At 56.6% G+C, this 56,666-nt stretch carries 61 protein-coding genes, 1 tRNA gene and 1 pseudogene (2 of these 63 only partly in view); 32 read left to right on the top strand and 31 right to left on the bottom strand.

Features of this window, described 5'->3' with window-relative positions:
- Window positions 1-223: the end of a hypothetical protein gene (locus W02_RS10890; protein ID WP_173047572.1), read on the top strand. It extends 242 nt beyond the left edge of the window; the window shows 223 of its 465 coding nt (coding positions 243-465); its start codon lies beyond the left edge, outside the window; it ends in the stop codon at window positions 221-223.
- A gap of 215 nt (window positions 224-438) precedes the next feature.
- Here W02_RS10890 and W02_RS10895 read toward each other — a convergent pair whose 3' ends face one another.
- Window positions 439-924 carry a hypothetical protein gene (locus W02_RS10895; RefSeq protein ID WP_173047574.1) on the bottom strand — a complete coding sequence of 162 codons (486 nt, stop codon included), beginning with the start codon at window positions 922-924 and terminating at the stop codon, window positions 439-441.
- A gap of 460 nt (window positions 925-1,384) precedes the next feature.
- On the opposite strand from W02_RS10895, the gene W02_RS21790 reads away from it, so the two are divergent.
- Together W02_RS21790 and W02_RS10900 are read left to right on the top strand one after the other, a co-directional pair.
- Window positions 1,385-1,513: a hypothetical protein gene (locus W02_RS21790; RefSeq protein ID WP_255458490.1), complete on the top strand. Its 129-nt coding sequence runs from the start codon at window positions 1,385-1,387 to the stop codon at window positions 1,511-1,513.
- 84 nt (window positions 1,514-1,597) lie between these two features.
- Complete coding sequence (locus W02_RS10900; protein ID WP_173047576.1) at window positions 1,598-3,046, top strand: CYTH and CHAD domain-containing protein; 1,449 nt, start codon at window positions 1,598-1,600, stop codon at window positions 3,044-3,046.
- 184 nt (window positions 3,047-3,230) lie between these two features.
- Here W02_RS10900 and W02_RS10905 read toward each other — a convergent pair whose 3' ends face one another.
- From W02_RS10905 to pyrF, 11 genes and pseudogenes are all read right to left on the bottom strand, one after another.
- Window positions 3,231-3,581 (bottom strand): DUF2200 domain-containing protein, encoded by a 351-nt coding sequence (locus W02_RS10905; protein WP_173047578.1) that lies wholly within the window; start codon window positions 3,579-3,581, stop codon window positions 3,231-3,233.
- 155 nt (window positions 3,582-3,736) lie between these two features.
- Entirely contained in the window at window positions 3,737-3,868 is a 132-nt protein-coding gene (locus tag W02_RS21795) for a hypothetical protein (RefSeq protein ID WP_255458493.1), read from the bottom strand.
- Between the two features lie 132 nt (window positions 3,869-4,000).
- A pseudogene (locus W02_RS22150) lies at window positions 4,001-4,126 on the bottom strand (hypothetical protein); the annotation flags it as partial.
- Between the two features lie 269 nt (window positions 4,127-4,395).
- On the bottom strand, window positions 4,396-4,569 hold the full coding sequence (locus W02_RS10915; RefSeq protein ID WP_173047582.1) for a hypothetical protein: 174 nt from the start codon (window positions 4,567-4,569) through the stop codon (window positions 4,396-4,398).
- Between the two features lie 388 nt (window positions 4,570-4,957).
- Window positions 4,958-5,155 carry a DUF3562 domain-containing protein gene (locus W02_RS10920; protein ID WP_173047583.1) on the bottom strand — a complete coding sequence of 66 codons (198 nt, stop codon included), beginning with the start codon at window positions 5,153-5,155 and terminating at the stop codon, window positions 4,958-4,960.
- Between the two features lie 956 nt (window positions 5,156-6,111).
- On the bottom strand, window positions 6,112-6,384 hold the full coding sequence (locus W02_RS10925) for a hypothetical protein (protein WP_173047585.1): 273 nt from the start codon (window positions 6,382-6,384) through the stop codon (window positions 6,112-6,114).
- Window positions 6,385-6,590: 206 nt separating this feature from the next.
- Window positions 6,591-6,986, bottom strand: a complete 396-nt coding sequence (locus W02_RS10930) for a hypothetical protein (protein WP_173047587.1) — start codon at window positions 6,984-6,986, stop codon at window positions 6,591-6,593.
- Window positions 6,987-7,121: 135 nt separating this feature from the next.
- Window positions 7,122-7,415, bottom strand: coding sequence for a hypothetical protein (locus tag W02_RS10935; RefSeq protein WP_173047589.1), 294 nt, complete (start codon window positions 7,413-7,415; stop codon window positions 7,122-7,124).
- A 125-nt stretch (window positions 7,416-7,540) separates the two neighbouring features.
- Window positions 7,541-8,101, bottom strand: a complete 561-nt coding sequence (locus W02_RS10940; protein ID WP_173047591.1) for a DUF6538 domain-containing protein — start codon at window positions 8,099-8,101, stop codon at window positions 7,541-7,543.
- Between the two features lie 98 nt (window positions 8,102-8,199).
- Window positions 8,200-8,276: transfer RNA gene (locus tag W02_RS10945), tRNA-His, on the bottom strand.
- A gap of 75 nt (window positions 8,277-8,351) precedes the next feature.
- Window positions 8,352-9,110, bottom strand: a complete 759-nt coding sequence (gene pyrF / locus W02_RS10950) for an orotidine-5'-phosphate decarboxylase (protein WP_173047593.1) — start codon at window positions 9,108-9,110, stop codon at window positions 8,352-8,354.
- Between the two features lie 48 nt (window positions 9,111-9,158).
- Here pyrF and rpsT point away from each other — a divergent pair, with 48 nt between their 5' ends.
- Complete coding sequence (gene rpsT, locus W02_RS10955) at window positions 9,159-9,434, top strand: 30S ribosomal protein S20 (protein WP_173047595.1); 276 nt, start codon at window positions 9,159-9,161, stop codon at window positions 9,432-9,434.
- On the opposite strand, the gene holA is transcribed toward rpsT, so the two are convergent.
- The 3 genes from holA to leuS are packed head-to-tail and all read right to left on the bottom strand — an operon-like array spanning window position 9,409 to window position 13,587.
- Window positions 9,409-10,518: a DNA polymerase III subunit delta gene (gene holA, locus W02_RS10960; RefSeq protein WP_173047597.1), complete on the bottom strand. Its 1,110-nt coding sequence runs from the start codon at window positions 10,516-10,518 to the stop codon at window positions 9,409-9,411. The genes rpsT and holA overlap by 26 nt on opposite strands.
- 11 nt (window positions 10,519-10,529) lie before the next feature.
- Window positions 10,530-11,132, bottom strand: a complete 603-nt coding sequence (lptE, locus tag W02_RS10965; RefSeq protein ID WP_173047599.1) for an LPS assembly lipoprotein LptE — start codon at window positions 11,130-11,132, stop codon at window positions 10,530-10,532.
- A 19-nt stretch (window positions 11,133-11,151) separates the two neighbouring features.
- A complete protein-coding gene (leuS, locus tag W02_RS10970; protein ID WP_173047601.1) occupies window positions 11,152-13,587 on the bottom strand; it encodes a leucine--tRNA ligase in 2,436 nt (811 codons plus the stop codon).
- Between the two features lie 272 nt (window positions 13,588-13,859).
- Here leuS and W02_RS10975 point away from each other — a divergent pair, with 272 nt between their 5' ends.
- Complete coding sequence (locus tag W02_RS10975; protein WP_197741991.1) at window positions 13,860-14,456, top strand: class I SAM-dependent methyltransferase; 597 nt, start codon at window positions 13,860-13,862, stop codon at window positions 14,454-14,456.
- Here W02_RS10975 and W02_RS10980 read toward each other — a convergent pair whose 3' ends face one another.
- The gene (locus tag W02_RS10980) at window positions 14,457-15,134 is read right to left on the bottom strand and encodes an HAD-IA family hydrolase (RefSeq protein ID WP_173047605.1); all 678 of its coding nucleotides are present in this window, start codon (window positions 15,132-15,134) and stop codon (window positions 14,457-14,459) included.
- A 108-nt stretch (window positions 15,135-15,242) separates the two neighbouring features.
- On the opposite strand from W02_RS10980, the gene der reads away from it, so the two are divergent.
- The 9 genes from der to aat all read left to right on the top strand — a co-directional run bounded on the left by der (window position 15,243) and on the right by aat (window position 23,282).
- Window positions 15,243-16,598, top strand: coding sequence for a ribosome biogenesis GTPase Der (der, locus tag W02_RS10985; protein ID WP_197741992.1), 1,356 nt, complete (start codon window positions 15,243-15,245; stop codon window positions 16,596-16,598).
- 155 nt (window positions 16,599-16,753) lie between these two features.
- Window positions 16,754-17,212, top strand: coding sequence for a hypothetical protein (locus W02_RS10990; protein WP_173047607.1), 459 nt, complete (start codon window positions 16,754-16,756; stop codon window positions 17,210-17,212).
- Window positions 17,213-17,420: 208 nt separating this feature from the next.
- Window positions 17,421-18,236 carry a hypothetical protein gene (locus tag W02_RS10995; RefSeq protein WP_173047609.1) on the top strand — a complete coding sequence of 272 codons (816 nt, stop codon included), beginning with the start codon at window positions 17,421-17,423 and terminating at the stop codon, window positions 18,234-18,236.
- 8 nt (window positions 18,237-18,244) lie between these two features.
- Window positions 18,245-18,829, top strand: coding sequence for an RNA polymerase sigma factor (locus W02_RS11000; RefSeq protein WP_173047611.1), 585 nt, complete (start codon window positions 18,245-18,247; stop codon window positions 18,827-18,829).
- A gap of 40 nt (window positions 18,830-18,869) precedes the next feature.
- The gene (locus W02_RS11005; RefSeq protein ID WP_173047613.1) at window positions 18,870-19,184 is read left to right on the top strand and encodes an anti-sigma factor; all 315 of its coding nucleotides are present in this window, start codon (window positions 18,870-18,872) and stop codon (window positions 19,182-19,184) included.
- On the top strand, window positions 19,181-19,570 hold the full coding sequence (locus tag W02_RS11010; protein ID WP_173047615.1) for a cytochrome c: 390 nt from the start codon (window positions 19,181-19,183) through the stop codon (window positions 19,568-19,570). Before W02_RS11005 ends, W02_RS11010 begins: the two co-directional genes overlap by 4 nt.
- Before the next feature lie 103 nt (window positions 19,571-19,673).
- Window positions 19,674-21,371, top strand: coding sequence for a hypothetical protein (locus W02_RS11015; RefSeq protein WP_173047617.1), 1,698 nt, complete (start codon window positions 19,674-19,676; stop codon window positions 21,369-21,371).
- A 71-nt stretch (window positions 21,372-21,442) separates the two neighbouring features.
- A complete protein-coding gene (locus tag W02_RS11020; protein ID WP_173047619.1) occupies window positions 21,443-22,513 on the top strand; it encodes a DUF1207 domain-containing protein in 1,071 nt (356 codons plus the stop codon).
- 13 nt (window positions 22,514-22,526) lie between these two features.
- Window positions 22,527-23,282 carry a leucyl/phenylalanyl-tRNA--protein transferase gene (gene aat, locus W02_RS11025; protein ID WP_197741993.1) on the top strand — a complete coding sequence of 252 codons (756 nt, stop codon included), beginning with the start codon at window positions 22,527-22,529 and terminating at the stop codon, window positions 23,280-23,282.
- 56 nt (window positions 23,283-23,338) lie between these two features.
- On the opposite strand, the gene W02_RS11030 is transcribed toward aat, so the two are convergent.
- Complete coding sequence (locus W02_RS11030) at window positions 23,339-24,721, bottom strand: M20/M25/M40 family metallo-hydrolase (protein WP_173047621.1); 1,383 nt, start codon at window positions 24,719-24,721, stop codon at window positions 23,339-23,341.
- A 124-nt stretch (window positions 24,722-24,845) separates the two neighbouring features.
- Here W02_RS11030 and W02_RS11035 point away from each other — a divergent pair, with 124 nt between their 5' ends.
- Genes W02_RS11035 through W02_RS11045 form a run of 3 tightly spaced genes read left to right on the top strand, consistent with a single transcriptional unit; the run spans window position 24,846 to window position 26,970 of the window.
- Entirely contained in the window at window positions 24,846-25,304 is a 459-nt protein-coding gene (locus W02_RS11035) for a hypothetical protein (RefSeq protein WP_173047623.1), read from the top strand.
- A gap of 2 nt (window positions 25,305-25,306) precedes the next feature.
- A complete protein-coding gene (locus W02_RS11040; RefSeq protein ID WP_173047625.1) occupies window positions 25,307-26,239 on the top strand; it encodes an NAD(P)-dependent oxidoreductase in 933 nt (310 codons plus the stop codon).
- Window positions 26,236-26,970 carry a hypothetical protein gene (locus tag W02_RS11045; RefSeq protein ID WP_173047627.1) on the top strand — a complete coding sequence of 245 codons (735 nt, stop codon included), beginning with the start codon at window positions 26,236-26,238 and terminating at the stop codon, window positions 26,968-26,970. Before W02_RS11040 ends, W02_RS11045 begins: the two co-directional genes overlap by 4 nt.
- A gap of 122 nt (window positions 26,971-27,092) precedes the next feature.
- Here W02_RS11045 and W02_RS11050 read toward each other — a convergent pair whose 3' ends face one another.
- Entirely contained in the window at window positions 27,093-27,578 is a 486-nt protein-coding gene (locus W02_RS11050; RefSeq protein WP_173047630.1) for a DUF1566 domain-containing protein, read from the bottom strand.
- 157 nt (window positions 27,579-27,735) lie between these two features.
- On the opposite strand from W02_RS11050, the gene W02_RS11055 reads away from it, so the two are divergent.
- Window positions 27,736-28,386, top strand: coding sequence for an acetate uptake transporter (locus W02_RS11055; protein ID WP_173047632.1), 651 nt, complete (start codon window positions 27,736-27,738; stop codon window positions 28,384-28,386).
- Here the strand turns inward: W02_RS11055 and W02_RS11060 are convergent.
- The 7 genes from W02_RS11060 to W02_RS11090 form a co-directional block, all read right to left on the bottom strand.
- Window positions 28,344-29,129, bottom strand: a complete 786-nt coding sequence (locus W02_RS11060) for a zinc ribbon domain-containing protein (protein ID WP_173047634.1) — start codon at window positions 29,127-29,129, stop codon at window positions 28,344-28,346. The genes W02_RS11055 and W02_RS11060 overlap by 43 nt on opposite strands.
- 59 nt (window positions 29,130-29,188) lie before the next feature.
- The gene (locus W02_RS11065) at window positions 29,189-30,166 is read right to left on the bottom strand and encodes a site-2 protease family protein (protein WP_232068520.1); all 978 of its coding nucleotides are present in this window, start codon (window positions 30,164-30,166) and stop codon (window positions 29,189-29,191) included.
- An 18-nt stretch (window positions 30,167-30,184) separates the two neighbouring features.
- Complete coding sequence (locus W02_RS11070) at window positions 30,185-31,018, bottom strand: MBL fold metallo-hydrolase (protein WP_173047636.1); 834 nt, start codon at window positions 31,016-31,018, stop codon at window positions 30,185-30,187.
- 106 nt (window positions 31,019-31,124) lie between these two features.
- Complete coding sequence (locus tag W02_RS11075; protein ID WP_173047638.1) at window positions 31,125-32,567, bottom strand: pitrilysin family protein; 1,443 nt, start codon at window positions 32,565-32,567, stop codon at window positions 31,125-31,127.
- Window positions 32,568-32,593: 26 nt separating this feature from the next.
- The gene (locus W02_RS11080) at window positions 32,594-34,177 is read right to left on the bottom strand and encodes a pitrilysin family protein (protein WP_232068521.1); all 1,584 of its coding nucleotides are present in this window, start codon (window positions 34,175-34,177) and stop codon (window positions 32,594-32,596) included.
- Window positions 34,174-34,821: an HAD family hydrolase gene (locus tag W02_RS11085; protein ID WP_173047640.1), complete on the bottom strand. Its 648-nt coding sequence runs from the start codon at window positions 34,819-34,821 to the stop codon at window positions 34,174-34,176. The genes W02_RS11080 and W02_RS11085 overlap by 4 nt, the downstream gene beginning before the upstream one ends.
- Complete coding sequence (locus W02_RS11090; protein WP_173047642.1) at window positions 34,822-35,379, bottom strand: hypothetical protein; 558 nt, start codon at window positions 35,377-35,379, stop codon at window positions 34,822-34,824.
- Between the two features lie 205 nt (window positions 35,380-35,584).
- On the opposite strand from W02_RS11090, the gene W02_RS11095 reads away from it, so the two are divergent.
- The 3 genes from W02_RS11095 to hemL all read left to right on the top strand — a co-directional run bounded on the left by W02_RS11095 (window position 35,585) and on the right by hemL (window position 38,515).
- A complete protein-coding gene (locus W02_RS11095) occupies window positions 35,585-36,019 on the top strand; it encodes a ribonuclease domain-containing protein (RefSeq protein ID WP_173047644.1) in 435 nt (144 codons plus the stop codon).
- 3 nt (window positions 36,020-36,022) lie between these two features.
- The gene (locus W02_RS11100) at window positions 36,023-36,559 is read left to right on the top strand and encodes a barstar family protein (protein WP_197741994.1); all 537 of its coding nucleotides are present in this window, start codon (window positions 36,023-36,025) and stop codon (window positions 36,557-36,559) included.
- 672 nt (window positions 36,560-37,231) lie between these two features.
- On the top strand, window positions 37,232-38,515 hold the full coding sequence (hemL, locus tag W02_RS11105) for a glutamate-1-semialdehyde 2,1-aminomutase (protein ID WP_173047646.1): 1,284 nt from the start codon (window positions 37,232-37,234) through the stop codon (window positions 38,513-38,515).
- A 187-nt stretch (window positions 38,516-38,702) separates the two neighbouring features.
- Here the strand turns inward: hemL and W02_RS11110 are convergent, their stop codons facing one another.
- The 3 genes from W02_RS11110 to W02_RS11120 form a co-directional block, all read right to left on the bottom strand.
- A complete protein-coding gene (locus tag W02_RS11110; protein WP_173047648.1) occupies window positions 38,703-38,933 on the bottom strand; it encodes a hypothetical protein in 231 nt (76 codons plus the stop codon).
- Window positions 38,934-40,243: 1,310 nt separating this feature from the next.
- Window positions 40,244-40,651, bottom strand: coding sequence for a thioesterase family protein (locus W02_RS11115; protein ID WP_173047650.1), 408 nt, complete (start codon window positions 40,649-40,651; stop codon window positions 40,244-40,246).
- A gap of 123 nt (window positions 40,652-40,774) precedes the next feature.
- Window positions 40,775-42,031: a TIGR02710 family CRISPR-associated CARF protein gene (locus tag W02_RS11120; RefSeq protein WP_173047652.1), complete on the bottom strand. Its 1,257-nt coding sequence runs from the start codon at window positions 42,029-42,031 to the stop codon at window positions 40,775-40,777.
- A gap of 131 nt (window positions 42,032-42,162) precedes the next feature.
- On the opposite strand from W02_RS11120, the gene W02_RS11125 reads away from it, so the two are divergent.
- The 6 genes from W02_RS11125 to W02_RS11150 are packed head-to-tail and all read left to right on the top strand — an operon-like array spanning window position 42,163 to window position 46,998.
- A complete protein-coding gene (locus W02_RS11125; RefSeq protein ID WP_173047654.1) occupies window positions 42,163-42,597 on the top strand; it encodes an NfeD family protein in 435 nt (144 codons plus the stop codon).
- Window positions 42,598-42,637: 40 nt separating this feature from the next.
- Window positions 42,638-43,576 carry an SPFH domain-containing protein gene (locus W02_RS11130; protein WP_173047656.1) on the top strand — a complete coding sequence of 313 codons (939 nt, stop codon included), beginning with the start codon at window positions 42,638-42,640 and terminating at the stop codon, window positions 43,574-43,576.
- 51 nt (window positions 43,577-43,627) lie between these two features.
- Window positions 43,628-44,206: an SIS domain-containing protein gene (locus W02_RS11135; RefSeq protein ID WP_173047659.1), complete on the top strand. Its 579-nt coding sequence runs from the start codon at window positions 43,628-43,630 to the stop codon at window positions 44,204-44,206.
- Window positions 44,190-45,191, top strand: coding sequence for a hypothetical protein (locus tag W02_RS11140; protein WP_197741995.1), 1,002 nt, complete (start codon window positions 44,190-44,192; stop codon window positions 45,189-45,191). The genes W02_RS11135 and W02_RS11140 overlap by 17 nt, the downstream gene beginning before the upstream one ends.
- The gene (locus W02_RS11145; protein ID WP_173047661.1) at window positions 45,188-45,820 is read left to right on the top strand and encodes a SprT-like domain-containing protein; all 633 of its coding nucleotides are present in this window, start codon (window positions 45,188-45,190) and stop codon (window positions 45,818-45,820) included. The genes W02_RS11140 and W02_RS11145 overlap by 4 nt, the downstream gene beginning before the upstream one ends.
- Window positions 45,821-45,837: 17 nt before the next feature.
- Window positions 45,838-46,998, top strand: a complete 1,161-nt coding sequence (locus tag W02_RS11150) for a DNA polymerase IV (RefSeq protein ID WP_173047663.1) — start codon at window positions 45,838-45,840, stop codon at window positions 46,996-46,998.
- Between the two features lie 101 nt (window positions 46,999-47,099).
- Here W02_RS11150 and W02_RS11155 read toward each other — a convergent pair whose 3' ends face one another.
- Window positions 47,100-48,803 carry a PD40 domain-containing protein gene (locus tag W02_RS11155; RefSeq protein WP_173047665.1) on the bottom strand — a complete coding sequence of 568 codons (1,704 nt, stop codon included), beginning with the start codon at window positions 48,801-48,803 and terminating at the stop codon, window positions 47,100-47,102.
- 201 nt (window positions 48,804-49,004) lie between these two features.
- Here W02_RS11155 and rfaE2 point away from each other — a divergent pair, with 201 nt between their 5' ends.
- The 4 genes from rfaE2 to W02_RS11175 all read left to right on the top strand — a co-directional run bounded on the left by rfaE2 (window position 49,005) and on the right by W02_RS11175 (window position 55,013).
- Entirely contained in the window at window positions 49,005-49,484 is a 480-nt protein-coding gene (rfaE2, locus tag W02_RS11160; protein WP_173047667.1) for a D-glycero-beta-D-manno-heptose 1-phosphate adenylyltransferase, read from the top strand.
- Between the two features lie 6 nt (window positions 49,485-49,490).
- Window positions 49,491-52,946, top strand: a complete 3,456-nt coding sequence (gene mfd / locus W02_RS11165; protein ID WP_173047669.1) for a transcription-repair coupling factor — start codon at window positions 49,491-49,493, stop codon at window positions 52,944-52,946.
- 30 nt (window positions 52,947-52,976) lie between these two features.
- Window positions 52,977-53,876 (top strand): peptidylprolyl isomerase, encoded by a 900-nt coding sequence (locus W02_RS11170; RefSeq protein WP_173047671.1) that lies wholly within the window; start codon window positions 52,977-52,979, stop codon window positions 53,874-53,876.
- A 135-nt stretch (window positions 53,877-54,011) separates the two neighbouring features.
- On the top strand, window positions 54,012-55,013 hold the full coding sequence (locus tag W02_RS11175) for a peptidyl-prolyl cis-trans isomerase (RefSeq protein ID WP_173047673.1): 1,002 nt from the start codon (window positions 54,012-54,014) through the stop codon (window positions 55,011-55,013).
- Here the strand turns inward: W02_RS11175 and yihA are convergent.
- Window positions 54,937-55,539, bottom strand: coding sequence for a ribosome biogenesis GTP-binding protein YihA/YsxC (gene yihA, locus W02_RS11180; protein WP_173047675.1), 603 nt, complete (start codon window positions 55,537-55,539; stop codon window positions 54,937-54,939). The two genes, W02_RS11175 and yihA, sit on opposite strands and share 77 nt — an antisense overlap.
- 57 nt (window positions 55,540-55,596) lie before the next feature.
- Here yihA and mtgA point away from each other — a divergent pair, with 57 nt between their 5' ends.
- Complete coding sequence (gene mtgA / locus W02_RS11185; RefSeq protein ID WP_173047677.1) at window positions 55,597-56,331, top strand: monofunctional biosynthetic peptidoglycan transglycosylase; 735 nt, start codon at window positions 55,597-55,599, stop codon at window positions 56,329-56,331.
- Window positions 56,332-56,412: 81 nt separating this feature from the next.
- Here mtgA and W02_RS11190 read toward each other — a convergent pair whose 3' ends face one another.
- A protein-coding gene (locus W02_RS11190) for a VOC family protein (protein ID WP_173047679.1) crosses the window boundary here: on the bottom strand, window positions 56,413-56,666 show its 3' portion. Its footprint extends 187 nt past the window's final position; only the last 254 of its 441 coding nucleotides appear in the window; its start codon lies off the right edge, out of view; its stop codon occupies window positions 56,413-56,415.

Consider the following 56,666-nt stretch of genomic DNA (forward strand, 5'->3'; position numbering starts at 1 on the left):
GGCCTCACCAGGAGACATCGTCTTTTCCATCCATTCTAGCTCTCACGAGCATCAAGGAATCGGGGGCACGCTCATCACCCGCGAGGGAGAAACCCATTTTGTGAAATTGATGCTGGACGACCGGAACGACGTATTCAAGTATTCCAATGAACCGAGGCTGATTGAAATTCCTACGACTACGGCCTTGGAAGAGATTCGAAGCTGTCGATTGATGGAACCATGAAACTATTCGTATAGCATGGCTTTCGGGCGGCAACCGCTCTTCTGCAGGACATTCCTCAGGGAACCAACCCACCGTAAAATATCCTGCTCACACTATTTGTCGCCAAATGCCAAGACTGATGGGTGTTCATCTTCTGAAGCGAGGGCAATATTCACGGATGCGGCTGATCAGGAACGTCGTTCATCGTCATGGGCGCCTCCATATCGACCAGCACGCTATAAGGCTTCCTCGACGCGGCAGGTTGGAAGGTCCTGATCATCCGGATCCATGAGTCTGCTGTTGACTTCAGAAACATACACGGACACGCCGCTTTTCTCTTCGACCGCTTGCTGCAAGCGCGGGATCATTTCGCTCAACACGGCGTTATATTTGTCAGCGAACTGCTCCTCTATTACTTCATCCCTCGTCAGTCGGGAAGTGATCTGACGCCAGTTGTTATCGACTTCCTCTTTCATCAGTTTTGACGTCGGCGAAGGCTTGCCCTTCCCGATGTCAGCCGCGCTCGCCGCAATAAAGTACAGCGCTTCCACCGGGCTGTGGTCCTTGGTGCAGGCCGCAGCCTTGAATACACGGATATCTTGTAGATTGAAGTTGTGCTGATCAGCCTGTACATTCACGGCTACGGCTGCAACGGCAATGACGACGCCGGTGATGCACGATACGTTGGCTCTCTTGCAGAATCTCGTGATCATGGCTTGCATGAAGAGGTCCTTAGCGCACCGTCTGGATGAAGACTCGAAGCCGCGCTCGTGTCATTATTGACAGCATACGCCCGCCGCCATGCCGCATACCAGCATTGCCTGCTTGACGATTTTTTACCGTCTGCTCACGCGTTTTCGGGTAACGGCCACCAGCCTATTGTAGGACATGGATCGTTCACGAGCATTGGAACGAAGACATCGGCACGACCACGAACAGACGCTCGAGTATCTGGGAAACATTCGCGATGTGGGATAGCTGGCCAAACGGGCATATTCCCGGGGCTCGAGGGCGGCGATCGCAAGGCGGAAGAGTTCATCGCGAACGTTCGAAAAAATTGTTTATGGAATAGGTAATGGCTGCACGAACAAATAAGCCCATACATAACGAACAAACTAAGCGGCGAATCCAGGCAAGTCAGCTACTTAACCGCTTGGAAGCATTCGCAAATGGGAAGTCAATATGACTCAAGCGCAGGTCATGGCGGCCATGGCCGTCATTGGGAAGAGCATTCCTGACTTGAAGTCGATCGAACATACCGGAAAGGGAAGCGCCCCAAGGAATCATCGGGCCGAGATCGAATTCGTATGAGCATTGTGAATTGCATCGAGATTGAATAGGTATGAGCGACGCTTTAGGATCTTGCTTGATAATATGAGGGAGAATGGAGTTCCCGTGTCAGCCTCTGTGAAATCGGCCCGCGAGCGCGAGATCAAACTCACCGTTGATGCAGACTTCCGTCTGCCCGCGCTGAAAGGCTCACGCCTGCCCGTAAAAATCCTCACATCCGTCTACTATGACACCGCGGACCTGCGTCTGGCTCGGGCCCGGATCACCCTTCGGCATCGAACGCAGGGGAGAAAGGGAGTATGGCAGCTCAAGCTGCCGCTTGATTGCGGCCGTCGTGAGATCGAACTGCCGGGCAAGGCATCACATCCCCCGGCTCAGGTCTTCGATCTCCTCTTTATCCATCTGCAAGGTGGAACCGTGCAACCACTGGCAACCTTGCGCACGCGGCGCACAGGGACACGCGTGGGCGGATCGACCGGCGTGGAAGTCGTGCTCGACGAAGTGGCGGTCCTCAACAAATCGTCCGAAAGGCTAATGTTTCGCGAAGTCGAGATCGAGCGACTCAACGGCGACGCGACGCTGTCCAATAAGGTGGAAAAGACACTGCGCAAGGCGGGCGCGACGGATCACGATGGCCGGCCCAAAATCTTCCGTGCGCTGGATTGGCCGGCTCCGAGGCCGCAGCAAATTCCCGAAAGCGATGCTCCGGCTATCGAGCACCTTGGCTACCACCTACGCCGTCAGCTTGAGACCATCCTAAGGCGAGACCCAGGCATGCGTCTGGGAGGAGAGCCTGAGGACGTGCACCAGATGCGTGTGGCGACGCGTCGGATGCGCTCCTTCCTTCGGGTAGCTCGGCCGCTGTTGGACCAGAAATGGGAACAACCGCTGCGGGACAAGCTGGGCTGGTTAGGCCAGCAATTGGGTATGGCTCGCGATCTCGATGTCCAGCTTGCCTATTTTATGAGTCAGCTCAATGACGTCAAAGGCGAGGACAAGGACCGCAGAGCATTCGAGCGGTTTATCGAATATCTCCGACAAAAACGAAACAAAGTTCAACAGGAGCTCCTGCGCCAACTTCGGCGCTCTCGGTATGTAGGCTTGATCAACCAGCTTGTTCCCGCGGTCCAGAAGCCGGCGATCGTGTCACATGATGTTACGCTGCCAGAGCTTGCTGGAAAGGCATTCAGGAAACTACGAAAGGCGGTCAAAGCCTTAGACGATTCCTCCTCAGATGCCACGTGGCATTGCGTGCGTATTCAAGCCAAGCGGGCACGCTACGCCACTGAGTTAGTCGAGGGATGTTTGGGTCAGGCGGCCACGCAGTTGATCGATCAGATCAAACTCATCCAGGACCTGTTGGGTGATATTCAGGATGCCGTCATGGCCGAAGACCATCTCCGACGGTTCACCTCAAAAAAAGAGGGAAAGATCTCGTCATTCCTGGCTGGCCAAATGGTCAAACGGCAACGCCAACGACGACGTGATGCCAAGAAGGCGTTTCTTCCAGTGTGGAAGAAGGTTAAGAAGTGTGGCGACCAGATTTGGGGTTGATCGGTGGCGGGCGCCATTGGGAATATCTTGACCGGTCTTCTCTCGCGGCAGAACCCGGTGGGGACTTGCCTGCTACTGACGGGTGCCAGAAGTCCCCCTATAGCCACACCGCTCACTACCTTCAACAGAGCCTCGGTCAGTCCGCTACCGAACAATAAAAGGGCGGGGGAGAGAAGAGTGCAACCTACATCCGCAAAATCTTCTCCATGGCTTTTCCCTTTGCCAACTCGTCGATTAATTTATCCAAGTAGCGAATCTCGCGCATAGTCGGTTCTTCTATGTCTTCCACTCGGACACCGCAAACTATCCCCTTGATCAAGGCTCGCGCAGGATTCAGTCGAGGAGCTTCCCGAAGGAAGGTCTCAAAGTCTGTTTGTTTGTCCACTTGCATCTGTACCTTTTCCTGACTATACCCTGTCAACCAACGAATAATTTCATCGACTTCTGTTTTCGTGCGTCCCTTTTTCTCTGCCTTGGCGATATAAAGGCCATACACGCTCGCGAATCTCATTGTATAGATCCGATGGTTTGTCATGAGAGGTGATATGCGTGCGGCTTCATGGCGGTGAAGGTCTGAAATCTATTGAGCGCTCCGGTAAAGATGGAAACTCAATAGAGCACCGTATGATAATAGAATTTGTGGATCCCGCGTGATCGACATGCCAGAGAGACCACCCTCTGAGGTTCGCATCATGCCTCTCCAAATCCCAATCGATCGTCTCGCCATCCTCTTTCCAGCTTATCCATGGCAAATCCAAGCTGCAGGCGTCGAACCTTCTTGCCTCGGAATGTCCATCCCACAACAGCCCCTTCACCTGTCATGGCACTCTCTACTTTCCAGACGTCATTACCTACAACCTGGGTGGCCATCCCCGGTCTGACCTCGAAATCTCTTCGAAAAGGAACACAAACTTGATGGGGATCAGTCTTGGACCGAGACGACTTCTTCAACACCTCGTGCACAAAGGTCCTAATACCCGGTGTGGATGACTCTCGAGGGCCAGCCACGTTCAAAACCTCAACGGAATGTCTTGAAGAACTCATGTACCTGCTCACGCCAGTCGCTATGTCTAGAAACATGGAGCACAGGTCGGCCGAGGCGCTTTGCGCACTCCTTGGTTAAGAGTGTGCCGCCACTGAGTACTTCGTTCCAGGTCACAATGAGCATCGCGGCACACTATCCCGGACATTCCAGCGGAAGGCAATCTGCGTGGCTTTTTTAGCCCCATTTTAGCTGCTTCATCCGGCGTCGTGCGCGCGGCGCGGATTTTGTCCAAGAGCCCCGAAAAGGATAGTGAACTGGCTTAATGAGGCGAGCGGTTCGCTCGATCAAGATAATGGGTCGGTAATCATTCATGATGGGAAGCCTCACATTCCGGTGACTCAACTTTGGTCCCGCTGGAGATCCGGACATGAAATTCCCGCTCTAACTCCAATTGAGCTTCTTGGTCTCCCAACAGAGCGGCCTGGAACAAGATCCGCCGATAGGCCGATTCCTCTTCCCATGAATCGAGGCGCCCCATGCCTCACTCCCCTCTTTGATGCGAGGAGTGTACTGACCGCGTGTTACATCCAAAGTCTCTGCCTGTTGCGACACAGTTGCATCTGGACTAGTTTATGGGTGCAGGCGACGTTCGATTTCCCCAGCGTGCAAACGTCTCACCGTACCGTGAACTCTCCCAGTGTAAGATGACCCTATTCAGGTCCCAACCATGAGGTGCTCCTCTTACGAATTAATACGAAATAAGGTAGGAAGCCGACGACATTGTCTCGGCCAGGCTGCTATGGAAGTCAACTGTTCAGGCTGAAGAATCGGCGAGGCGCTACCGGGAGGAGTGCGCGGCTAAGCAAGAGATGCTACACCCGACGATGAAAACGAATAGACGAGTCCTATGGAGTCCTGTCAGTCGATTAATGGTTGAGACTTCGTCTCCTCATCAACTCTTTCACCTGCTTGATGGCAAGAATAGGGATATATTGCTTAATGCGTGCTTCCCGATCAAGACGGCACAGTTCGCTCTTCAGAATCTCATGCACTTCAGCTGATGGACGAGAAAATTGTTCGGCAATCTCTTTAACAGCCTCCGTGGCACCGTTTGATTCGTGCATGGTTGTCCTCCCCAGCCAGATAAGCCAAAATTAGCCCATGACTGATTTCAAATAGTTGTAAGCATGTCACCTGCAGGAAGCGCTAATCTAGGCCAAAATATCGATGTACGTTTTGATTGCGTAAGTGAGGTAGGTAAACGTCTCGGCCATACTTTTCACAAGAACAACGAAGCTTACGCACTCGAATGCGTTCCTGGGCATTCATTGGAGGATGGCTCCAAGTCTTGATTCGCGAGTGACGAGACGCCCTGTCTGATTGTTTCGATAGAAGTCATCGATTCACCCAGATAGCCCAACAACTCCCAACGAATTTTGAGCCTGCCTACACGTCTGCCACACTTTCTTGACGCCTCCTCCATCCTGAGTAGGCCATTCGAAGATCTCGTCTGTTCGGACACATTCATGCATACCGATGCAAACACCTAACTACATACGGGAATTATTAGTGCAGCTACGATCGTGGGGGAGTATTTCGAGGGAGATGCATCGTACCATTTGGTGCTCTTCTCGCGTCAAAAGAGTCGTACGGCCTTGTGGGATCAGGGGAAAACTAACTTATCAAGATGAGAGGAGTATTCCGCGGAGCTATTTGGTCGTCATCTTTCCATTTATGTCCGCACTTCTGGCAGACCCATTTTGGAGGCTCCAGCTTCCGCTTAGTGACAATAGTTCCACCAATTTTGACGGGATTAGACCGACGTAATGGTCTGGCGATTGACCTTCAGGCTCTTACATTTAGGGCAGGGAGGTTTCGAGGAGGCCATGTTTCATTGTGATTCAAACGGCTCGCCGGAGGGTGAGGCATGTCACGTGTTGGTCCTCTTAGGTGATTCGCTTCCAGGCGTTAGCGGTTTCACTTTCCTTTCGGCAATTGGCCCTTTTTCTCTAGTTCCTCTCAATGTGCATCAACTAGATCCATCAGCAGAGCCTTAACTGATTTGTTTCCCAGGGCGGCCTCAATCTTGGCCTTCACAATAGTGTCCCGAGGCACTTCCCTGAAATTCCAGGTAAAAGTTGCTGAACTGCCGAAAATGCATCCGCTGCCAGGATTGTCTGATGACATAGGCGAGATAGAGCGACACGTTCAAATGTCCTACGCGGCCGTTGACTTGGCCCGCTGCCTCTCTTTTGATGCCGATTCGGTCGAGCCAGACACCATCACAGACTTTGTGGAATTGATGGCGGAACATCTTGGGACAGTGAAAGAGGGATTGGTTGAAATTCAGCAACGTATCAACGCCGACTCCTTGGTAATGATGCCGCGCATATCGAATCTCAAGACTATGACAAGGTAGGCAAGGAAGAAGTGGAGATTGCGATAGAATTCACCAAGGAAGTTTTAAAAGCGATTTATCGATATAACTTCTAAGTAAACTCCAGGGCTTTAAAAAGCCACCCACTCCGCCGTGATTGATGTTAACTGCGTACGTGCGTATTACAACTCCATGAACGGCAACTCCAACTGATCGCGTTCAGCCACTGCAAATTGGTCTTTTCTTCTCCTCTTCCTTCGGCTCTGGTAGCCGTGTAATTCATCGAACGCTGTGTTCGAGGCCTGCCGTTCTTCTGCCTTAATGATCTCAAGTACAGGTAGAAGGGCTTCAGTCAAGCTAGAGCATGACCCAGGTCCGGACAAAACAATATCCATCCGGCGACGATTCTTTGGATGCACATATAGAGGTCGGCACACATAGGAATCCCACATTACGTCCTGGGCGATACCACTGTTGCCGACAGCATGGCCCAACTCTCCAGTGCTTCCCGCTGGTAACGTCATGCAATCGGATGTCAGACGGACAGAGAGACCAATACGGGCTTCTGCATGTTCCATAGTTACTCCAATACCTTCATTACTTCATCGTAGCGCAACCTTTTCAACCCCTCCCGCAACAACTTCAGCGGTATCTGTTCCCGATGCACATACGTCCGACCATGCACGCTCTGCGATGCATGCCCTGCTAGCATCTCACACGTTATGCGGACAACCCGCGCTAGTCAGCTTTGAGATCCCGCCATGCCGCAGCGAATGAAGGACGAGCGCAGGATCAGTCAATCCGCTCTTTGTGACAAACCGCCCGAACCATTTCCCGACTGGATCAGACCAGCCGTTTCCACCTTTGCGCTTCAACTGTGGGAACAGCCTGGTGTGTCCAGCTTCCTTGATCGACCGAATATATTCCAAGAATCCCAACTCGATCAGCGAGGACTCGATCAGCGAGGAATGGATGGGAACTCTTCGCTTGCTGCCCTCGTTCTTCAATGTTTGCCACTCCCCTTCATCCGTGATCCGTATGAACGGGATATCCTCTGCCTCTTGGATATCTGAGATAAGAAGCCGGCCGGCTTCCTCCTTCTACAAATCTCAAAGAGACAGATCAGGATCAGTCAATATCGCTCAGGCCGTTCTTGACGCTGTTGTATAAAGTCCTTCGATTCAAGCCGTGTCAATAATTGATCGTCACTGAATACCTTTCGCTTTATCGCAACCTTATTATTTGCTTGGTGCAAGACCGCGAACCGGATTGGAATTCTCGGGTATGTCTCGGCCGATGGTTTCCATGAACTTCTGGATTCCCCTTTCATGGGCTTGGCCGTCCGCTCTACGCGAGGATTCTCAGCCATGAACTTTTCGAGGATCAAGGCTTCGTGGGCATCTTCCAACTGGTCATGCGATTCGGCCTCATCCAGTTCGGTTTCAAGCCGATGGGATACCAGGGCCTCTCGTTCGGCTTCCGGCCTAGACTCCCCGTGCTTGTGCAGGACCAAGAATAGACGTTGTATCCTCGATTCCCAGTCAGCGGAACGGGCTTTGGCCTCGTCCTTGTCATCGGTCCTGAGACTCCTCCAGACTTCTTCCCTACCCTTGAGATAGCCTCGAAGACGCTTGGGAACGCTGGAGAGATGGTAGTACATTTTGCGGGTTACACGAAGGAATATCGTAGACAAACCTCCAAAGTCGTAGCTCAGTGGATAAGAGCGCTATACGACTCTCTGGAGGCTTTTAATCACACTCTCCGCTGCTGGAGATGATTTTGTGAGTTCGGTGGGGTGGATGACGGGTTTTGAACCCGCGACCTCCGGATCCACAATCCGGCGCTCTAACCAACTGAGCTACATCCACCGTCGAGCAACAGGGGAGAGGAGGAATGTGAATCTTAACAAAGAGGGTAGAAACGTGGCAACCAGGAGTCGCGTCTCAGGTTCGCGCGTCAAATGCGGCTTGCATTTCTGAAAGTATCGCAGCGGTGGCAGCACCGGGATCAGTCGCTTCGCGGATAGGCCTTCCGATGACGAGATAGTCCGCCCCGGCGGAAATCGTATGAGTCGGCGTCGTCGCGCGGGCATGATCATCGACACCTCTGCCGGCCGGCCGAACTCCGGGTGTGACGATCAAGAATCGTGGACCGACTTTGGGTCGCAGCACACCGGCTTCTTCGCCTGATGCCACCACTCCGTCGCACCCAATTTCAGAAGCGAGGAGCGCTCTCGCGGTCACAAGTTCCTGAACCGTGTGTTGAATGCCCATGTCTTTCAAGTCATGGCTGTCGAAATTCGTCAGTACGGTCACGGCCAACAACTTGAGGGAAGAGGCGCCCCGTCCTTTGACGGCGGACGCCAGCGCTTTTCTATTGGCATGCACAGTCAACAGTTCCACTCCCATCGCCGCCACGCGTTCTGTTGCTCGACGGACCGTTTCCTCGATATCGAGAAACTTCAGATCGAGGAATACCCGCATTCCTCGTTTGAGAAGACGCTGAACGACATCGGGGCCGGCTGCTGTATATAACTCAAGCCCTACCTTTACAAAACTGATTTGACCTTGAATCGCATCGAGCAACCGTTCCGCATCCTGAGCAGACGGTATATCCAAGGCCAATATCAATCGGTCACGCGCTTGGATTTTCGCCAATCTCTGTAATCCTCCCTCACCGACTTGTTGTCTTGACGCTTCCATGACCCCCATGATACAAGAAGCATTCTTTTAGGCCATAAGGAGTGTGCTATGCCGGTCGTTCATAAATCAACTATTCGTCGTGCCCGCCAAGCCGAAAAGCGCCATGCGAGAAACCGCGCTACCCTCAGCGCAGTCAAAGGACTCATGAAGAAAGTCCAAAGTGCCGTGGCCGGCAAGCAAGTCGATGCGGCCAAGACGTCGTTGCGTGAAGCCACTGCTGCACTCGGGAAAGCCGTAACGAAGGGCGTGATGAAGGCGAATACGGCCTCGCGCCGTGTCTCGCGTCTTACAAAGCATGTCAATTCTTTGATCTCGCCACGCTGATCGTCCGCACATTTGACAATGTCTTTCCTCGTCCCGGTTGAACGGATTTTCCCGTTCGTTCCGGGAAGGATCTTTCGCCATCATTTTGGCCGCCGCACAGTTTGAGCACGAGCATGTCCAGAATCATGGCAGGCTTCGTACTGCTGCCTCCCTTCAGATCGTTGTCCGCAGCAAGAAAGGAGCGAAATGCCTCCTGCAAATCCGTATCTGAAAATTGCCCAAGAAATGTCCGGACCTTGTAAGGGTCCATCCGTAACGTCCTGGCCGCCTCTCCTTCGCGCCCACCCTGACGCACGAGTTCTTTCACCTTCCACAGACGCCTGTACTGCCAGACCAATGAACCGAGCATCCGCAACGGCGCCTCACCTGCGTCGAGGTTTCTAGCCAGGATGGTCAAAGCCCGGCCTCGATTTTTTGAGCCGATCGCTGCAGCCAGATCGAAGACCGAGGCCCCCGGTTCCGTACCGCGTATGGTCTCGACATCCTCACCGGTCACAGCGCGGCCCGCCGGCATAAATGCGCTCAGCTTCTCAAGCTCACGCTTGGCCATAGTCAGAGAGCCTCCGCATCCCTCCTTGAGAATCTGTACCGCCCCGTCGGTCAATTCGATGCCCGCCCGCCCCGCCTCTTGAGCGAACCACTGCGTGAGTTGAGGCTCTCTCAGGGGTGAGCAGTCGATCACCACTCCGGCCTTGACCAGAGTTTGTGTCCATTTCAATCTGCCATCGAGCTTGGCGGCGACAAGCACGAATACGGTAGACGGATTAGGCTCCTTAAGGTATGGGAGCAACGTGTCGGCCTGGCGGGACGGCAACTTTTCCGCAGACTTCACGATGATCACTCTGCGTGGTGCAAAGACCGCCACCTCATTGGCGCAGGTCACAATCTGCGCGCCTTCCGCTTCATCTCCATAGAAGATGTCGCAATTGAATTCGTCGGCGCCAGATCCCAGTACGACACGTTTAAGGGCGGCAACTGCGTGATCGCGTAGCAGGTCCTCTTCGCCCAACACGACGTACACCGGAGCCACGTGCCCCTGTTCGAGTTGCTGGTCGAGTTGCGCTGGCGTAAGCGATGTCGGCATGACATGCAGTCCTACGGCTGGGTGGTGGAAGTGTTGGCCGGAGCCGCCGCAGCCTTGACGAGCTGTCCGGATTCGAGTTGCAGTAAGAACCGTGACGCGAGGTCTTCCGCGATAAACCGGCCTGCCTGCTCCAGCGCCCGATTCTGGAGGACGCGATTGAATTGGAGATCGGGTGTGACGAAAAACTCCGAGGATCCCTTGACGACCTGCGTCCAGAGTACACGTTTGGTTCTCGTTTCTTCCACTTTGATTCCGACGACGGCTTCGGCGCGGGTTTCCAGCGTGGTGGTCTGAGAAAAACTGAGAGTGGGAAGAAGGACGGACAGGATCTGTCCGGTGACGATCAGATCCGCCGCCTCCGAATCGGAGACGATCTGAGCGCCGCTGCCGGAAGAAAATTCGTGCCGAATGTAATTGGTATATCGAACCTCTAAGTTCGGTTCGAAACTTTTATTTTCGAGCGTCCGTATGATCACCCGCGGCGGAGGCGCGGTGGAGGCGGAAGGGGTGGTCCCTCCGATGGTCGGCCCGGCTCCTTCGACACGGAATTGATAGCCGCATCCGGCGACGAGACAACAGAGAACGATGCTCATCTGCGCGCGACTGATCTTCATGGGACACTCGGGCACTGCCTCATACCACAAAGTTGACGAGCTTCTTTTCAACGTAAATGATTTTCTTGGGATCTTTCCCCTGCAGCCATTCCGCTGCCTGCGCACGCGCCAGCTGCTCGATGTCGGCTCGGGATGTCTCGGGATCCACGGCGAGCTTGCCTCTCAGTTTGCCATTGACCTGAACAGGGATCGTCAGCCGATCTTCAATCGTCAGGACAGGATCAAATCCAGGCCATGGTTTCAGAGAAATGCTCGGTTGATGGCCCAATACCGACCACAGTTCTTCGGCCAGGTGCGGCGCAAACGGAGAGAGCAGCAAGATGAATGGCTCGAGTACGCCGCGCGACCGCGCACCGGCCTTCGTCATTTCGTTTGTGAAAATCATCATCTGCGAGATCGCGGTGTTGAATCGAAGCGCTTCGATGTCCTCCGTCACCTTCTTAATAGTCTGATGCAACAACCGCTGATGCTCGTGGGAGGGAACGGACGAGACCACGGCATCGGACAGCCGACCTTCCTCGCTTACGATCAGCCGCCACACTCGGTCGAGAAACCTTGTAATGCCTTCAACGCCTCTCGTGCTCCATGGCTTCATTGACTCGAGCGGTCCCATGAACATTTCATAGAGCCGCACGGCATCGGCCCCGAAGTGATCCATCATCTCGTCAGGATTAACGACGTTCCCGCGTGACTTGGACATTTTTTGATTGTCTTCTCCAAGCACGATCCCCTGATGGACAAGCTTCTTGAAAGGCTCCGGCGTACTGACCACCCCGATATCGAACAACACCTTGTGCCAAAAACGGGAATACAGGAGATGCAGAACCGCATGTTCACTGCCGCCGATGTAGAGATCCACCGGCATCCAGTATCGCTCCTTGTCTGCTTCCACCAACCGGGTTGCGTTGCCGGGATCGATGAATCGGAGGTAGTACCAACAGGAACCCGCCCATTGAGGCATCGTATTCGTTTCACGTCGAGCGGGCTGCCCGGTTATTGGATCCTGTACGTCGAGCCATGCTTCAAGATTCGCGAGCGGACTCTCCCCGTTTCCAGATGGTTTGAAATTCACGGTTTCAGGCAGCAGGAGTGGCAATTGCTCCTCAGGCAACGGACGGGGTTCCCCCTCCGCCCACACGATGGGAAATGGCTCCCCCCAATATCGCTGGCGTGCGAACAGCCAGTCCCGCAGTTTGTAATTGACCGCCTTCCGACCCTTGCCGTTAGCCTCGAGCCATTTTGTGATCACGGGGATTGCATCCATCGGCCTCAGACCATTGATGGAAAACGAACCGTCAGAGGAAGAGGAATTCACGACCATTCCATGACCGGTCTCGACATAGGCTTCCTTCTCAACGTTTCCCCCGGCGATGACTTCACGAATCGGCAGTGAATAGGTCTTGGCGAATGCCCAATCCCGGGCATCGTGTCCGGGAACCGCCATGATCGCGCCCGTGCCATAGCCCATCAGAACGTAGTCGGCGATCCAGATCGGCAAGCGTTCCCCGTTCACCGGATTGACGGCGTACCCCCCGGTGAACACGCCGGTCTTTTCTTTCTCGAGGTCCTGCCGTTGCAGATCGCTCTTGTGTGACGCCGCTTCACGATATGCGTGCACGCGGTCCCGACCTTCTGCCGGGGTTACGACGTCGACAAGCGGATGTTCCGGCGCCAGCACCATATAGGTCGCGCCAAAGAGGGTGTCCGGCCTGGTCGTAAACACACGAATCGTACCGTGGACAGCGGCAAGACTGAATTCAACCTCAGTCCCGATCGACCGACCGATCCAATTTCTTTGCATGTCCAGCGTACTGGAAGGCCATTCGACGAGCGAGAGATCATCGAGCAAACGATCGGCGTAGGCGGTGATCTTCAGCACCCATTGGCGCATCGGCTTGCGGATGACATCGAATCCGCCAACCTCGCTCTTCCCGTCGACGATCTCTTCGTTGGCCAGAACGGTTCCCAAGGCCGGACACCAGTTGACCGGCACATCGGCTACATAGGCAAGGCCCTTGTGAAACAATTGCAAAAAGATCCATTGCGTCCAGCGATAATATTCAGGGTCCGTCGTGCTGATCTCCCTGTCCCAATCGTACGACAGACCCACACGTTTCATCTGTCGCTTGAACGTGGCGATGTTCTGAGCGGTGGTCGTGGCGGGATGGATGCCGGTTTTGACGGCATATTGCTCCGCAGGTAAACCGAACGCGTCCCATCCCATCGGGTGCAGGACGTTGAATCCCCGCATCCGCTTGTATCTCGACACGATATCCGTCGCGGTATATCCCTCGAGATGCCCTACATGCAGGCCGGAGCCCGATGGGTACGGAAACATATCCAGGCAATAGAACTTCGGTTTCGAGCGATCCTCTCCGGTGCGGAATGGACGGTGTTCCTCCCAGTAATCCTGCCACTTGGATTCGATCGAACGATGGTCGTAGGCGTGACTCATGTGTACTGGATAAAAGCGCTAAGACAAGATGGTGACGAGACGAAGGACTCTAACACAGACCGCAAACGGGCAACAACCGCGCAGCCAATGATCACGTGCCATCAATATTCTGGACGGCCTCTTTGTGTCCCGATCCCACCTCCGCCTGTCCGACGCATCCGTTCATCCTCAGTTGAACCGCCGACCGACTTGGAGCATGCTTCGAAACGACGGGCTCAAAGAGGATGGGACTCTACGCCGCTCATATTTTCCCGCGTCTCATGGATTGGATCATGAGCGGACGCGAGTTCGCCCGTTTACGATCTTCACTCCTGGCTGACGTGAGAGGGGACGTTCTCGAAATCGGTTTCGGAACTGGACTCAATATCGCTCACTATCCTTCAACTACCGCCAGCCTCACGGTGCTCGACCCGGCCTCTTTTTTACCGAATCGAGTCAGGCGTCGTATCGCCTCAGCGACATTTCCGGTCGAGTGTGTACGCTCAACTGCCGAAACCTTGCCGTTCGACAGCCACCGATTCGATTGGATCGTGAGTACGTGGACGCTCTGCAGCATTGCCGATCCGTCACTGGCGTTGCAGGAAGTACATCGAGTACTGAACCCAACCGGGCGCTTTGTCTTCCTCGAACATGGACGGAGCGAGGATCAATTGGTAGCCGCATGGCAAGACCGATTGAATCCGGTTCAGAACGTGTTGGGATGCGGCTGTAATTTGAACCGCAGCATCGACCGGCTGATTGCAGGCGCAGGATTGCACATTGGCCAACTCGATCGCTTCAGTATGCCTGGGGTGCCGCGGTGGGCAGGAGAGATGTATCAAGGGCTTGCCGAGCATAGAGAGGCTGCATCCAAACGGTGCATCCGTTGATCAGATGGCCGTGAGAGACCTCAAATCCTCCACGGATATGAATGTTTTAGAAGGAGCAGGTGGCAGGTGGGAACTGGATTTTGCGCTATGGATGATGCCATTGAGTCCAAACCGATCCGCGGCCGCCAGGCAACGTTCATCATCGTCCACATACAATGACCGCTTCGGTTCGAAGCCTACCAGACGCTGACATGCCGGCCAATATTCCGCGCGCATCTTGAGATAGCCCACTTCGAACGCATCTACGATGCGATCGACCTTCTTGTCGAGACCCGTCTTGGCAGCCTTGATGGACACCCCGACCGGATGCGCATTGGTGAGAATCGTCACCCGCTTTCCGCGTGCTCTGAGCAGCCGTAAAAACTGTTCGGCTCCGGGAAGAAAGCCGATCATGTGGTCCAACTCTCGATGCATCGTGACGATGTCGAGTCCGACTCGGTCGCTCCAGTATTCCAGGTCCGTCCAAGCCAAGTCCTCCTCGACCGAATGGTACATGTCCATCAGTTGGTTGCGAGCGGTCTCAAACGTCAGACCATGGAGCTCTGCGTAGCGGCGGGGCAACTCTTCTTCGAAAAAGAAATTGTCGAAATGACGGTCCAGCAATGTCCCATCCATGTCCAACAGGACGTCGTCGATCCGGTCCCAATCGGGAATACGTCCTTGACCATCATGCGGCATGCGCGAGTTCACGTATCGGAGTATAGCGAAGGTCCGCCGGGAACACGAGGTTGTCTTTATGAAAATTCCTATGTTAGGGTCAGCGCGTCGCTCACGCGTTGTCTGTTCATGTCTTCACCACCGGTTTCCGTTTCACCGCCGTTGTCCATGATTCCCACCGTCGCCATCATCGGCAGGCCGAACGTCGGCAAATCCACTCTGTTCAATAAAATTTTGGGAAGCCGGACGGCCATCGTCGACGACGTCCCCGGCGTCACACGAGATCGCAATTATGCAGATGCCGCGTATCGAACCCGACCCTTCCGGCTGGTAGATACCGGTGGACTCGAGCCTTCCGCTGCCGACGGCATGCTGGCCCTCATCCGGCGACAGTCGGAAATGGCGATTGCGGAGGCCGACATCTTGGTCCTGTTGATGGATGGGCGGACAGGGCTGACGCCTCCGGACCTGGAAATCGTGGGCCTTCTGCGCGGAACAATCAAACCGTTGTTCGTCGCCATCAATAAGATCGATACCCCGCAGGTCGAGCCGCTGATCGCAGATTTTTACCAGCTGGGCACCGATCACCTCTATCCGATCTCGGCAGAACATGGCACCGGTGTGGCCGAACTCCTCGACGCTCTCTATCCATTGCTCCCCTCACCTGATGAAGGTCCGGAGCCAGCCGGCATTCCAAGGATTGCGGTGGTCGGCCGCCCCAATGTGGGCAAATCGACATTGGTCAATGCCGTGTTGGGTGAAGAACGCGTCGTGGTGAGCGATGTACCGGGGACAACGAGAGACTCCATCGATTCCTTGGCAACCTTTCAGGACCGTCGGTACCTCTTTACCGACACTGCCGGCATCAGAAGGCGCGGAAAGGTCGATCGTGGCATCGAAGGCTACAGCGTTGCCCGATCCTTGCGGGCGATCGGCCGCTCCGATCTGGCGGTGCTGCTGCTCGACGCGGAAGAAGGCGTGACCGAACAGGACACAAAGATCGCCGGGGTGGTCATCCGTCAGGGAAGAGCGTGTATTCTGATGGTCAATAAATGGGATCTGCGAGAGGGGGACGCAGCGGCTCGCCTCCACATGGAAAAGGATCTTCGCCGCCGCTTTCCATTCTTAGCCTGGGCTCCGGTCCTGTTTGCGGCAGCGGTGAAGCCCGAGTCTCTGCGGAAACTGTTTCCCACGATCGACGAGGTCTTCGATTCGTTTTCCGAGCGGATTCCGACCGGACAACTCAACCAGTTTCTCCAGCGTGTCCTTGCCAGCCACCCCTTGCCTGTCCGGAAGGGGAAGCCCACCAAAATCACAAAATCTGCCTTTATGACGCAAGTGGCGACCAGACCTCCCGTGTTTGCGCTCTTCGTGGGACAGCCGGACAATATTACGCCGGCGTACCTGCGCTTTCTTGAAAATCAACTCCGGGAGACGTACGGGTTTTCGGGTACGCCCGTGCGGCTCTTGGTTAGAAAGAAATGACGGACAGTTCTGTCCCCGCAACGACTGGGTTTGTGCGCAAGAGGACTGTCTCTGCCGTCATGTGATCCGTTGTTGAACATTATGGCTCGATCGCTTCACAGAAAATCGGTTTGACTCTTGCACTATCGCCGGTCCGTTCTTCACTAAAGTCATCTATGCATCTTTCCACTGATCACCGTGAGCCGTCCAGGAGCGTACCGTTTGCCTGTGGCCGACCTGCCCAGTTCGACCTGACGGATCCGAACACCTGTGCGCATGTCTCCACACCTGGCATGATCATCTTCTCCCAGGCCGCGCGCATCCTCCACATGAACAACCAGGCGCGCATGCTCATGGGGTTATTCGGCGAAGTCCACGGGTTATGGCCGAATTTGGCGACGGAATCGCTGCCGTCGACGGTCGCGGAACTGTGCTCCGAGATTTTGTCCGAACTTCACTGCCGTACCCAGACGGAGGATTGGGTACAGATCGAAATCCGTCGCATCTGTCATATGGTCACTCCTTCGCTCCTCCTCAAAGGGTTCGGCATGCCGGGGTCTTCGAACGGGGATTCCTGGATGATCGTCACGCTTGAACCCTTCGACCCGCTGTCCCTGCCGCAGACCCGGGTGTAAGATCCGCGCTCCTCGATTCTTCGCACGTGACCGCCTATGGCTTTCATCTTGACTATGCATAGTCCCCGTGGTTTATTCCTCGAAGACGATCGAATAACCAGAACGCCGGATTTCCCGATCTTTGTTTCAAGAATTCCCCGTCAATATGTTGAATCTGGATTGTGATAGCACCGCGGGCTCATCCAACCGTCGGCGTCCTTGGAGAACCGTGATTGCGGGCCTATTCGCCCTCGTCACGGCCCTCCCCGTCGCCAGCGCGGAAGAACCGCCGCCGCCTTCATCCATTGCAGAGCAAGCGACTTCGGAGGTGGAAATTCAGACGGAGGTGCAACCTCCGGCGGTGGAGAGACCGGCCGATCCTGCGGTAAGTCTGCGAGGATCGGTTTGGCGGACCAAGTCCGGAATCGTATTCCTGAAAACGCCGATCGGTCTGTTGACCTTGAGTTCGAAGACGACCCTGAAAGACCTGAAAGCGTCGCATGACGTGTTGTTTTGGGTGCATGACCGAAGCATGGTCGTCGAGATCCGCAAGAAGGGAGAGGGCTCATTGGTCCATCGCTACCTGACCGGTCCGATGACGTTCGGAGAAGACGCCCCAAAGACTCTGCAGTGGTGGACGCCTGAGGGAGAGGAAGCGACCCATTTCGGAACTCAGGAGGGACGACTCAATTCGTTTCATGAAGGAGACGTCCTGACCGTCGAAGTCGATCAATCGCACACGATCCTCGGCGTGCACGATCTGCAGTTCGACCTCCAGATCAGCCAGACACCTCCTGCCGGGTCCCAGGTTCACGTGGTGATGTCCGGCACGGTATCCAGACTCAAATCGAACTTCATTTTTTTCCGCACCCCGGTTGGAGTGGTCATGGTGAACAGCAAGATCGGAATACCCCGTGTCAAGGTTGGCCAGCCCTTGACCTTGCGCATCGACGATCATGATGTCTCCGTCGATCTCGTTCCCTCTTCATCAGGTCTTCAACCCGACGGGACCTCTCCAGCGCATTCGCCCGCGTCCCCCCATTGATGGCCGCAATGAGCCGCGGCTCCGCAGCAGAATCGGGAGAGGGCCCCCAAGATCCTTCCGGATTTGATAAGCTGTATCGAGATCATGTCGATCTACTTTACCGATATGCCTACCGGCTGTGCGGAGAGGCGGAAGCTGCCAAAGATCTCGTCCAGGAAACCTTTCTCAATGCCTATCGGGGGTTCAACCGGTTCCGCGGAGATGCCCGGGTCTCGACATGGCTGTATACCATCGCGTCCCGCGCCTGCATGCGCATGCGCCGCAAACGAAAAGGCGAACCTGAACGCGAATTGTCGCTGGATGAATTCGTTCCGACGTCCGAAGGGGAATTTCATTTGCAAATCCCGGTGGAGGGTCTGACTCCCGAAGAAGCGTTGCAGAACAAAGAGCTTCGTGAGGCGCTCGACCGTGCGATTCAATCGTTGCCGAAGAAATATCGTATGACTCTCGTTCTGCGAGACATGGAAGGTCTGAGCGCTAAGGAAGTCGGAGCGATCATGGGCGTGACTGAACGCGCGGTGAAATCGCGCCTGCATCGCGCCCGTCTGTTCGTCCGCAAGGAACTCAGCGCACGAGGCATCACTGAATCCTGAGGTGGCCGGCCACCTCGTTCATCATCGCGAGACGCCCGGCATGAAGAGACCCAGAAAAACATCGGGAAGGACGCCTCGACAGGTCGTGACCGCCGTCCATTCGCCGGAGGCAGGACGTTGCCTGGATATCTTGCGTCGATTATCGGCCTTCATCGATGACGAACTGCCCGCGCAGATTTGCAAAGAACTCCGACATCATCTCGGGGCGTGCCCGAGCTGTGAAGTCTTTATCGCCTCCCTGCGCGCGACCGTGACGCTCTGCCGTCATTGCCCCACCCCGCAGCTGACGGCCCAAGACCGGGCTCGATTACGCCTCGAGGTTCTGAACGCATCGCGACCGAGGACAAAGCGGTGATTCGCCTGAATATCCTTCGGGTCATGGCCATCTGCACAGTGGCCATTCTCAACACGTGGGGACAAGTCCGCACCGCCGCCTCGACCTCTCAGACACAGGGGCATGACATTTACGAGCGGCAATGCGCCACCTGCCACGGCACGGAGGGGCGGGGTGACGGACCGCAATCCATTTCTCTTTCGCCTCGTCCCGGAAGTCTCTTGTCCGCTCAAATTTCTGCCAAGACCGATCAGGAGCTGATGAGAATCATCGCCAACGGCAAACCTCGAACCGCCATGCCGGGCTGGAAAGATAGTCTCTCCGACGAGGAACAGCGCGCAGTGCTGGCATACATCAGGTCGCTGATACGATTCAGCCGCACGATGACCCCGCCGCCGCCTCATTGATAACCTTCTCCAGACACTCTATCGGTCACAACCTCTTTCGCATCACGAAATGCGCATGGTACAGTGGCGCCTTTGACTTTTCCGCTCACAGGAGTATGCGCGTATGATTCATCAATGCACCCGCAGACATCACTGGTTACTGGTCCCCGCCGTCTGCATTCTGATGTCTTCCGCTTCCGTGTCGGCACTTGCGGCACCCAAGCAATCGAAACCCAAATCGTCCCCGACTTCGACCCCCATCGCGCAGCGGTATGCTCATGCCATATCGAAGGGTGACGCGGTGGAAGCAACCAAGCTCGACTTCGCCTGTCAGTATCGGCTGGTCGCCGCGAGCGCCAAAGGGCTGAAGAACTATCCCAACACTTCCGATCCCTCCTATGACGAATGCTGGCAGACCATCAAGGCTTCGCACGAATCTGCTCTCACGAGGGTGGATGCCGGAATGGAGATTCTGTGGCCAAGCAACGGGGGATTGGTCTTCTTCCGCGAAAACCCGGACCACTACTCGGCGTCCGCCTTCGTGATGGATGTGGTGGGGCTTTCCCCTCCGGGAAGCGGGCTTCATCTTAAAACCGTGACGACGAAACCGCTACCGAACGCCTCGTTTCGTCTGCATCCGCAAGCTCCCCTGGTTTCTGTTCCCGCTGCCTTATCGACGGTCTCGGTCACCTATCAAGACCCGTTGACCTCACCGGTCACCAAGGCGCCGGGAAGCTACAAGTGGGCCAATACCGTCAAGCCCGCGCGACGCGCGCTGAAAAGCGTCAATCTCCAGTGGATCGTACTGTCCGGTTTGAAAAAGTACGGGTTTCCGGGCGACTCGGCGGTCGTCAATCTCCTGGTCAACGACGGAACCCCCATCGACGGGATCAACCAGGAAATCATTCCCTTTACGACCGAATCCAGTAAGGCGATCAGCGGATCCCTCGCATGGTGGGGCCCTGATGATGTCCCGGGGCTGTTGGTGGCCTCCGCCGCCCGGGCGGCGTCTTTCCCTAATCTGCGCGATCGTGTCGCACTGCTCAATCGGGTACTGATCATCGATCCCAGGCAGGCAGAGTCCCTCATGGTTCTCACAAGAGATCTCTACGCCGTTATCCTGCGTGAAGCCGCAGCCGGGCATCATCTCACCGTCAAGGATTCTGCCTTGGCCATGGCGGTCAATGAGCACTACTGGAACATTTACGCACAGGCTCCCCGCGTCGACTTGTCTCTGGGCATGGAAATGGGGGGATTCGACAAACCGACGACCGCCGACTATCTCTACCGCCTCCTTCCGGCGCTTCGTACACTCGCGGAGGTCCGCCCTGAGCAACTCGACAATCGATTCCGTTGGGGGGTCGCCCTACGCTGGAACAATGATCAGGACCTGGCCATTCAGGTTCATGAACAATTGGTGAAAGACATTCCTGCCGAGCGAAGGGCCGGGAAAGCCGAGGCGCTTCTTCAGCTGGCTTGGTCCCGGATCAATAAAGTGGCCTGGAATCGCAATCTCGACGATCCCGAGGTCTCACTGGCGTACCAGGATGCGGATCAGGCCGGCAAGTTGGCAGACATCCCGCTCGATAAATTTCTCGTGGAATATACGAAGGCCTATGCCCTCCTGTATGTTCCCCAACGTGACAACTCTGCCATTCTGGATCATCTGACGGAAGCCAGGCGCTGGTTCGTCGAAATCCCCGGCCAGTCATCGGACATCTGGAACTTCTTTATCGGGGCTGATTCGTTACGTGCGGTGTTGGATGCCGATCCGATCTTCCAACCGCTGCTGGCATCTTCTGAAGAGAAGAAGGGTCCGTAACCTTGACGGAACGGGCCGTCCCTTGTGGACGCACAGCGACGTGTCCTGGTTTCATATTATCAGCTGCCCTGTTGTTCTTGTCCGTCCTGGCGCCCTCAGCCGCCGTCGCCGATGACTCGTATATCTTGGGCTACGCAGCCGCGTTGCTCGAACACGAGTTCGGCCTTTCCGCGACCATCCGCGTCACCGACGGCGCGGTCACCGTTCATACGTCCCACCTTTCCCGAGGAACCCGTGAGAAAGTCCTGGCCGGCCTGAAGAGAATTCCCGACGTGAGACAGGCTCGTGTGGTCGAATCCGGTGACGCTCTGGCTCCCTTCCCCGAGGCTGGAACCAGTGTGTTGGAAACTCGCATCTCACGCCCCTCGAGCGAGTTTCTTCCCCGCGGGACCTTATTCGAGCCACTCCATGCCGATCCGCGATGGCCGCACTTTTCCGCTGCCTATCGACGAGGAACGGCCGGCCCCGATCCTAAAAGCAGTTTTGCCGGAAACTTTGGAGACAGTCTCTCGCTCTATCGCCACGCGGCGGCCTTTGAGGGACAATGGGAACTTGGCTTGCAGGCAGGTGTGTTCAGCATTTTCGACGTGGGATCGCCCTCCGGTTCTCAGGACCTCTTCAATGCCGACTATCTCATTGCCATCACGACGGCCTACCGAACCGGTCCGTTATCCGGTCTGTTTCGCCTCCTTCATCTGAGTTCCCACCTGGGAGACGAATACATCCTGAATAGCACCCCTCCCGTGACCCGCCTGGGGCTGGCGCTAGAAGGCTTCGATGCCAGAATGTCTTACGATGTCAGTGACTGGTTGCGGGTCTATGGGGGCGGCGGTTATTTCTTTAGCGTCTCGCCAAGTGATATCAAGCGGGGAACTGGCCAGTTCGGTGCCGAGCTGACCGCCCCCAAAACCTATTTCGGCGATACGATTCGGCCGGTTGCCTATGCCGACTTTCAGTCAAATCAACGCACCGACTGGACCATCGGACGTTCGTTGATGATGGGGGTTCAGTTCGAACATTTCGAGGTCCTGAGCCGGAATCTCCAACTCCTCTTGGAGTACTACGCCGGCCCGTCACCGAACGGAGACTTTTTATTTCAGAAGACAGAGTGGTTTGGCATCGGCCTGCATTTTTATCTCTAGCCAGCGGGCTCCCATGACCGGCCGACGGTCGACCATAGCCTTTTTCTCCCGCTTCGCGTACGGTTTGATCATGTTCCGCCTGGACGCACACTCTCACGACCTCCGGTTTCCTCCGGTCGAACTGGCCTCACCGGAGGGGCTGATCGCGGTGGGAGGAGATTTACGGACGGGACGTCTGCTCGAAGCGTACCGTCATGGCATCTTTCCCTGGTACAACGAGGACCAACCGATCTTATGGTGGTCGCCCGATCCAAGGGCCGTCCTGTTTCCTGAGCGCCTGCACGTTTCACGAAGTCTTGAGCGCACGTTCCGCCGGAATCTCTTCGACATCACGTTCGACACCTGCTTTCGCGACGTCATGCTCCAATGCGCCGGCCCGCGACCTCAATATCCCGAAGGCGGGACGTGGATCACACCGGACATGATCGAAGCGTACTGCGCGCTGCACAACGCCGGCTATGCACATTCGGTCGAGACATGGCGGTCAGGACGATTGGTCGGGGGCCTGTATGGCGTCGCTCTCGGAGGAGCATTTTATGGAGAGTCGATGTTTTCCCGTATTGACGACGCATCCAAAGTCGCCCTGGTTCGGCTCGTCCGGCAACTGTGCACATGGGGCTTTCAGATATTTGACTGCCAGCAACCCTCGCCACACGTGATGCGTCTCGGGGCCGAGGAAATTCCGCGCCGAGAGTTTATCGGTCATCTGAAAACGGCGCTCGCCCTCCCAGACCGCCGCGGTGCCTGGACGCCAGACGGACAGTACTGAACCCGTAGTCGATCGTTTTTGAGAGAGCTTCGCGTATCCATCCAGGGTTGAAGCCGTCATCGCGATTGACGCAGACCGCCCAGTTTGGCCACTTCCGCGAAGTAATGCGCGAAGGCTTTGATTCCTCCCGAGGCTTGTCCCCAATCGAAATATTCGTTCGGCGCATGATACCCATGCTCGGGAAGGCTGAGGCCCAAAAATAGAATGGGAACCTTCCAGGCGTTCTGCATCGTCACGACCGCCCCGATCGAACCGCCTTCACGGATAAACGACGGCTCTTTTCCAAAGCCCTCCTTGGCGGCGCGTGTGATGCAGTCGACGTATGGGCCGTCGAAATGGCCTTTGAACGGATGGAGCGTTCCCTCGCATTCAACCTTCACGTTCGGATTCAGTTTCCCGACGAACTTCTTCAGTAGTGCAAACGCCTTCTCAGGCGTCTGATTCGGCACCAGCCGCATACTGACCTTGAGTTCCCCCTGCCCGGGCACGATAGTTTTCACTCCCGGGCCGTGGTATCCGCCCGTCAGCCCGTGTATCTCGAACGTCGGAGCCGCCCAGATCCGGCGTGTGACTTCTGCCGGGTCTTCCGTCCGGAGAGTGTGAAATCCATACGCCTCCTTAAAGCGCCTGACGTGAAACCCCGATCGCAAAAAGCTCTTGATTTCATCGTTGGTGGGCTTGACGACATCCCGATAGAAACCCGGAATTTTCACTTCACCGGTCTTCGCGTTGACACAGGCCTGCGCAATCTCCATCAGTTCGGCCAGCGGATTTCTCGCTGCCCCACCTGTCACACCCGAATGAGCATCTTGACTCCCTGTGCGGAGGGTCAGCCGAGCTCCGATGAGTCCGCGCAAGCCGTACGGCATGGCCGGTCGCCCTTTCGCAATCCAAATCGTGTCGGACACAACGACCGAATCTGGACGTGGGATAGAGGCTCGGTGCTTCAATCCCTGCGCGAAGTGAGGACTGCCGATTTCCTCTTCTAATTCCCAGAGAAACCGTATATTGATCGGAACTCCCTGTTCGAGAGCAAACCGGGCTCCCAGCAGCGCAGCCAGTGCAGGCCCCTTGTCGTCGGTGGCTCCACGCCCGCGATACACTCCATCCTCATTTTTGAATGCGAACGGGGCCTGCTTCCACTGCGGCTCTTGTGCGGGCTGTACGTCCATATGATTGTAAACGGTCACCGTAGGATACGTGGCGTCGGACGTCCATCCACCGCTGACAATAGGATATCCGCCCGTCTCGACGGATCGGACATCGGCTTTGAAATCTGACAATACCTGCGAGGCCAAGATCGCCATACGCTCGATGTCCGTACTCCTGGAAGGGTCCATGCTGATCGATGGAATCTCGACCATCTGTCCAAGCAGATCTTCGAACAGCGGACGGCTGTGTTTCACATACGCTTCAAGGTCGCTTCGCTTCACGGTCATGTTGCCCTCCTAGGCCCTATCTGATTAACCGCCGGATTATAGCGACTGTTCCCTTGTCGCGAAAGCAACCGGTGGTTTCGCTACTGATGGGCCCGACAATGCTACAATGGCAACCATGCCGATCATGCCAACGCCTCTACGATGCGCCCGGACCTTATGGCTGTCGGGTCTGTTGTGCCTGTGGCCGGGAGTTGCGGGAGCCTCCGGTCCAATTGCCATACGCGACATCCTTGACGAGCCGCAGCCGTTTCATCTCAAACAGGTCGTGCTCCACGGAACGGTGCGAAACGTCCACCCGCTGGATCCCTATACCCTGCGGGCCGGAAGCACCTGCTATGGAGCCTACCTCTTCAATCTGGAAGACGACACAGCCTCGATCAACGTGGCCGTGTTCGGTATCTGCGGGATACCAACCGTCAAGGATCCTGACGTGGAAGACGGTGAGCGCATCGAACTCCATGCGACAATCCAGTCGCCATCGCACGGTGGCTATTATTTAAGTTTTCATGGGATCGCGGTGGCCGGTGAACGGGAAGGCGTGGTTCAGGCCGTGGCTGATCGCATTACGCCGCTGGTGGAATAGACATGGTGACTCCTTCGTCGACACGGATCGGGTGGATCGGGAGCGGCGTCATGGGAGCTGCCATGTGCGGACATGTCCTACGCGCAGGGTATCGTACGACCGTCCACAGCCGCACTCGAGGCAAGGCCGAACCGCTTCTTGCCAAAGGAGCAATTTGGGCCGACAGCACGATGGCGATCGCCGGCTCAAATGACGTGATCGTGACGATGGTCGGATTCCCCGCTGACGTGCGCGAGGTCTATTTCGGAGAAAAGGGGCTGTTGCACGCTGCCAATCCTTCGACCATCTTCATCGATATGACGACGACCAGCCCCGCGTTGAGCAAGGACATTCATGATCGGGCCGCATCGATGCGCTGCTTCGCCGTCGACGCGCCGGTCTCCGGCGGCGATGTAGGAGCCAGGCAAGCCACGCTATCCGTCATGGTTGGCGGCGATGCCGAACCGGTTCAGGCCGTCATGCCGTTACTCAAACTGTTCGGCAGCACCATCGTGCATCAGGGACCATCCGGGGCAGGCCAGCACGCCAAACTGTGCAATCAGATCGTGATTGCCGGAACCATGGTTGGCGTGTGCGAAGGTCTGTTGTATGGCCGGCAAGCAGGGCTGGATCTCGATCGCCTGTTGAGCTCGATCGGTGACGGAGCCGCCTCCTGTTGGACCCTCAGTCATCTGGCTCCACGAATCCGACGCCGGGATTTTGCACCTGGATTTTATGTGGAACACTTCGTCAAGGACATGGGTATCATTCTGGAAGAATCGAGGCGAATAGGGCTCACGCTTCCCGGATTGACGCTGGTACACGGACTCTATGAGACCGTTGTCTCACTGGGGCACGGTCGCAACGGCACCCATGCTCTCATGCTCGCATTGGAACAGATGTCCGGCTCGAAAGGATCGAGCGCCGCCAGGACACTGACAGGAGACCATCCATGATCTTACGAAGAGACATCCTTCTCATGCTGACAGTGCTCCTCACCGGCTGTGCGGCCAGTCAAGGTTTCGACCGGCAGACCATGCGGGAGCTGTTTCATCACGACCCCGACGTCGTGACCGAACGCGACATCCACAATACACTGGAGTTGAAACCCCAGACCTCGATGCCGTATCGGCTGGGCCTGTATTTCGTCCGGAAGAACGTTCCGATGAAACAATCCGTCAAAAAAGCCGATTGGCACAGCGTCGACAAGGAAACGCTCCTGCGCAAGCTTCTTCCATTGCGCGATGAGGGAGTGCTGACGGATGTCGTCATGCTCGCAGAAACGACTCTGCAGGGTACCGGCCTGCGCGACATCCGCCTCGCCGGAGCGCGTTACGGCGCGGACGCGGTGTTGGTCGTGGATGGCGCTGCCGCTGTCGACCGATACAACAATGGCTACGCTGCGCTCTACGCGACACTGGTAGGCGCGTATTTCGCCCCTGGGACTGAGAGCTCGGCCCTGTTCATGATTGAAGGCAGCTTGTGGGATGTCCGTTCGGAATTTCTCTATGCGACGCAACTGGTCGAAGGGCAATCGACCTCTGTCGGGCCGGCCGCCATGATTGAGGACCGGGACGTCGTGGCGCAGGCCAAGGCGGAAGCGCTGGAAGAATTCGGCAGACGGATGGAAAACAAGCTGCGTCTCATGAAGGACGATCAGGATCAAGCCAGACGCACGTCACGGTGAATCGAAGGACCATAGCAGTCCAGCCAACAGCAACTGCCGGGACGGCTTCAGCCCGATCACTCCCGGACTCGTTCCGTGATGAGTGAAGACTCCGCGAGGGGGTGTCAGCCGGACCGGCACCGCTATTTGAAGGGCTCCCCGAGGACGCACCACATCCGTCTCGTGCCGGACTTCTGGTCCGTCACCGCCTCGCCGCTGAAGAAACTGACCTGCCAGGCAACGATATCGTCCGTGGGATGAGGCGTTGAAGTCCAAAAGATTTCTGACTTGATGTTTGTGAAGGGATGTCCAGCCGGCAGAGCCGGGTCGTGCTGTGAGACATCAATCAAGCTCTTTAATTCCTCCACGGAGGGGCCACGCCACCCTTTTTTGCCGCCGATTTCCTTCGTGGTGCAGCGCTCATTGGAGCGACCCCAGACGTCATGCTCACGGTCCGGTTCCTGTTCCCAGACCAACCCCGTCTGACCGTCCTTGACCGCCCCACCGCCGGGGACGGCGGAAAAACGTTCCGCACCCTCTGCCGGAAATCCCATACCGACCCCTAGCAGCATAACCATTCCGGCCTCGATGATGTTGAAATATCTACATCCGGACGGCCAATTCTTCATCGCGCCTCCGATCCATCTGGCACCGCAGTCAAATGCGGCCTCCAGTCTGCCGAAGGTCGCTTGTCTTTTCAATAGTCCCTCGGGCATGCTAGGTGCGGTTTGAGCCTCACCCGACAGTCGGCCATACTGTGCACGTAACCATGACCGGGAGACTTCCATGCTTGAAGAGGAACGACGAAGACGGATAGACGTGCTGGCCATCGGTTTGTTCGGCCTTGCAGTGGGAGCTTTGACTCTCGGAGTTGCGCAGATAGGCGGAATTCCTGAGTCCAACAAAGTGGGAACGCTTGTCATTGCATTGATCTTTGGCGGGGTCGTTCAAATCCTCGCCGGTATCACCGATATCCGGTACCACGAGCAGCTGGGTGGAACGGCGCTCACGATGTACGGATTTTTTTGGCTGGCCGTCTGCACCGCGAAGCTGGTCAGTGAAGGCACCTCGTTTCATCTCGACATGGTGCTCTATGCGCCCATCGATGTGGTCTATGCGGCGTTTTCTGCCGTCATGGTCTATCTGACCGCCTACCGGAACGCGACATTGTGTATCCTGCATCTCGTCATCACCATCTCATTTTCCGTCACGACGCTGGCGAGGCTAGGACTCATGAGCGAGACGCTTCCAGGCATTCTCCATATCGTGGTCGGGCTCATGGCCTTCTATCATGCGGTCGCGAGCCTCACGCTCGCCTTCACGGGAGAACAGCTCGTTCCGCTGGGCCCTGCACTTCTCCGCCAGATAAAGTCGTCGACCAAACGACCCCTCAGTCACGAAACGCGTCCATCGGGGGACGGCACGGTCATAGCCTGATACCGACGATAGTGGCGAACCAGTAGAACTGCGCCCCAGAGGAGGGACAGCCCCATCAAGACGATACCCGTATAATGGATCGCTTGTGCCAGACGATGGTCGTGTTGGAGCCATCCCAGCATAGTGAGAATGTTGTTCCAATCATGCCCGTCGGTCTCCTTGCCGGTCACGCCCCCCAACAGAACGAGCTCAAGCGACCGCGCGTCATTCACATAGGGGGCAATATCCAGGCAGTTTTCCGCCACCCACCATAGCGCGACCGATGCGCCGAACGGATCACGGGTGCGAATGAGAAGTGTGCCTGCGCAGATCAGAGGCATGAGGACCTGCCCCAGACTCCCGCCCGCGAACATCAATAGTTGACCGAAGGGCATGAACAGCAGGTGTCCCGCCTCGTGAAATGGCAGGTTCACGTGGTGCAGGAATGATTCGCCCGCATCGTTGCCTTCGATCGAGCCGATGCTCAAAACCAAACCCCACCATGTGAGCAGGACACATAGCCCGGCCCGGCCGACCAACCTCATCAGATCCGTCGCGTCATCGATGTCTAGGAGCCAATACCTCCCGAAATCGATCCAAGGTTTCGCCGCTGGATCGGGAAGGGAGGACGAAGAGCGCGCAGGCAAGGTGGTCGCTTTGAATTTTGAAAAGATGATGCCGCACCGTCGGCATTCCGTCTCCCCCTGGCGCCGCTGAAAACGGCACTTTGGGCAGACAACACCATCGAGCGCTTCCGTGATCATCGGCTCAGTGTAGAAAGGAGTCTGGCTTCCTTCAAGAAATTGGCGGGAATCTGCCGGCCCTAATGAAAGGAAAAGGGCACGGGAGCGAAGGTGAGGATAAAGACTGCAAGGGCGATCCAGCCGACGATTGTTCTGCCGCGCCCGAGAGGCGTCGAAGGGTCGATGACCGGGGGATGCCCGATGCCCCAGATCCCAGCCATGAAAGCCCACACAAACCATCCGGCCCAACCGGCCATCCCAAGCACGATTAAGACAGGAAGGATCGCCAGCGCCATCGTGCGTTGGCGGCTGCCCCAGAGAGCATACGCCACATGGCCACCATCGAGCTGTCCAATGGGAATCAGATTCAGCGATGTCACGAACAAACCAAACCAGGCAGCAAAACCGATGGGGTGCAACACCACATCCGCCTGCGGAGGCAAGGGACCAATGACCATCCATGACATTATTTGCAGCAGCAGCGGCTCGCCCAACTGCAGTCCATACGTCGAGGTGCGGTCAACAACGGTGGAAAGATTCAGGCCAATCAGCAATGCAACCATGGCAACGACAAATCCGGCCAGCGGCCCGGCTACTCCGATGTCGAACAAGGCCCGCCGATGCATGATCGGGCCGCGCATGCGGATGATTGCGCCGAACGTACCGATAAAATGCGGAGGCCCGGGAATAAAGAGCGGCAACGAGGCCGGCACACGATGAATCCTCGACAGGACATAATGGCCAAGTTCGTGAGTCACGAGGATGAACAGCAACGTGCCGGCGAATGGCATTCCGTTCCAGAGTGTTTCGGGATATTGCAGGAGAAAATTGACAGGTCCGCGAACCGTTCCGCTATAGGCTTGGTATGCACCGGCCCACAGCGTAGTGAAAACGGTTAGAACAAAGAGAACAGCCGGAAGCATCCATCGGGAAAATGAACCGGCGTCAGTCTCTTCATCCGCAACAGTTTCTTCAGAGACCGGCGCAGCGTCGCTCACCCGGTCGGTCGACGCATCGACCGGCCATTCCCGATATTTATATCGATCGGATTGCTCCATACCGTTCCGGCAGATTCATCATGCGAACGGATTGTGCTCCAACTCCTCTTGCACCGTCGTTGCAGGACCGTGGCCTGGTAGTAATCGATAGCCCACCGGAAGTGTGAGGACCCGCTTTCGGACGGATTCAAGGTGAACCTCATAGAGCGTAGCCGGATTCGAGCGTCCGATCGAACCGGCAAACAACGTATCTCCCACGAAACAGAGGGGATCCTGTTGATCCGATATCACGTAGCAGATACCTCCCGGCGTGTGCCCGGGCGTCGCCATGCATCGGATGGTCTTGCGTCCGACCTGGACCACCCGGCCATCAGGAGGTGAGGACATCAGGCGAGCCGCTGGTTTCCAACTGAGAAGATCATGATCGTCCGAACCCAGGAGGACAGGAGCCTCCTGATAATCCAAAATTCGATCGATGCCCTCGGCATGATCAGCATGACCATGCGTGAGACAGATTCCCACCAGGCGCAGACCGCGTGCCTTCAACGTCTCGATCATCGCCGGTGCATTATAGGCTGTGTCAATGATAAGAGCCTCCCCGTTATCGTGCACGATGTACCCCTGCACGCCGTACCCTCCGATCGACCCATACACCGTCTCAATCCATGCAGGGGGCTTCGGGACAGCCGGCTCCCAGTGGTCGAAGACGATTCGACTAAGAGCGTTTCCTCCAAGCCCCAGCCCACCGGCGACCAAGCCAAGTTGCACATGATCAGCGGGCCGGCCGCCTTTCTCAATGGCCTGCAGGTCGGCGTTCGACACACCGGTCCGACGGCTCAGGTCGGACACAGACATGGCCAAACCCGCCCGTGCTTTTTTGATGATATCCGACAGTTCGTCTTCGAGCGGCATCGTCTACCGGTTGTGCGAGCGCAGCATACTGCAACAGTCAACTGAGTATAGACGAACCCTGGATAGGCTCATACCGGTTTGCCTTGACCTTGTCTGTCAAATGTCCTCACCCTTCCGGAGTCAACGGAATCTCTTTCACCTCCCCGAATCCCGATAGCATCTTGGGCAAGGCCAGCCCCGGTCCGACCGCGAGGATGATGAGACGGTCCGGATGGAAATGCTTCTGTGCCGCGGCCAGAATCTCCTCCTTCGTGAGTGCTATGACACGGGCACGCACCTGCTGCAGAAAATCCTTCGGCAGACCGTCATATTCCAACTCGATGAAGCGGTTCACCACCGATGAGGCGCTCGGAAACGAGAACACAAACGAATTGACATAGGATTCTTTGGCTTCCGCCAGTTCCTCATCGGTGACGAGTTCAGTCCGCATCCGCTGCATGTTGGCCACGAAACGGCTGATCACCTCCTGGGTCGATAGCAGCTTCGTTTCAGCCCGCATGAGCCAGACGCCTTGATCATGCATTCCGCTGTTCAACCGGCTCCCGACCGAATAGGCGAGACCCCGTTGAGTGCGCACATCGTTGAAAAGCCGGCTCCGGAATGAACTGCCTCCGAGAATATCGTTGGCAATGGCCAGCGCCACGTAATCGGGATCGTTCTCTTTGATGGACAGATGCCCGATGCGCAGATGCGTTTGCGACGTTTCCTTGTTCACAAAGCGGACGACCGTATTCGGACCGGGAGCCACATCGGGAATTTTCAACTCTGGCGCCTGCCCCTTTTTCCAATTGCCAAACAGGTCGTGAAGCAGCTGGAGCATCGCTTGCTTGTTGAAGTCCCCCGTGACCCCCAGAATGATGCCGTTCGGAAATATCGTCTTATCGTGGAATTCTCTTGCGTCGTCGCGCGTGAGCCCTCGGACTGACTCGACCGTGCTCTCGCGTGCAGTGGGATGGTCTGCTCCGTAGAGCTGCTTGACGAACTCGCGACCAACGATGGACCCGGGGCTATCCTGCCGGCGTCTGATACTCTCGATCGCCTGTAATTTCGCCACTTCCAGCCGGGCCGGCTCAAAGGATGGCGCTCGAAGCAGACCGGCAAAAATCTGAAGCCCTCGTTTGACATCCTTGCTGAGTACATCGAGCGATGCGGATCCCGAGAGGCGTCCGATAGAGATGCTGACATCCGCGGCAAATTGCTCCAGTTCCGCATCGACCTGCTCCGCCGACAGGCCTCCACCGCCGCCCGTCCGCATGGCCGATCCGGCCAGGGCGGCCAATCCGATTTTGTCGGGAGGATCAAGCCAGCCGCCGGTTCTCATGGTGGCCGTCACACTCACGAGCGGCAACTCGTGGTCTTCGAGCAGATAGACGATCATTCCGTTATCCATCACGACGCGATCCGGATCCGGAGGCGTAAACTCCACTGGTTTGAAGGTCATCGCTCTCGGGTCTTTGAGGGTATTCGGTTCTGCATAACCTGTGACGGCAGAGGCAGCGAGGAGGAGACTCGTGCACACGGTGACGAGACCAACAGATCCTCGACTCATCGGTGACCTTTCCGCATGCAACTTGTTCATCGCGCCACCTCGCTTTGCGGCCCGGTGGCCGCTTGCTTCATCGGAGCCTTTTTGACCAATGTGGCGACCGTACGGTTTGATTTCGTGAAATACTGCGTAGCGACCCGCTGGATATCCGCCGGCGTCACCGCGGCAACCTTGTCGCGGGATCGCAGGATGTAGCGCCAATCTCCGGCAACGGTTTGATACAGCGCAAGTTGTGACGCCAGCCCGCTGTTCGAGCGAAGCGCTCGCACCATGTCGGCATCGAGATTGTTAATGATCTTTTCCAGTTCCTTGGCGGTCACGGGTTCGGTCTTGAGCCGTTCCAACTCGGCCAGGATCGCCTCCTCCACTGAGGCGGTGGTGTGTGGGGCCAGCGGCGCTGCACTCAGGACAAACAAGTTCGGCGCCCGTACGCCAGGATAATTGGAGTCGGAATTGATCGACGCCGCCAGCCGGGAATCACGAACGAGCTTCGTGTAGAGTCTGGATGTGAGCCCGTCGGTGAGGATCTCGTCAATCACGTCGAAGACATAGTCGTCGGGATGCCCCAGTCCGGGCTTGTGAAAGCCGATGGCAAGGATCGGTTCGGCATCGAACTCCACATCGATCCGCCGCTCTCCCCGCTGCGGCGGCTCGACTGTCACGATTTCCGGAGGCGGCGGCGCCGCGGGAATCTTTCCGAAGGTGTCCTCGATCAGCGCCACGACGGCCCTGGGATCGATGTCCCCCACGATGGAGATCGTCGCCCGTCCAGGGCCATAGTAGGTCTTGAAGAAGGCTTCCGTTTCGGCCGGTGTCAGTGAGAGGATATCCGACTCCCAGCCGATCGTCGGGATGCCATACGGGTGAGCGCGAAATGCCGAGGACGTAAACGTTTCGAAGAGCAGCCCGCTCGGACTGTCGTCGTTGCGGAGCCGTCGTTCTTCCATCACGACGCCCCGCTCCTTATAGAATTCCCGCAATACAGGATTAGCCATCCGGTCGGCTTCGATCGCTGCCCAGAGAGGCAACCGGTTGGAGGGGAGATTAATCATGTATCGAGTTAAATCCTTGCCCGTCGCCGCGTTCAATCCGATTCCACCATGGCGCTGATACAGGAGGGCCATTTCGTTACCGACCACATAGCGTCCAGCCTCTTCCTGCAACACCTTGAATCTCTGCTGCAACGCTTCGACGGCCGCCGGTTCGGAGGTTCCGGCATCGGACTTCTGATCATGGCTCCGCCTCGACAATTCTCGTTGCCGTCGTTCTAACTCGGTGCCCACGTGATACAGTTCGTCGAGAATGGGTTTCTCTTTCGCAAAGTCTTTGGTGCCGACCGTCCTGGTTCCTTTGAACGCCATGTGTTCATAGAGGTGCGCGAGACCCGTCTGTCCCACCTGTTCATTCACGCCGCCCACTCCGAACGTCATGTTGATCGACACGATTGGGGTCTGATGGCGCTCGACCATCAGAATGGTCAACCCATTCGCCAACTTATGCTCGATCACGCGATCCGCCAATCCCGAACCGGCCAAACTCTCCGTCGCCATGAGAAGCATGCTCACCCAGCAGAACATGCGAGCCGCTGATACGTACACGGTGGTTCTGTTCATTCGAATATCTCCATCAGTTCTTCCGGCCGTTCAATAAACCAATCGGGCTGGCAGGCGGCCATCTTCTGACGGTTCCCCATGCCGTACCCGACGGCGCACACTCGGATGCCGGCGTTGTGGCCGCCATTGATGTCGTTCGTGCTGTCGCCTACCAGCACCGCGTTCTCTTTCGGAATGTGCATCTGTTCCATGATGTGAAGGAGCATGCCGGGATCAGGTTTCAAACCAAATCCATTGTCACCACCGACCACATATTGAAAATGGTGCGAGCCGAGGCCCTGCAGAATTACATTGGTGTATTCAATCGATTTATTGGTCGCCACCGCCTTGGTCGTGCGCGAAAAATGGCAGAGGACCTTTTCCACGCCGGGATAAAAGACCGTCCGATCAAGACAATGCTCCAGGTAATACCCGCGAAACACACGAAGCGCTTCCTCAAAACTGACGCGATTGTCCCCTCCGACCGCCAGCCGGAGCAGCTTCTTGACCCCATCGCCGACAAACCCGAAGATTTCCTCTGTGGGCCGCTCAGGAAGTCCCAAATATGCGAGCGTGAGATTGACCGATAGGGCAATATCCCATTTTGATTCGATCAAGGTCCCGTCCAAATCGAAGATCAGCAGATTGACCGGGGTTTTCCCCATCTATTTTACCTTTCGCAATTCGTCCTGCAGCGCCGCGAGACGTTCCCGCTTGATAGGATCGGTCTCTTGCATCCAGGCTTCCCGTATGAAATTCAGCATGCGTTTTTGCCCGACATGCGGGGGCAGGACCGGCTCAATGATTCTCCACCTATTCTTCATGCCTTTCACCCGCACGCGCACGTCCTCGCGGCCCGGCTCAGGAACGAATCCGGCAGTCTCCAGATAGACTGAGCCGATCACCTGAAAAGTGACAGGGACCACGACTTCCAGCAAGTTGACGACTTCCCACTCACGGTAATGTTCGGCCACTGTGAAGCCGCGCACGATCACAATGCGACCCCAGGCCGGCTCTTCTTTCCAGTCCGTGTAGGGTGCAAGCGTTTCGAAAGACAAAGAATCCAGCCTGGCGCCCCGCTGATCGAGCATCAGGTATTTCTTCACCATCTCGGCCGGAGAATGCGTGACAGATCCCGTTTCTGCCATTCCCATTTCGCATGAGGCGATCGAGACGATGAGGGAAAGGAGAGTCAATTTCCAACTGGATAGACGGTGGTTCATGCAGGAATGCGAAGGCCAGGAAGTTGGTTCCAAGAAAATGAATCTCATCATTCTAACAAACGGGTCCGAACCCCGCAAAGATATCCCTGATCGCGAAGCGCAGCCGCTACGGATATAACCATAGGTGCGTTGATCTTCCTCAAGGCGCATGTTACGGTCTTGTGCTGACATCTCGAAGATCGACCCGCCGACGGACCGCCTCACCATGCGAGTTCGGTTGACATGTCCGCTTCTCTGCCTCTGCTGTTTCATCCTGGGCGTCTCTGTCGCTGGTGGAATCGATGCATGGGCCGCTCATCTTCCGGAGATCGATCATGCCTTTGGCCATACCGGTGAGGCCGATACCCGTGATCAGTCCGGAGGGGCGAGTATCCGGCGAGATTCTACGCCGCCTCAAAAGGCCTATGACCTGTTGGCGAGATTGCGTGAACGCGGCGGAGAGACGCTGCCCGGCTACATTGGTGGCAGGACATTCAAGAATCGGGAACGGCGTCTGCCGGCAGGACGGTACCGGGAATACGACGTCAATCCGAAGCGGCGCGGCAGACCCAGGGACGCGGAAAGGATCGTAATCGAGCAAGACACCGGCAAAGCGTATTATACCGGAGACCACTACCGGACGTTCCTGGCCCTGAACTGACCCATGACGGTACGACCATCTCTCGCCGCACATATTCAATCGGTCAACGCCCCTTGGGTATCCTTACTGGTTTGTAAGCCGGACCAGAAGCCGGAGGGCATGGCCAGACCTCCCGACGGTTTTGTCACCAAAGTCCTAAAAGGGAAGAACTGTCGCAAGACGGCAGGGCTATTCGCTGAATTCTCTCGTGGCCTGCACTTCCCCGAGTACTTCGGTTCGAATTGGGATGCACTCGAGGAGTGTCTTGCCGATCTCGAATGGCTTCCGGCCAGAGGTTATGTCCTGATACTGACGGATGCGGAGGAGATTCTACGGGAGAATGAAGAAGAATATGCTACATTTCTCGAGATTCTGAACGATGCCGGTGAGGCATGGGGGTCGGGGCAAGCCCGTGGAAGGCCCGTTCCATTTCACGCGTTGTTTGCCATCGCGGAACGACACCGGCGGGCCAGATCGAATTGGGGTATCGACGAGATGGACATCGGGAAACCCGTTAAGCCCGTAAAGAAGAGTATCAGGTCACGCTCCGGCCACCGTTAAACAACAACAGTTACCTGGGTGAAGTCGTATGTCCGCGGAACCGGCGTTCTGACAGGTTATGATCGGACTGAACCGCAGAAGGCCAATGCCGCAGGGTGTAGTTATTCGCGAAATGTTTCAGGACGTTGAGGAAGTAAGAGCTCATAAAGAAGCGGATTTTGGAAGCGTTGCCTCTGCAGTCACTTTGCAAACCCGACCCAGCGCGAAAGTGTTTGTGACAGACTATCCTCGATGCCCATCTGTTCATCCGGCAGACGATGCCGTGAATCCCGCCAACGAGCCTGGACCTGCTCATGGTGTACAAGACATATCCCGTGAGTTTCTCTCGCATCATCAAAAGGAGCCTTCTCCCCAACAAACTCTTCTTTGCCCTCCTGACGGCACCACGAGCAGACGATTTTCATTTGTATCCTTACGGTGACAACGTACGATCGCGTGAATTAGGTCTCGCAAGATTCAGACCGCATGCTGTACACATGGGAACCGGAGGATTTACCTAGATATCGAATTGGTAATGCGTGATATCGCCACACAGTTGTATCGAATTGGCCGCAGTGCCGCATCCTCGCCACAATTTTTGGTACACCTGGTCATGTTTGAATGTGGGGATTCGCCTCAGACGGCTTTCTTGACCACTTTGCGCCTACCGTGCTACGGTGCGCCCCCGTCCTTATGAACACCTCGCGGTCCCGCAAGCTTTTTGAAGAAGCCCAACGACTCATTCCTGGTGGCGTCAATAGCCCAGTTCGAGCATTTCGATCAGTCGGAGGACAGCCTCGCTTCATCGCACACGCCAAAGGATCAAAACTTTACGATGTGGATGGAAATACCTACATCGACTATGTCCTATCGTGGGGACCGATGATTCTTGGACATGCCAATGCCTCTATCGTCAGTGCCATCAGAAAATCAGCCACCCGTGGAACCAGCTACGGAGCGCCGACTCAACTGGAAGTCACCCTTGCGAAGATGATCCGGCAGGCGTTTCCGTCCATGGAGAAAATTCGCCTGGTCAGCTCCGGCACGGAAGCGGTGATGAGCGCCATCCGTGTTGCCCGCGGTTTTACAAAACGAGATGGCGTGTTGAAATTCGAAGGCTGCTACCACGGTCACAGCGATTACCTCTTAGCAAAAGCGGGATCAGGGTTGGCCACGCTCGGGATCCCCGATTCGCTCGGGGTACCGGCGGATTTTGCGAAACACACTCTGACAGCGCCCTATAATGATATCCAAAGCGTCGAGCAGATCATCAGACAGCATGGGAAACAGTTGGCATGCATTATCCTCGAGCCGGTGGCAGGAAATATGGGTGTCGTGCCTCCAGCTGAAGGCTTTTTGCAGAACCTCCGGCGTCTCGCCACGGAGAACGATATTCTGCTCATCTTCGATGAAGTCATATCGGGTTTCCGCGTTCATTACGGAGGAGCGCAACGTCTCTACGGCGTACCGCCCGATTTAACCGTGTTGGGGAAGATTATCGGAGGAGGTTTACCGGTCGGAGCCTACGGCGGGCGTCAGGACATCATGGACCTCATCGCGCCATCCGGCCCTGTTTACCAGGCAGGGACCTTGTCCGGCAATCCTCTTGCTGTCACTGCGGGTATCGCCACGCTCACCCGTCTGAAGCAACCGGGGGTGTATAGGAAACTTGAGGTAGCCGCAAGAGTTCTGGCAAAAGGTCTCGGTGATGCGGCTAAGAAGGCGGGGATTCCTCTCGTTCAGACACGCGTCGGATCGATGATGACGGCCTTCTTCACCTCAGGGCCTGTGACCGATTGGAATTCGGTGAAACAATCCGATACAAAACGTTACGGACAGTTTTTTCATAAGATGCTCGAGCAAAACGTATATCTGGCTCCTTCCCAATTCGAGGCGGCGTTTCTCTCGACGGCACATACGGCGTCGGACATCGAGAAAACCATCCGGGCCGCTCACACCGCGTTCAAGAGTCTGTAATTATCTCCTCACGCCTAACGGACTCGATCATGCCGGCTTCCTGTAAAGGATACAGGAAGGAATAAATAGATACACTAGCACGACCTATGGCAGGGAAAACGCTCTAGGCATCCTCAGACCGGAAGAATGCGATAGTGACGTCAGACGCATAGAGCAGGCTCAACAAGGGTAACTGGCGAGTCATTCACTACTCATCGTCCTCGTCGTCAGTATCAAGGGCCTCTTGCCGCTTCTGTTCTTCCATCGCGTTATGAAGCAGCATCCGTATAAACATTGAATACAGCGAACCTTTTTCCAGCGTTCCGCCTGGAGGAATGGCAATTTTACCTTCCTTGATCATCTTGTCCATCCAGACCTTCTGATCTGGGGCAATCAAGATGGGAATTTCAACAAGTCCTACCCGCCCAAACATTTCCATGGTGATTTCCTCCGATAATATGCCTTTATATGCTATTCCAGCACGTCGTTTTCTTCCTTGTCAACTTCACCACAATGGCATGGCATGTTCTCTGCTTTGTTTGCAGTCATGCAGCAGAGTTGTCCTTCAATAGTTCGAGCCATTATTTTGCTGACCGCCATTCATCTATCATCATGGCAGGTCGCCTTCGCACAGGCCTCGACGGCTCCTCCGTCCGACCTGGTAACGACACCTCTCTCTTCCTTACAAACCGACGGCCTCTCTTCGTGTGATCTGTGCAGAAGACCTGAAGGAAAACGGGGTAGTGATCTGAGGGCCAAGCGGCCACACCGGGAATCCCGCTTACCGCGCAATAAAAAGCCGGATGGCCTTTCTCATTCCCGAAACGGAGGGCTGAAGTCGCTGCCCCGTCATCCGATCTCTGATTCGGCTGAGGGGATGCCGTCCTCCTCTACCCTGCCGAAGGACTAGCTAGCAGGATGTTGAAAAAGTCGCTCATGTCACCCGCCCGCCCGGACGTGCCAAGACACGTCTTCACCAGGCTTTGTTCTCGCGGGACACTGCCGCCTCACTATCTCGGCGGTGTTCACAGGCGTGCCGTGCCTTATTCGGCACGGCGTGAACCTCAGAGGCTCAGCGTACGGCACGGGTACGAGCGGCTTGGGCCGCTCGGGGCGGCGGGTGAGACCCGGGAAGACGACTGTTCCCACAGTCGGTGGGCGGGCGGGTGAGACCTGGGAAAACGACTGTCCCCGCAGTCGGTGGGCGGGCGGGTGAGACCTGGGAAAACGACTGTCCCCGCAGTCGGTGGGCGGGCGGGTGAGAAAGGATACGCTTCGCCTCAAGACACTGGGCGCTCACCGACTCGCGCCCGTCCGCAAACGTGACGCTCATTATTCTTCGCGCCGCGGACCTCGCTGCGGCCTTGCCCGCGGAGCGGCGCGTTGCGGGATGACGATTGCAAAGCAATCGGTGGGTGGGAGGGTGGAAATGGAATCGTCGGGGCGGGTGGGTGAAAAAAGACGTCTTTTTGAACATCCTGTGAGTTCTTCCGATCCAATCAGCGATCATACCCGGCTCTGTGTTTTCCGGGGTCCAAAACAGTTTTTCAACAGCCTGCTATCCACTTGTTGATGTATGAACAGCCGCCAGCGGATCGAAGGTAGTATCCATCCAGATTGGGTGGGAAGAGAGACAGGAGAACAACGCTTTACTTTTTCTTCTTATCCGACGGACTTTCAGAAAACAGCAGCCAACCCAGAACGATGAATCCGATGGCGACGCCGGTAATGGCAAGCCAGGTACCAAGTTTATCCATCTGCAGTTCCTTTCACCCTCGAATCTAGCGCGGTGAAGATGGATTTGTCGAGACGCTTGACCTTCCCATTTTTCCCGGTGACGGCCAGTCGGGCTGATCCGGTCACCACGACATGCCCGTCGGATTTATCCCTTACAACGTGATTGATCCAGAACGAGGCTGCCGTAATCTCTGAAATGGTCGTCTCCACGAGAAGCGTGTCCCCGTAACGCGCCGGAGATTGATAGCTCAGTTCAGCCCGGACGACGACGAACATCGTGTCTTCGTCCATCAATGTTCTGACGGACAGCCCTCGCGACTCGAGAAACTCAGTCCGCGCACGTTCAAAGTACCTGAGATAGTTCGCGTAATAGACCACTCCACCGCAATCGGTGTCTTCATAATAAATCCTGATTTCCATGTGGTCTCGGAGGTCCCCAATACCGCTCATGGAGCGAGCCGGCCATCCATGAGATCAAAGGATCATGCGCAGGACCTCGGATTAATTACACACGAACCGCGCTCCCGACAGACCGGTCCCTGTCTAGAGTTTCAACACAGGAAATTTCGGCAATGATACGTCTTGAACACCGGTCAATTTAACAGCAAGGTCATAGAGCTGCTGGACCCGCTCGCTTTTGACTCCTTCAAATCCATGGCCTAATACGGCATGATTTACTGCGTCCAGCATGGGCTTCATCAGAGGCCACAAACGATTGAACGACTGGCCCGTCGGATCGCCCAGTTCAGATAATGCCCGCCATTGCGCCGTCAGAGGCAATTGAAATTTACCATCAATGTCGCTGACATAACTTTTGCGACAGAGATCCTGCATGCCGGCCGGCAGCTGCTCGGGCTGTGCATCCCAAGTCTTGATGCGATGCCGTTTGAACAGTTGCCACTGCGAGAAGGCCTCGAGCGCTCGGACAAGCGAACGCATCGCTATTTCCGAATCCCCGGCCATCCGTAATCTTCGCTGGCAATAGGCCAATAGGTCGAGGGCGAGAAACTCCTTCACCTCGGCCGGATCAAGAACGAGCTTTTCCAAGAATCCGGTATTGGCTTTGACGGATGGAAGGACGTCCTTGAGTTCGGGCGGACCTCCGAACAACGCGGCCATTTCCAGCGCCTTGGATGCCGCTTTGAGCTTGTCCCATGCCGGCCGATGCTGGAGCCGGTCCCAGAAGTGATAGCCTTCGGCCAGATCAGCCAGGGCGTGATACAGAGGCTTGAGTCCTCCGCTCACCCGCGATTCGATGTGACGAAATACGGAACCTGCCGCGTGATAGTCACCTGCATTAAATAACTCGCTACCCTCCCGACGAGCGGTTTGCGACGCCTCGTCCCACGGATTCGTCTGAATCCAGGTTTCCCGACTTTCTCCAGATGTCACGGACTCCCCATCCCGCCCGTCCACCATGCCCGCCAGGGATACGATGCGGGAGGTAAATGGCATGGTGACGATCGCCAAGGCTGCCGCCATTGCCGGGGTGGCGCCGGTAAGGTCCACGACGAGGGAGCCCGGATCGATCCCCCAGTGCCGCAACAGTCCCGGAATGGATCGAGCCACATGCTGATAACACTCTGGGAAGCTCGTCGTATCCGCCAGGGCGATCCAGTCCCACCGTCGAGGCATCCGTGTAATCTGCGGCTGCAAGTCGCGTTCGACGGAAGGCTTGGCTGACTCCGGCAGAACAAAACACAGCGAGTCCGGCGACAGGCGATTGATTGAGCGCACGGCCGGGGCCAGATCGTCCGTGAGGGTCACGATAAGAGCGCCCGCTGGTAGATCGGAAACCATTTCAGACGGATCATAGCACGGCGATCAGACAAAAGCTGTTCAGCACCGGCCTGCTTGACGGTCCTGGGAAAGGCGCTTAGACTCCGCTCGGAAACCCGTGCGGCGACACTGAAGACTCGCGAGGCCTTTCGATGATCTGGTGGTACTGGATGGTACTGGGTCTGGTGCTGTTCGGTGCAGAAATGACGACTCCGGGAGGATTCTACATGATCTTCTTCGGACTATCGGCCATCGCCATCGGCACACTGGGAGGACTCGACCTTGTGGTGACCGATTGGCTGCAATGGCTATTGTTCTCGGTCATTGCCGTCGCCTCTCTCCTCCTCTTTCGCGGGCCGCTCATGGAACGGATCAAACCTACTACTGAACGATCGTCCCGGATCGATTCGTTGGTGGGAGAAATTGCCGTTTCGCTCGCTCCGCTGGGAACGGGGGAAACGGGAAAAGCCGAATTGCGCGGTACCACATGGAACGTCAAAAATATCGGACCGACGACGCTCGGTAAAGGACAGCGAGGACGGGTGGCACAGGTGGACGGTCTCACGCTGTTGATTACTGCCGAATAACACATGCTCTTGTGACGCGCACATGATGGAGGATGGTGGTATGCCAGGTGGATTTCTCGTCGTACTCATTCTCGCCCTGCTGGTTCTATACGTCATCGCCAAAACCGCCGTCGTCGTTCCACAACAAAGCGCCTACGTGGTCGAGCGGCTGGGGAAATACTCCGCCACGCTCGATGCAGGCTTCCATATCCTGCTGCCCTTCGTCGATACGATCCGATACAAGCACTCCTTAAAGGAAATGGCTGTCGACATTCCTGAACAGGTCTGCATCACTCGCGACAACGTGCAGGTGTCGGTGGACGGGGTGCTGTACTTGAAGGTGCTCAATCCCGAGCGGGCATCGTACGGAATTCATGATTATCACTTTGCGCTCTCGCAACTGGCGCAAACGACGCTTCGGAGCGAAATCGGCAAGATCGAGTTGGACCGCACATTCGAAGAACGTACCAATATCAATATCCAGGTCGTCAATGAGCTGGACAAAGCATCCGAGCCCTGGGGCGTCAAAGTCCTCCGCTACGAAATCAAGAACATCACCCCTCCCAAAGACGTCCTGAACGCCATGGAGAAGCAGATGCGGGCGGAACGGGAAAAGCGCGCGTTGATTCTCACGTCCGAAGGCGCGCGGGACGCCGCCATCAATCAGGCCGAGGGTGAGAAGCAACAGGTGATCAAAGCCTCGGAAGCGAAGAAACAGCAACAGATCAACGAGGCCGAAGGAGCCGCCGCCGCAATCCTGGCCATTGCCCAGGCCACGTCTGAAGGACTGCGCAAGGTTGCCGAATCCATCCGCGTTCCCGGAGGGGAGGAGGCCGTGCAATTGCGTGTGGCTGAACAATACATTTCAAAGTTCGGCGAGCTCGCGAAATCCACGAACACCCTGGTCTTGCCCGCCAGTGTTTCCGACGTCGGATCCATGATCGCCTTGGCCATGAACGCGGTCCGTCAATCCTCCCGTTCGAACCCGTCGAAGACGTAACCACGGCCGTGCGGTTTGACAGCACCGCGCGCCTTCAATAGAATTCGCGCCATGAACGATGTTGTCCTCGCCGCATTTACGGAAAGTGCTTCCGTCAAGACACAGTTCGCCCGTGAACAGGCCGATCGAATTCTTCAGGCGGCAAAGACGATCTCCGCGGCGTTTCGCGACGGGAGAAAAGTCTTGCTGTTCGGGAACGGAGGCAGCGCCACGGATGCGGCCCACATTGCCGCAGAGTTTGTCGGCCGTTACAAGCGCGAGCGTCATCCGCTTCCCGCCATCGCATTGGCGACCGACATCGCCGCAATCACGTGTATCGCCAATGATTACGGATTCGACGAGTTGTTCGCCAGACAGGTCCGTGCGCACGGGCAACGGGGCGACATCGCGATCGCCATCAGCACGAGCGGGAACTCGCCGAACGTGTTGAAGGGCGTCGAGGCGGCCGCGGTCGCAGGTTTAACCACCATGGCCTGGACGGGAAGCAAGGGTCAAACACTCGCTGGGATGGTCACCTACCCCTTCATCGTTCCCTCGGCAGTCACCGCGCGGATTCAGGAGTGTCATATCACGCTGGGACACGTCTTCTGCGAATTGATCGAGGAAGAACTCCTTGACACCGCGTCCTGATCGGCGTCGTCCCTCTCGTCCGACCCGAGGCCTGATCGCTCCGATCGACGTGACGGAGCTGAAAACCTATCCCCTGACAAGACGGCACAGCAAGGTGCGGATGACCGATTTCGCCACACCCTGGCGGCCTGGTGGAAGCTTTGACCGGTTTTACCGCTCGCTTCCCGATATCCTCGGTGTGAAAACGTTGCGCGCCGTGGCGGCGGCCATCGCTCGGGCGCATCGAAACGGCAAACCCGTGATCGCGGGCTTGGGAGCGCATGTCGTGAAGGTCGGCCTCTCGCCGGTTCTCGTGGATCTGTTGCGACGGAACATCATCACAGCGGTGGCTATGAACGGAGCGGGGATCATCCACGATTTCGAGTTGGCGCTCTCCGGACATACATCGGAGGAAGTTGACGCCGAAATCGATAGCGGTCGGTTCGGCATGGCGGAAGAAACGGGACGCATGATCAACGAAGCGATCGTTCAAGGCGCCGCGGACCGAGAAGGACTGGGGGAAGCGGTGGGTCGCTATATTAACCGACACAAGACCGTCTTTCGATACCGCGATACGAGCATTCTCTCCATCGGAGCGCGGCTCGGCACTCCCGTCACCGTACATGTCGCGCTCGGGACTGACATCATTCACATGCATCCTTCCGCGGACGGCGCGGCAATCGGCACGACGTCGCTGTTCGATTTCCGTCGATTGGCCGCCGTTGTCGCCGGCATGGAGGGCGGCGTCTATCTCAATATCGGCTCGGCCGTCATTTTGCCGGAGGTGTTTCTGAAAACCGTATCTCTCGGGCGCAATTTGGGACGGAGCCTGTCCGACATCACGACCGTGAACATGGACTTCCTCTCCCATTATCGCCCGATCACCAATGTCGTGCGGCGTCCCACGCAGAAAGGCGGCAAGGGGTACTCGCTGATCGGACACCATGAAATCATGGTGCCATTGCTGGCCGCCGCCGTCCACGAAGAACTGGGATCGAGGCCATGACCCCGAAAATCATCCCTCTCCCGACAACCGACGAACTCACCCACATCTGGCGCGACCTCAACCTCCGATATTTCAACGGCGCGCTGCCGAGCATCGCCGTCGTGTGGAGTCGGCGCCTGACGTCCTCCGTCGGCATGTTTGTGAGCCGCACCGGCCCGCGATCAGGCTGGACAACGGGCACGGCTGCGCGCTCGTCCAGACGAGAGATCCGTATGTCAAGGCCACTCCTCGGTTTATTGATCGCGAAGGCGCCGTACGGCAAACAGGAACTCATCAGCACCCTGGCTCATGAAATGATCCATCAGTGGCAGTACGACGTCCTCAAACGACGCCCGAACCATGGCACGGAGTTCCTGCGCAAGATGCGGGATATGAATCGCGACGGTTCGCTGGCGGTGACGATCTACCATTCGTTGCGACAGGAAGTTCAAGCGCTCCAACGATTCGCATGGCGCTGCCGGTGGTGCAATCGCATTTATCGTCGGCAACGTCGATCAATCGAGCCTGCCCGCCACAGCTGCGGCAGTTGCCGTGGCCCGTTGCAAGAACTGGCGGGGCAGAAGCCCGTGAGCGTTTCCCCTGACCCGAGTCGCGAATTATCACTTGCACAGCTTTCGTTCATTTTTTAGACGTTGCGGGAATATATATGCGGTGGGCTCGCCAGGTATTGTTCGGCGATATCGATGCCATGTACGCATCGGCCGCCGTGGTGAAGGAGCCTGCGCTGGCGGGAAAGCCCGTCGCGGTCGGAGGTCCTTCTCCCAGGGGGATCATCTTGGCAGCCAGTTACCCGGTGCGGGCATTCGGTGTCCGGTCCGCCATGCCCACGGCAGAGGCTCTGCGTCTCTGCCCAAATCTCATTTTGATTCCCCCGGACCGTCCTCTGTACCGGCGGCTCCACGATGAGATGCGGATGGTCACCGATCGTCTGTTTCCGGTGACCGAATGGAGCAGTATCGACGAGTTTTACGCGGAGACGACGGATCTGCAATCGCTCTATCCTGACCCACAGGTTCTGGGACAGTTGACGAAACACACCCTGCAGCAAGCCACCGGACTGCGATGCACGATCGGCATTGCAAGTGGAAAGACCGTCGCGAAAATCGCCGCGGACTCACACAAACCCGATGGGCTTCTCGTCATTGAGCCAGGGAACGAAGCGTCGTTTCTGAGCCGTCTTCCCGTCAGGTCTCTGCCAGGAATCGGACCGAAAACCGGTGCGCTGCTGGACCGGGCAGGAATCCAACGACTTGGCGATCTATTAGACGCACGCTGGCACACTTTTCTATTGCGGCATCTCGGGAATCGGCTCTACGCGATACAGGAACTGTTGCACGGGCATGACCCCGACCCCGTCTTCGCGGATCGCGAGTCAAAAAGCCTCAGTCATGAAACGACGTTCGATCTCGATACCGCCGATCCGGGCTATTTGGAAGACGTCCTCCGTGGCTTCTTACGATCCTTGGCTCGGGACCTTCGGCAAGATTTCACAGCCGCGAACACCTTCACGGTAAAGTTAAAGGACAGCCGCTTCATCATCACAACGAAGCAGCGGTCTTTTGCCAGCCCCCTGAACTATGATCCAGAAATGTGGCCTGCAATTCGTCAGGCACTGCATGATCTGATGCAGTCGGACATGACCTACCGCCTGGTCGGCCTTTCGCTGACATCACTGACGCCGGCCGCGCAGGGACTTTTCAATCAACGGCGGGCGAAGGCCATCCATGTGATGGACGCATTGACGGCCAAGCATGGCCCACAGATCATCGGTCTTGGTGGCGTCGCAGCCGAGGAGGAGGACATGTAGAGCTGCAATTGTTCGATAGTGCAGGGAGCAGCAGGAGTGCGTGTTGGTCTTCGAGATAGGCTGCAGCCCATCTCGAAGACCCGTCACGAGTGGTGTGACGATTATTGCCGTTTCGTCACGAAAGCATCTCGAAGGCCATTGGTATCTCCAACCCCAGGGATCAGATTCGATGCATCGGAATAATAGGCGACGTATTTTCCGTCTCCGCTGAGTGCAGGAAAGACACTCTGACCATTTCCGAGATTATTGTCGCTCGCGATCGAAGCCCGCTTGAATGTGCAGGGAGCACTGGCAGGTGTCCCGAAATCCGTCGAGCAGCTGCGATCGATAATGTAGGCATCCCGCACTCCGTTGTTATCTTGGGACGCGGCATCGAAATTCGTCGCCTCTGTATCGAAGGCGATGAGCTTCCCGTCTCGGCTGATCGACGGCCAGATGCTGTTGCCGTCGCCTTGATTCAGCGCCAGATTGGCAATTAACTTTGGCGCAAGCGTGGTGGCAGTCGTGTCCACGACGAAGATGTCCGAAAAGCCACCCACATCGCTGGCGACAAGATTGCTCGCTTCCGACCAGAAGGCGACGAATCGTCCGTTGCCACTGATCGATGGGCCGAAACTGTGCCCGTCTGCCGCGGCCCCGCCGAATCCTATGGAGACTTTGCGGAGCACCCCGGTGCCAACGGTATAGACAAAAATGTCGTCAAAAGGATCAGCTGTATCTACGGCTATGAGATTTTTTTTCTGCGACGCGAACGCGACGAACCTGCCGTCTGCGCTGACGCTCGGGCTGCCTGCCGATCCGGTGGGTGGCTCCGTACTTCCTGGATTCGCCGTCGTGATCCTCGTCAAGGTCGGCGATCCGCCTGCCACATAGACATAGACGTCCGCCTCATCGTCCGTATCATTCGCGAGCTTTCTGAAAGATCCGAATGCGATCACTGTTCCATCTGAGCTGATGGAAGGATCGAAACTGTTGCAATCATTCAGGCCGCTTGGTACACACGCGACTTCGCCCCCGGTCAGCGGTTGGGAGATCCGCACCGTCGTCCCCGCGGCTCTGTTACGAACAAACACGTCCCTGACACCATTTGTATCACCCGTCACAAGATTGGCGGAGAACGAATCGAACACCACGATGTTCCCGTCGTCGCTGACGACGGCGACGAGACTATCCTGGTCGCCTGCCGCACCGGCTGAAGAAACCGAAACCATTTCCGTGAGGCCGGTCTGACGGTCGTGAAGATACACTTGTCGATTCACACCGTTCGCGCTGGGGGCAGAAACAAGGTTTGTTGCCAGGGAATCGAACACGACAAAACGCCCGGTGCCGCTGATTCCCTGATCGAAACTGCGATTATCGGTACCACTCGCTCCGTTCGCTTCACCCAAGGGTGCCGTCGTAGATGTGGCGCTGACGACGGAGACACGATGCGTGCTGCCCAACGTGGTCAGTTTCAGATCCTTCGTGGCCGACCCACCAGGACCTGTCACCTGTACCGAGAAAGGGAACTGCCCCTCTTCGGTCGGAGTGCCGGTCAGCAGACCTGACGATTGCAACGTTACGCCAGCAGGCAACGAGGTCTGAGCGGTGGTTAATTGCCAGGAAAAGGGGCCGGTCCCCGTAGCATCGAGCTGAACATTCAAAGATTCATTAACGCCTGATGAATTCACAGACGATGTCGTCACGGTCGGGGGGACCGGTGGAGAAGAATCATCTCCACCGCTGCTACACGCGGCCTGCACGACATAGACCATCGCGAGCAAAACGGTGAACAGTGGTCTCCGCGATCTCCACCCAGACAACATAATGGACTCCCTTGGTTATAACGAGTTAAGGCCCGTACCGCGCTGACAGAACGTTTTGTAGATGTAACCGAGTTTTCGAATATCTCGCTATCCTACGTTAGGTAGTGCCTGTCCCCCGGAGGTATGGAGGAGCAGACAGACGTCATCGTCCCAGAAATGCCACCTTCCTATAGGGCATCCATCCCGGGTATGATGAAACCCATGTTCTCGAAATTGTTGACGACCTCACTGTTAACTACTCAACTCGCCGATGAAAAACGGAAGGGTCGGCGAGTAGTTTTTACTAATGGTTGCTTCGATTTGATGCATATTGGGCATACGCGTTACTTGCAGTCGGCCAGGGCGCTCGGAGATATTCTTGTGGTGGGCGTCAACAGCGACAGATCCGTCAAAACCCTGAACAAAGCTCCTGATCGCCCCATCGTTCCAGAGGATCAGCGGGCTGAGGTCGTCGCGGCCCTTGGCTGCGTCGATTATGTCGTGATCTTTGACGAACCGGATCCTCTGAACGTGATTGGAGCGGTGCAACCGGATGTCTTGGTCAAAGGTGGCGACTGGTCGCTCGATCGCATTATTGGGAAGGACCTTGTCGAACAGCGGGGCGGCCTCGTGCGGACGATTCCTCTGATTCCTGGCCTCTCCACTACGGCTCTTATTCAACGTATACGATCGCAGACTTGATAAGCAGTGTCGAATCACGTTTTGGGTTCTGAACAGACTTCGTGGCTGATACCACTCGCCGCCGAATTGGCGCGCGAGGGAAGCCGTCCATGCCTCACCGGTCTGTACGGTTCGACATCTGGCTTTGCGCTGACCATTCTGCTGAATCACTCCGGTCCGTTGTCGAATAAACCTTGGTTGATCGTCACGCATTCCGATGATGCCGCGGAGCGACTATTCGACGATTTGCAATTCTTTCATCATCTCCTGGGGCTGCCGATCGCTTCGTTAGCGCAATTCCCGCGCTGGGAAACTCTTCCTTACGAGTCTACCGCCCCGCACGTCGGACTGATCGCACGGCGGATGGCGGGCCTTCAGCGAATCCGTACGTTGCGCGGCGTGCGCGTGGTGACGTCGGTTGATGCGCTCATGCAACGGCTCATTCCCGTCGACGGGTTCAGCCGCGCGCTTTTGCATTTCAAAGTCGGCAAATCCGTCGAACGTGAAGTACTCACCGGAGGCCTCGTGCGCCTTGGGTATCGCCGGGTGTCGGTCGTGGAGATTCCGGGCGAGTTCAGCGTCAGAGGAGGCATCGTTGACATTTTTTCGACGGCCTATGCCGACCCGCTCCGTGTCGAATTTCTCGGCGAAACCGTGGAATCGCTTCGTCTCTTTGACACCGCAACACAAAAATCGACTGCGAAATTGGATGAAGCCATGGTGCTCCCGGCTCGCGAATATGTCAGAGCAGAAGGTTCGCTCGACGAGTTTGCGCAGGTGGAACCGGACGCCGAATGGCGAGCGCCGGATCTCTATCCGTCCATGGATGCTCTTCTGGACTATTTCCTCGAGCGACCATTCCTGGTGTTGGATCAACCGGCGCGCATACAGCAATCCTGTCGAGATCTATGGGATGCCATCGACGACGGCTATCTGCGCCACAGCGATCGAGACGCCACAGCCTACCCGTCACCCGAGCGTTTGTTTCTGACCTGGGAGGAGATCAGCGAACGGGTGACCGCCTGGCCGCAACTCGCTCTCGAGCCGCTGACTGCGCCGGATGAGTCCTGGAAACCGGTTGTGCCGTTCCCGGCGCAGTTGCCGGCAAGCGCCGGGCTCGCTGCGCGCGGAACCTCGTTCACGCAGACGCTCTCCATTCTCGAGCGTCTGCGAGCGGACTCTCGGATCATTCTCGTCGCGCGCAGTCGCGGACAAGTGGACCGGCTGCTGGCGTTGTTGAGGGAGCACGATGTACCGGCGGTCGAGTGGAGTGCTGCAAGCTGGGCGTCGATTGGATCGGCAAAATCCCCGTTCTATGTTTTGCACGGCGACCTTTCGTCCGGCTTCCTCTCACCTGATCAACGACTGGCGGTCCTGACGGAAGAAGAACTGTTCGCGAAAGGGCTCCGGCATAAACCACAAGCAAAGAGCAAGACTTCCACCTTCCTCTCATCGCTGGAGGATCTCAATGTCGGCGATTATGTCGTCCACGTCCAACATGGAATCGCCAAGTATCATGGACTGAAACGGCTATCCGTCCAGGATTTCGAAAGCGATTATCTCATCCTTGGTTTCGCCGGCGGAGATACACTCTATGTCCCATTGGACCGCCTCAACCAGGTACAGCGGTATAGCGGCGCCGAAGGACATGTCCCGCGACTTGATCGTTTGGGAGGAACGAGTTGGGCGAAGACGACGGCACGGGTCAAAAAAGATATCGAGGAGATGGCACAGGAACTCGTGGACCTCTATGCGAATCGTGAATTGGCCGAACGCCGCTCCTATGGACTCGACAGCACGATGTACCATGAATTTGAAGCGGCATTCGAATACGAGGAAACGCCGGACCAATTGAAGGCCATCGCCGATATTGCGCGCGACATGGAATCGAGCAAGCCGATGGATCGGCTGGTGTGCGGCGATGTGGGATATGGGAAAACGGAAGTGGCGATGCGGGCGGCTTTCAAAGCTGTGGAAGATAACCGACAGGTTGCGGTGCTCGTCCCCACCACGCTCCTGGCTCACCAACATTATGATAATTTCGCCGAACGGTTCGCGCCCTTCCCGACGAAGGTCGCGCTCCTGTCCCGTTTTCAATCACCCGCAGAGGCCAAAGCCATTTTGAAAGACACCGCGACCGGAACCGTCGATATCGTGATCGGCACGCATCGGCTGCTGCAAAAGGACGTCGTCTTCCGCAACCTGGGGTTGGTCATCATCGACGAGGAACAGTGGTTCGGGGTGAAACATAAGGAGCGCCTCAAGACGTTACGGACGCAGGTGGACGTTTTAACCCTGACCGCCACACCCATTCCCCGCACGCTGCAAATGGCCATGGCCAGTGTGAGAGATCTCTCCATCATCGATACAGCCCCGGCAGGCAGGCTCTCTATCCGTACTCAAGTCGTCCGGTCAAGCGACAAACTCATCCGGGAATCGATTCTACGGGAACTGGGACGGGGCGGTCAGGTGTATTTCGTCCACAACCGCGTGGAAACCATGGAACGCACCGGCGCCTGGCTACAGCAGTTGGTCCCCGAGGCCCGCATCGTCATGGCCCACGGCCAGATGGATGCCAAACCGCTCGAAGCGGTCATGTTGAAGTTTTTTCATCGCGAGGCAGACGTCCTGGTCGCGTCTGCGATCATACAGTCCGGTATCGATGTCCCGAATGCCAATACCATCATCGTGAACAGGGCCGATACGTTCGGGTTGGCGCAGTTGTATCAATTGCGCGGGCGGGTGGGCCGGAGCGGCGACCAAGCCTACGCGTATTTCTTAGTCCCCGACGAAGGCACACTGACCGGCGACGCGCAGAAACGACTGACAGCCATTCAGCAGTTCACCGAGTTGGGATCGGGCTTCAGGATCGCCGCAGCCGACTTGGAAATCCGCGGCGCGGGCAATCTGCTGGGTAAACAACAATCCGGGCACATCGCGGCCATCGGTCTCGATCTCTACCTCCAGATGGTTGAACAAGCGGTTCAGCGCTTGAAAGGTCAAGTCGTGGAGGAAGAACCCGACCCGTCATTACGCCTGAACGTCTCCGCCTTCATTCCCGAGGATTACGTGGCCGACCCGCATCACCGTCTTTCTTTTTATAAGCGGCTCTCTTCCAGCGCACAAATTGGGGACTTGGCGTTACTCCACGGAGAGCTGCAGGACCGCTACGGCGTGACTCCCGAACCGGTTGAACGGCTTTTTGAGGTCATGCACATCCGTCTGCAGGCCAAGTCTCTGCGCCTGGCGTCGGTGGAAGTCAAAACTCAGTCGGTCGTCATCTCGCTCAGCCCGAACAGTCCCGTACCGCCTGCCGCCGTGCAAACCATGATGGATCAGTACAAGACCCGGATCCGATTTCTGTCTCCGCGGTCATTCGAGGTACAAATGCCGCATCAGGACTGGGCTTCCATCTTTTCGGAACTCACCGCAATCTTGCAAACCCTCAGAGTCTGTGATACCAACACAAGAGTATCGACGTAAGCACTTTTCCCCCACACGAGGACGTACTGCATGCACCAACCGGCAACTAGGTCGGCCACTCCTCCTATTCGACTCCGTACGCTGATGATCTTTGCCGCCGGTGTGCTGCTCACTGTCTTCGAAGGGTGTACACCGCCACAGACCGAAGAGCGGGTCGTGGCATTCGTCAATGGACGGCCGATCACCCAGACCGAATTTGAGGCCGAATGGGCTGAACTGCCCGATGCAACCAAGAGCCGCTACGAGAAGGAGGGCGGAAAACCTCGCCTGCTCAGCGAGGTCATCACGCGTGAACTTCTGCTCCAGGAAGCCCGGAAGCAGGGGCTGGATCAAAGCGATCAAATCCGCGACCGCGCCCGGCGATATAAAGAAAAGCTGATGTTGGACGAATTGCTGAAAGACCGGATCAAGGCAAAAATCGAGCTGACCAAAGAAGAGCTCGACGCATACTACGAGAAGCATTCACGCCAATTGCTGACGCCTCTCAAGGTACGAGTGTCCCAGATGCTTTTGCCCAATTATCCTGCCGCCAAGGACCTCGAAAAGCAGGTCAACCTGGGCGGAGACTTCGCACGGTTCGCACAGCGATATTCCATCGACATGAAAACGAAAGCCAATGGCGGAGACCTGGGGCCCTACCGGAAGGACCTGGTCGTACACGAAGTCGATGACGTCATCCACACATTGAGACCGGGCATGATCAGCGCGCCCATCAAAACAGAAGCAGGGTACTATCTCGTGAAGATCACTCCGCTCGATCCGGAGATCATTCAAGCCGATTTGGCTATCAGAGAGCGTCTGCGGCAGGAATTGCTCAATGAGAAGCGGCAAAAGCGGTTCGATGACGTCATCGCCGACATTCGCGCAAAGGCGGTCGTCAAGATCGCCGACGCGTCCCGTTATGGGGTAGGCGACCTCGCGAATCGCTGACCCTGCTGGACCCGTCCCAAACGGGTCCCTTCCTCCGTTGCCTCTCAATCCTGTACAATCAGGCGCGACCCGTCCGGCTCAAGGGCTCGGACTTACATCGACAACCACACACATGATCCGCCACGTCCAGCTGTTATGACGTCCAGGCTACTACTTCTTTTCCCGTTCTTGGTGGTGACCCTGCTGTGGGGTCTTTATCCGGCTTTCGCTGCCAAAGTGGAAGATCGCATCGTGGCGATCGTGAACACCGATTTGATCATGTTATCGGAATTCAAACGGGAGCTGACTCCGGAACAGGAACGGATCCGTAAGCAATATCGTGGCGACGAACTCTACAGGCGGCTCCGGACAGCGGAGTCCATGGCTATGACCACGATGATCGAACGGAAACTACAGTTACAGGAAGCCAAAGTCCGCAATGTCGACGTGACCGATCAGGAGGTGCGGCAGGCGTTCCAACAACTGAAGCAGCAAGGCGAAGCGGTGGACGAGAAAGATCCCAACAGCGTGCGAGGCGTGCGCGATCAATTGACTCTGCTCAAAGTTGTAGACCGAGAGGTGCGCAGCGGAGTCATGGTCGCTGAACCCGAAATGAGGAGATACTACGCCGAACATCGGGATCGTTTTGCCTTGCCGGAAGAATATACGCTGAGTCAGATCCTGATCAAGCCGAACACTTCAGGCGATCTGGACGATGCGAGAGTCAAGATCCGAGAAGCGACCGCATTGCTCAAACAAGGGGAATCGTTCGAAGATCTTGCGTTGCGATACTCTGACGGTCCCAACGCGTCGCGCGGGGGACGCCTCGGCCTGGTTCGGCAGGGGGAACTGCTTCCCGGCATTGAGCGGGGCGTATCGCACCTCGTGCCGGGAGGGATTTCCGATCCGATCGAAACTCCGGAAGGATTGCATATCATCCGTATGGAAGACAAGAAACCGAAGCAGTTCCGGCCGTTCGATGAAGTCCGACAGGAAATCCAGGCCCTGGTATTCCAACAGAAAAGCGAGGACACGTTTCAGGCCTGGCTGGCGGATCTCAAGAACAAGGCCTATATTGAAATCAAGTTTGAGTCGGCGCTTTCAGTGCAGACCACAAACGGTCTCGGCCCTCGCCCGTTGCCGACGAATAAGGAATAAGGCCTTCATCCACAGAAAGTCCGATTTCCTGCTGCACACGACGCAGCGTCGCCACGCGCTCGCTGGGTCTCACTTTGTCGACTTTGGTGGCCACCACGACCGGCCGATGCCCGACCGACATCAGCCAATCGCGCGTCTCCCGATCCTGCTTCCCGACGACACGGCTTTCGATGAGCAGCACCACCGCATAGAGCGTTGTCTGCCGAACAAGATATTGTTCGATCAGCGGCGCCCATTGAAGTCGTTCGGTTTTCGACACCTTGGCGTACCCGTATCCCGGCAAATCGACGAGCAGGAATCGCGGAAGGGCCGAATCGTCCGTGGCGACGGAGAATATGTTCACGGCCCGGGTCTTGCCCGGCGTACGGCTAACCTTGGCCAATCCCCGGCGCTGAAGCAGCGAATTGATGAGGGACGACTTGCCGACGTTGGAACGCCCGACAAAGGCGATCTCCGGCATTCCACCCACGGGAAATTCCTTCGGACTGACGCAACTTTTGATAAACTCGGCCTTCAGAATTTTCACGATGCCACCTTCATGATGTCCTGGCCATAGTGCTGCTTCTCTGATACGCAGTCTTTGATGCGGAAGTCAATTTCAACCCGGCGTTCAAGCATACCGCTCGTGGTCGCACTCTGTCTTGGAGGACCACTTGTCGCCCTGGGCATCGTCTGGCTGTTGGCGATGCCTGATATTTCAACCCTGGAGCGTTCCAATCCGAAAACGACGGCGCTGATCGAAGCCAGAGAATCCCGGTCGCGCGAAGAAGGCAAACGGATCAATCGAAACTGGATCTGGGTGCCGATTTCCCGCGTGTCTCCCCATCTCCGACGAGCCGTGGTGGCGGCGGAAGATGCTTCGTTTTTCACCCATGAGGGATTCGATTGGGAAGGAATCAAGGATGCGGCGTTGTACGACCTCGAACGGGGAGAATTGAAACGCGGCGGCAGCACCATCACTCAGCAATTGGCCAAGAATCTGTTTTTATCCTCCGAACGGAGTCTGTTTCGCAAAGCCCACGAAGCACTGATCACGACCATGCTCGAACGCAGACTCACGAAACAACGCATTCTCGAACTGTATTTGAATGTGGCCGAATGGGGCCGTGGCGTCTATGGAGCGGAAGCGGCTGCCCGACATCACTTCAAGAAGCCGGCTCACGACCTGACAGCCGATGAGGCCGCCTGGCTGGCCGCGATGCTGCCGTCGCCGAGGAGATATGACCCGATACGTAAGACCGCCGCTCTGATGCGCCGTCAAGTGCGCATCCTCCATCGCATGGAACAGCCCGAAAAGAGACAGGTCAGAGCTGAATGACCCCCTCGCTATCCATGCCGTGACTGATTGGTGAATCTCCGCCCATGGACTTCACGTGTTCCATATCCCAACGGACCGGATTTAGTCGTCGAAGGATGTATCACCGATTTCCCTGATCTCGCGCTCCCCGAGAATGGCGGACTCAAACGTGTAGTGCTTGAATTCAAGAAGGTTGTCGGAAGGGTCCTGAAGAAAAAACGTGTGGTGTTCGATCCGGCTCCCCGGGAATCTGACCCGTGGCCGCTGAAAGAAGCGAAGTCCGTGCTTCTCGGCACGGTCAGCCAAATCCTGCCATTCTTTTTGCGTGAGCAAGATCAGCCCGAAATGTCTCGGGT

Origin of the sequence: Nitrospira sp. KM1 (assembly GCF_011405515.1) — a bacterium.
Classification (GTDB): domain Bacteria; phylum Nitrospirota; class Nitrospiria; order Nitrospirales; family Nitrospiraceae; genus Nitrospira_C.

Bases quoted from the DNA above. Each gene is read 5' to 3' on its own strand.
- W02_RS10895 (WP_173047574.1), bottom strand. From the start codon at position 924: ATGCAAGCCATGATCACGAGATTCTGCAAGAGAGCCAACGTATCGTGC.
- W02_RS21790 (WP_255458490.1), top strand. From the start codon at position 1,385: ATGACTCAAGCGCAGGTCATGGCGGCCATGGCCGTCATTGGGAAGAGC.
- W02_RS10905 (WP_173047578.1), bottom strand. From the start codon at position 3,581: ATGACAAACCATCGGATCTATACAATGAGATTCGCGAGCGTGTATGGC.
- W02_RS21795 (WP_255458493.1), bottom strand. From the start codon at position 3,868: ATGACAGGTGAAGGGGCTGTTGTGGGATGGACATTCCGAGGCAAGAAG.
- W02_RS10915 (WP_173047582.1), bottom strand. From the start codon at position 4,569: ATGGGGCGCCTCGATTCATGGGAAGAGGAATCGGCCTATCGGCGGATC.
- W02_RS10920 (WP_173047583.1), bottom strand. From the start codon at position 5,155: ATGCACGAATCAAACGGTGCCACGGAGGCTGTTAAAGAGATTGCCGAA.
- W02_RS10930 (WP_173047587.1), bottom strand. From the start codon at position 6,986: ATGGAACATGCAGAAGCCCGTATTGGTCTCTCTGTCCGTCTGACATCC.
- pyrF (WP_173047593.1), bottom strand. From the start codon at position 9,110: ATGGAAGCGTCAAGACAACAAGTCGGTGAGGGAGGATTACAGAGATTG.
- rpsT (WP_173047595.1), top strand. From the start codon at position 9,159: ATGCCGGTCGTTCATAAATCAACTATTCGTCGTGCCCGCCAAGCCGAA.
- holA (WP_173047597.1), bottom strand. From the start codon at position 10,518: ATGCCGACATCGCTTACGCCAGCGCAACTCGACCAGCAACTCGAACAG.
- lptE (WP_173047599.1), bottom strand. From the start codon at position 11,132: ATGAAGATCAGTCGCGCGCAGATGAGCATCGTTCTCTGTTGTCTCGTC.
- leuS (WP_173047601.1), bottom strand. From the start codon at position 13,587: ATGAGTCACGCCTACGACCATCGTTCGATCGAATCCAAGTGGCAGGAT.
- W02_RS10975 (WP_197741991.1), top strand. From the start codon at position 13,860: ATGAGCGGACGCGAGTTCGCCCGTTTACGATCTTCACTCCTGGCTGAC.
- W02_RS10980 (WP_173047605.1), bottom strand. From the start codon at position 15,134: ATGCCGCATGATGGTCAAGGACGTATTCCCGATTGGGACCGGATCGAC.
- der (WP_197741992.1), top strand. From the start codon at position 15,243: ATGTCTTCACCACCGGTTTCCGTTTCACCGCCGTTGTCCATGATTCCC.
- W02_RS10990 (WP_173047607.1), top strand. From the start codon at position 16,754: ATGCATCTTTCCACTGATCACCGTGAGCCGTCCAGGAGCGTACCGTTT.
- W02_RS11000 (WP_173047611.1), top strand. From the start codon at position 18,245: ATGAGCCGCGGCTCCGCAGCAGAATCGGGAGAGGGCCCCCAAGATCCT.
- W02_RS11005 (WP_173047613.1), top strand. From the start codon at position 18,870: ATGAAGAGACCCAGAAAAACATCGGGAAGGACGCCTCGACAGGTCGTG.
- W02_RS11015 (WP_173047617.1), top strand. From the start codon at position 19,674: ATGATTCATCAATGCACCCGCAGACATCACTGGTTACTGGTCCCCGCC.
- aat (WP_197741993.1), top strand. From the start codon at position 22,527: ATGACCGGCCGACGGTCGACCATAGCCTTTTTCTCCCGCTTCGCGTAC.
- W02_RS11030 (WP_173047621.1), bottom strand. From the start codon at position 24,721: ATGACCGTGAAGCGAAGCGACCTTGAAGCGTATGTGAAACACAGCCGT.
- W02_RS11035 (WP_173047623.1), top strand. From the start codon at position 24,846: ATGCCAACGCCTCTACGATGCGCCCGGACCTTATGGCTGTCGGGTCTG.
- W02_RS11040 (WP_173047625.1), top strand. From the start codon at position 25,307: ATGGTGACTCCTTCGTCGACACGGATCGGGTGGATCGGGAGCGGCGTC.
- W02_RS11045 (WP_173047627.1), top strand. From the start codon at position 26,236: ATGATCTTACGAAGAGACATCCTTCTCATGCTGACAGTGCTCCTCACC.
- W02_RS11050 (WP_173047630.1), bottom strand. From the start codon at position 27,578: ATGAAGAATTGGCCGTCCGGATGTAGATATTTCAACATCATCGAGGCC.
- W02_RS11055 (WP_173047632.1), top strand. From the start codon at position 27,736: ATGCTTGAAGAGGAACGACGAAGACGGATAGACGTGCTGGCCATCGGT.
- W02_RS11060 (WP_173047634.1), bottom strand. From the start codon at position 29,129: ATGATCACGGAAGCGCTCGATGGTGTTGTCTGCCCAAAGTGCCGTTTT.
- W02_RS11065 (WP_232068520.1), bottom strand. From the start codon at position 30,166: ATGGAGCAATCCGATCGATATAAATATCGGGAATGGCCGGTCGATGCG.
- W02_RS11070 (WP_173047636.1), bottom strand. From the start codon at position 31,018: ATGCCGCTCGAAGACGAACTGTCGGATATCATCAAAAAAGCACGGGCG.
- W02_RS11075 (WP_173047638.1), bottom strand. From the start codon at position 32,567: ATGAGTCGAGGATCTGTTGGTCTCGTCACCGTGTGCACGAGTCTCCTC.
- W02_RS11080 (WP_232068521.1), bottom strand. From the start codon at position 34,177: ATGAACAGAACCACCGTGTACGTATCAGCGGCTCGCATGTTCTGCTGG.
- W02_RS11085 (WP_173047640.1), bottom strand. From the start codon at position 34,821: ATGGGGAAAACCCCGGTCAATCTGCTGATCTTCGATTTGGACGGGACC.
- W02_RS11090 (WP_173047642.1), bottom strand. From the start codon at position 35,379: ATGAACCACCGTCTATCCAGTTGGAAATTGACTCTCCTTTCCCTCATC.
- W02_RS11095 (WP_173047644.1), top strand. From the start codon at position 35,585: ATGCGAGTTCGGTTGACATGTCCGCTTCTCTGCCTCTGCTGTTTCATC.
- W02_RS11100 (WP_197741994.1), top strand. From the start codon at position 36,023: ATGACGGTACGACCATCTCTCGCCGCACATATTCAATCGGTCAACGCC.
- hemL (WP_173047646.1), top strand. From the start codon at position 37,232: ATGAACACCTCGCGGTCCCGCAAGCTTTTTGAAGAAGCCCAACGACTC.
- W02_RS11110 (WP_173047648.1), bottom strand. From the start codon at position 38,933: ATGGAAATGTTTGGGCGGGTAGGACTTGTTGAAATTCCCATCTTGATT.
- W02_RS11115 (WP_173047650.1), bottom strand. From the start codon at position 40,651: ATGGAAATCAGGATTTATTATGAAGACACCGATTGCGGTGGAGTGGTC.
- W02_RS11120 (WP_173047652.1), bottom strand. From the start codon at position 42,031: ATGGTTTCCGATCTACCAGCGGGCGCTCTTATCGTGACCCTCACGGAC.
- W02_RS11125 (WP_173047654.1), top strand. From the start codon at position 42,163: ATGATCTGGTGGTACTGGATGGTACTGGGTCTGGTGCTGTTCGGTGCA.
- W02_RS11130 (WP_173047656.1), top strand. From the start codon at position 42,638: ATGCCAGGTGGATTTCTCGTCGTACTCATTCTCGCCCTGCTGGTTCTA.
- W02_RS11135 (WP_173047659.1), top strand. From the start codon at position 43,628: ATGAACGATGTTGTCCTCGCCGCATTTACGGAAAGTGCTTCCGTCAAG.
- W02_RS11145 (WP_173047661.1), top strand. From the start codon at position 45,188: ATGACCCCGAAAATCATCCCTCTCCCGACAACCGACGAACTCACCCAC.
- W02_RS11150 (WP_173047663.1), top strand. From the start codon at position 45,838: ATGCGGTGGGCTCGCCAGGTATTGTTCGGCGATATCGATGCCATGTAC.
- W02_RS11155 (WP_173047665.1), bottom strand. From the start codon at position 48,803: ATGTTGTCTGGGTGGAGATCGCGGAGACCACTGTTCACCGTTTTGCTC.
- rfaE2 (WP_173047667.1), top strand. From the start codon at position 49,005: ATGTTCTCGAAATTGTTGACGACCTCACTGTTAACTACTCAACTCGCC.
- W02_RS11170 (WP_173047671.1), top strand. From the start codon at position 52,977: ATGCACCAACCGGCAACTAGGTCGGCCACTCCTCCTATTCGACTCCGT.
- W02_RS11175 (WP_173047673.1), top strand. From the start codon at position 54,012: ATGACGTCCAGGCTACTACTTCTTTTCCCGTTCTTGGTGGTGACCCTG.
- mtgA (WP_173047677.1), top strand. From the start codon at position 55,597: ATGCGGAAGTCAATTTCAACCCGGCGTTCAAGCATACCGCTCGTGGTC.